The organism is Acinetobacter sp. AHP123 (genome assembly GCF_023757925.1).
Lineage (GTDB): Bacteria > Pseudomonadota > Gammaproteobacteria > Pseudomonadales > Moraxellaceae > Acinetobacter > Acinetobacter oleivorans.
Genome location: NZ_CP092454.1, coordinates 1672472 through 1728839, shown reverse-complemented (window position 1 = coordinate 1728839; position 56368 = coordinate 1672472). Strand labels below are relative to the sequence as shown.

At 38.7% G+C, this 56368-nt stretch carries 61 protein-coding genes, 3 tRNA genes and 3 rRNA genes (2 of these 67 cut by a window edge); 41 read left to right on the top strand and 26 right to left on the bottom strand.

What is annotated here, in order from left to right; genetic code table 11:
* The 3 genes from MJX77_RS08370 to MJX77_RS08360 all read left to right on the top strand — a co-directional run.
* A protein-coding gene (locus MJX77_RS08370; protein WP_252061166.1) for a contractile injection system protein, VgrG/Pvc8 family crosses the window boundary here: on the top strand, positions 1 to 482 show its final stretch. It extends 832 nt beyond the left edge of the window; only the last 482 of its 1314 coding nucleotides appear in the window; the start codon falls outside the window, past its left edge; it ends in the stop codon at positions 480 to 482.
* A 126-nt stretch (positions 483 to 608) separates the two neighbouring features.
* Positions 609 to 848, top strand: a complete 240-nt coding sequence (locus tag MJX77_RS08365; protein ID WP_000113727.1) for an ogr/Delta-like zinc finger family protein — start codon at positions 609 to 611, stop codon at positions 846 to 848.
* Positions 845 to 1045 (top strand): TraR/DksA C4-type zinc finger protein, encoded by a 201-nt coding sequence (locus MJX77_RS08360; RefSeq protein WP_252061165.1) that lies wholly within the window; start codon positions 845 to 847, stop codon positions 1043 to 1045. The genes MJX77_RS08365 and MJX77_RS08360 overlap by 4 nt, the downstream gene beginning before the upstream one ends.
* Before the next feature lie 289 nt (positions 1046 to 1334).
* Here the strand turns inward: MJX77_RS08360 and MJX77_RS08355 are convergent, their stop codons facing one another.
* The 5 genes from MJX77_RS08355 to MJX77_RS08335 all read right to left on the bottom strand — a co-directional run bounded on the left by MJX77_RS08355 (position 1335) and on the right by MJX77_RS08335 (position 6564).
* Complete coding sequence (locus tag MJX77_RS08355; protein WP_252061164.1) at positions 1335 to 2630, bottom strand: Y-family DNA polymerase; 1296 nt, start codon at positions 2628 to 2630, stop codon at positions 1335 to 1337.
* The gene (locus tag MJX77_RS08350) at positions 2627 to 3127 is read right to left on the bottom strand and encodes a LexA family protein (RefSeq protein ID WP_252061163.1); all 501 of its coding nucleotides are present in this window, start codon (positions 3125 to 3127) and stop codon (positions 2627 to 2629) included. Before MJX77_RS08350 ends, MJX77_RS08355 begins: the two co-directional genes overlap by 4 nt.
* A 112-nt stretch (positions 3128 to 3239) precedes the next feature.
* Complete coding sequence (locus tag MJX77_RS08345; protein WP_252061162.1) at positions 3240 to 3881, bottom strand: SOS response-associated peptidase; 642 nt, start codon at positions 3879 to 3881, stop codon at positions 3240 to 3242.
* Positions 3882 to 3908: 27 nt separating this feature from the next.
* Entirely contained in the window at positions 3909 to 5375 is a 1467-nt protein-coding gene (locus MJX77_RS08340; protein WP_252061161.1) for a hypothetical protein, read from the bottom strand.
* Positions 5376 to 5505: 130 nt separating this feature from the next.
* A complete protein-coding gene (locus MJX77_RS08335) occupies positions 5506 to 6564 on the bottom strand; it encodes a hypothetical protein (protein ID WP_252061160.1) in 1059 nt (352 codons plus the stop codon).
* 313 nt (positions 6565 to 6877) lie between these two features.
* Between MJX77_RS08335 and MJX77_RS08330 the strand changes: the two genes are divergently transcribed.
* Both MJX77_RS08330 and MJX77_RS08325 read left to right on the top strand, forming a co-directional pair.
* A complete protein-coding gene (locus MJX77_RS08330) occupies positions 6878 to 7069 on the top strand; it encodes a hypothetical protein (protein WP_252061159.1) in 192 nt (63 codons plus the stop codon).
* 82 nt (positions 7070 to 7151) lie between these two features.
* Complete coding sequence (locus MJX77_RS08325) at positions 7152 to 7367, top strand: hypothetical protein (protein WP_024436767.1); 216 nt, start codon at positions 7152 to 7154, stop codon at positions 7365 to 7367.
* A gap of 15 nt (positions 7368 to 7382) precedes the next feature.
* Here MJX77_RS08325 and MJX77_RS08320 read toward each other — a convergent pair whose 3' ends face one another.
* Both MJX77_RS08320 and MJX77_RS08315 read right to left on the bottom strand, forming a co-directional pair.
* The gene (locus tag MJX77_RS08320) at positions 7383 to 8483 is read right to left on the bottom strand and encodes a hypothetical protein (RefSeq protein WP_252061158.1); all 1101 of its coding nucleotides are present in this window, start codon (positions 8481 to 8483) and stop codon (positions 7383 to 7385) included.
* Positions 8464 to 8805 (bottom strand): helix-turn-helix domain-containing protein, encoded by a 342-nt coding sequence (locus tag MJX77_RS08315; protein WP_031987658.1) that lies wholly within the window; start codon positions 8803 to 8805, stop codon positions 8464 to 8466. The genes MJX77_RS08320 and MJX77_RS08315 overlap by 20 nt, the downstream gene beginning before the upstream one ends.
* Positions 8806 to 8896: 91 nt before the next feature.
* Here MJX77_RS08315 and MJX77_RS08310 point away from each other — a divergent pair, with 91 nt between their 5' ends.
* The 5 genes from MJX77_RS08310 to MJX77_RS08290 all read left to right on the top strand — a co-directional run bounded on the left by MJX77_RS08310 (position 8897) and on the right by MJX77_RS08290 (position 13430).
* A complete protein-coding gene (locus tag MJX77_RS08310; RefSeq protein WP_000213654.1) occupies positions 8897 to 9088 on the top strand; it encodes a hypothetical protein in 192 nt (63 codons plus the stop codon).
* Between the two features lie 93 nt (positions 9089 to 9181).
* Positions 9182 to 11920, top strand: coding sequence for a toprim domain-containing protein (locus tag MJX77_RS08305; RefSeq protein WP_252061157.1), 2739 nt, complete (start codon positions 9182 to 9184; stop codon positions 11918 to 11920).
* Positions 11917 to 12195, top strand: a complete 279-nt coding sequence (locus MJX77_RS08300) for a hypothetical protein (RefSeq protein WP_353619246.1) — start codon at positions 11917 to 11919, stop codon at positions 12193 to 12195. The genes MJX77_RS08305 and MJX77_RS08300 overlap by 4 nt, the downstream gene beginning before the upstream one ends.
* Positions 12196 to 12199: 4 nt before the next feature.
* Complete coding sequence (locus MJX77_RS08295) at positions 12200 to 12490, top strand: hypothetical protein (protein WP_252061155.1); 291 nt, start codon at positions 12200 to 12202, stop codon at positions 12488 to 12490.
* Between the two features lie 100 nt (positions 12491 to 12590).
* Positions 12591 to 13430, top strand: a complete 840-nt coding sequence (locus tag MJX77_RS08290) for a DUF4393 domain-containing protein (protein ID WP_252061153.1) — start codon at positions 12591 to 12593, stop codon at positions 13428 to 13430.
* 34 nt (positions 13431 to 13464) lie between these two features.
* On the opposite strand, the gene MJX77_RS08285 is transcribed toward MJX77_RS08290, so the two are convergent.
* Both MJX77_RS08285 and MJX77_RS08280 read right to left on the bottom strand, forming a co-directional pair.
* Positions 13465 to 14532: a tyrosine-type recombinase/integrase gene (locus tag MJX77_RS08285; RefSeq protein WP_252061152.1), complete on the bottom strand. Its 1068-nt coding sequence runs from the start codon at positions 14530 to 14532 to the stop codon at positions 13465 to 13467.
* 177 nt (positions 14533 to 14709) lie between these two features.
* A tRNA-Leu gene (locus MJX77_RS08280) sits at positions 14710 to 14796 on the bottom strand.
* Between the two features lie 181 nt (positions 14797 to 14977).
* Here MJX77_RS08280 and queA point away from each other — a divergent pair.
* The 7 genes from queA to secF all read left to right on the top strand — a co-directional run bounded on the left by queA (position 14978) and on the right by secF (position 22567).
* The gene (gene queA / locus MJX77_RS08275) at positions 14978 to 16015 is read left to right on the top strand and encodes a tRNA preQ1(34) S-adenosylmethionine ribosyltransferase-isomerase QueA (protein WP_107881287.1); all 1038 of its coding nucleotides are present in this window, start codon (positions 14978 to 14980) and stop codon (positions 16013 to 16015) included.
* 230 nt (positions 16016 to 16245) lie between these two features.
* On the top strand, positions 16246 to 17274 hold the full coding sequence (locus tag MJX77_RS08270; RefSeq protein ID WP_252061150.1) for a hypothetical protein: 1029 nt from the start codon (positions 16246 to 16248) through the stop codon (positions 17272 to 17274).
* A gap of 82 nt (positions 17275 to 17356) precedes the next feature.
* Positions 17357 to 17926: a LemA family protein gene (locus tag MJX77_RS08265; protein ID WP_174728748.1), complete on the top strand. Its 570-nt coding sequence runs from the start codon at positions 17357 to 17359 to the stop codon at positions 17924 to 17926.
* Between the two features lie 153 nt (positions 17927 to 18079).
* Positions 18080 to 19213, top strand: a complete 1134-nt coding sequence (gene tgt / locus MJX77_RS08260; RefSeq protein ID WP_004638765.1) for a tRNA guanosine(34) transglycosylase Tgt — start codon at positions 18080 to 18082, stop codon at positions 19211 to 19213.
* Positions 19214 to 19310: 97 nt separating this feature from the next.
* Positions 19311 to 19640 carry a preprotein translocase subunit YajC gene (gene yajC, locus MJX77_RS08255; protein WP_003655131.1) on the top strand — a complete coding sequence of 110 codons (330 nt, stop codon included), beginning with the start codon at positions 19311 to 19313 and terminating at the stop codon, positions 19638 to 19640.
* A 51-nt stretch (positions 19641 to 19691) separates the two neighbouring features.
* Positions 19692 to 21593 carry a protein translocase subunit SecD gene (gene secD / locus MJX77_RS08250; protein WP_013196834.1) on the top strand — a complete coding sequence of 634 codons (1902 nt, stop codon included), beginning with the start codon at positions 19692 to 19694 and terminating at the stop codon, positions 21591 to 21593.
* An 8-nt stretch (positions 21594 to 21601) separates the two neighbouring features.
* Positions 21602 to 22567: a protein translocase subunit SecF gene (gene secF, locus MJX77_RS08245; RefSeq protein WP_252061148.1), complete on the top strand. Its 966-nt coding sequence runs from the start codon at positions 21602 to 21604 to the stop codon at positions 22565 to 22567.
* A 66-nt stretch (positions 22568 to 22633) separates the two neighbouring features.
* On the opposite strand, the gene coaBC is transcribed toward secF, so the two are convergent.
* Positions 22634 to 23887 carry a bifunctional phosphopantothenoylcysteine decarboxylase/phosphopantothenate--cysteine ligase CoaBC gene (gene coaBC, locus MJX77_RS08240; RefSeq protein WP_009389455.1) on the bottom strand — a complete coding sequence of 418 codons (1254 nt, stop codon included), beginning with the start codon at positions 23885 to 23887 and terminating at the stop codon, positions 22634 to 22636.
* Between the two features lie 99 nt (positions 23888 to 23986).
* Between coaBC and radC the strand changes: the two genes are divergently transcribed.
* Positions 23987 to 24706: a RadC family protein gene (radC, locus tag MJX77_RS08235; RefSeq protein ID WP_192834319.1), complete on the top strand. Its 720-nt coding sequence runs from the start codon at positions 23987 to 23989 to the stop codon at positions 24704 to 24706.
* 61 nt (positions 24707 to 24767) lie between these two features.
* A complete protein-coding gene (locus MJX77_RS08230) occupies positions 24768 to 25679 on the top strand; it encodes a bestrophin family protein (protein ID WP_005309531.1) in 912 nt (303 codons plus the stop codon).
* A 6-nt stretch (positions 25680 to 25685) separates the two neighbouring features.
* Here the strand turns inward: MJX77_RS08230 and MJX77_RS08225 are convergent, their stop codons facing one another.
* Positions 25686 to 26537 (bottom strand): PHP domain-containing protein, encoded by an 852-nt coding sequence (locus MJX77_RS08225; protein WP_151827362.1) that lies wholly within the window; start codon positions 26535 to 26537, stop codon positions 25686 to 25688.
* A 44-nt stretch (positions 26538 to 26581) separates the two neighbouring features.
* On the opposite strand from MJX77_RS08225, the gene MJX77_RS08220 reads away from it, so the two are divergent.
* From MJX77_RS08220 to mnmC, 4 genes are read left to right on the top strand one after another with little or no spacing between them, the layout of a single operon-like run.
* Complete coding sequence (locus MJX77_RS08220) at positions 26582 to 27196, top strand: septation protein IspZ (RefSeq protein ID WP_252061146.1); 615 nt, start codon at positions 26582 to 26584, stop codon at positions 27194 to 27196.
* A 34-nt stretch (positions 27197 to 27230) separates the two neighbouring features.
* Entirely contained in the window at positions 27231 to 27533 is a 303-nt protein-coding gene (locus MJX77_RS08215; protein ID WP_005309522.1) for a YciI family protein, read from the top strand.
* Between the two features lie 4 nt (positions 27534 to 27537).
* A complete protein-coding gene (locus MJX77_RS08210; RefSeq protein WP_252061145.1) occupies positions 27538 to 28005 on the top strand; it encodes an SH3 domain-containing protein in 468 nt (155 codons plus the stop codon).
* A gap of 23 nt (positions 28006 to 28028) precedes the next feature.
* Entirely contained in the window at positions 28029 to 29903 is a 1875-nt protein-coding gene (mnmC, locus tag MJX77_RS08205) for a bifunctional tRNA (5-methylaminomethyl-2-thiouridine)(34)-methyltransferase MnmC2/FAD-dependent 5-carboxymethylaminomethyl-2-thiouridine(34) oxidoreductase MnmC1 (protein ID WP_252061144.1), read from the top strand.
* Between the two features lie 38 nt (positions 29904 to 29941).
* Here the strand turns inward: mnmC and MJX77_RS08200 are convergent, their stop codons facing one another.
* A complete protein-coding gene (locus MJX77_RS08200; RefSeq protein WP_002116171.1) occupies positions 29942 to 30256 on the bottom strand; it encodes a rhodanese-like domain-containing protein in 315 nt (104 codons plus the stop codon).
* 91 nt (positions 30257 to 30347) lie between these two features.
* On the opposite strand from MJX77_RS08200, the gene MJX77_RS08195 reads away from it, so the two are divergent.
* The 3 genes from MJX77_RS08195 to MJX77_RS08185 all read left to right on the top strand — a co-directional run bounded on the left by MJX77_RS08195 (position 30348) and on the right by MJX77_RS08185 (position 31948).
* On the top strand, positions 30348 to 30836 hold the full coding sequence (locus MJX77_RS08195) for a YajQ family cyclic di-GMP-binding protein (protein ID WP_004789065.1): 489 nt from the start codon (positions 30348 to 30350) through the stop codon (positions 30834 to 30836).
* A 35-nt stretch (positions 30837 to 30871) separates the two neighbouring features.
* Positions 30872 to 31366 (top strand): DUF4442 domain-containing protein, encoded by a 495-nt coding sequence (locus MJX77_RS08190; RefSeq protein WP_005309511.1) that lies wholly within the window; start codon positions 30872 to 30874, stop codon positions 31364 to 31366.
* Positions 31367 to 31441: 75 nt separating this feature from the next.
* Positions 31442 to 31948, top strand: a complete 507-nt coding sequence (locus MJX77_RS08185; RefSeq protein ID WP_252061143.1) for a nuclear transport factor 2 family protein — start codon at positions 31442 to 31444, stop codon at positions 31946 to 31948.
* Between the two features lie 70 nt (positions 31949 to 32018).
* On the opposite strand, the gene MJX77_RS08180 is transcribed toward MJX77_RS08185, so the two are convergent.
* Genes MJX77_RS08180 through MJX77_RS08170 form a run of 3 tightly spaced genes read right to left on the bottom strand, consistent with a single transcriptional unit; the run spans position 32019 to position 33771 of the window.
* Positions 32019 to 32435 carry an acyl-CoA thioesterase gene (locus tag MJX77_RS08180; RefSeq protein ID WP_004789061.1) on the bottom strand — a complete coding sequence of 139 codons (417 nt, stop codon included), beginning with the start codon at positions 32433 to 32435 and terminating at the stop codon, positions 32019 to 32021.
* A gap of 1 nt (position 32436) precedes the next feature.
* Complete coding sequence (trxC, locus tag MJX77_RS08175; RefSeq protein ID WP_003655112.1) at positions 32437 to 32874, bottom strand: thioredoxin TrxC; 438 nt, start codon at positions 32872 to 32874, stop codon at positions 32437 to 32439.
* The gene (locus tag MJX77_RS08170; protein WP_252061142.1) at positions 32875 to 33771 is read right to left on the bottom strand and encodes an alpha/beta hydrolase; all 897 of its coding nucleotides are present in this window, start codon (positions 33769 to 33771) and stop codon (positions 32875 to 32877) included.
* 189 nt (positions 33772 to 33960) lie between these two features.
* On the opposite strand from MJX77_RS08170, the gene MJX77_RS08165 reads away from it, so the two are divergent.
* From MJX77_RS08165 to MJX77_RS08160, 3 genes are all read left to right on the top strand, one after another.
* On the top strand, positions 33961 to 34296 hold the full coding sequence (locus MJX77_RS08165; RefSeq protein ID WP_002116083.1) for a protein tyrosine phosphatase family protein: 336 nt from the start codon (positions 33961 to 33963) through the stop codon (positions 34294 to 34296).
* 154 nt (positions 34297 to 34450) lie between these two features.
* Entirely contained in the window at positions 34451 to 34555 is a 105-nt protein-coding gene (locus MJX77_RS19385) for a lipoprotein (protein ID WP_502806540.1), read from the top strand.
* A 185-nt stretch (positions 34556 to 34740) separates the two neighbouring features.
* Positions 34741 to 36114, top strand: coding sequence for a dihydrolipoyl dehydrogenase (locus tag MJX77_RS08160; protein ID WP_252061141.1), 1374 nt, complete (start codon positions 34741 to 34743; stop codon positions 36112 to 36114).
* A gap of 59 nt (positions 36115 to 36173) precedes the next feature.
* Here the strand turns inward: MJX77_RS08160 and MJX77_RS19345 are convergent, their stop codons facing one another.
* The 6 genes from MJX77_RS19345 to MJX77_RS08130 all read right to left on the bottom strand — a co-directional run bounded on the left by MJX77_RS19345 (position 36174) and on the right by MJX77_RS08130 (position 42179).
* Positions 36174 to 36704 (bottom strand): NMCC_0638 family (lipo)protein, encoded by a 531-nt coding sequence (locus MJX77_RS19345; RefSeq protein WP_353619245.1) that lies wholly within the window; start codon positions 36702 to 36704, stop codon positions 36174 to 36176.
* A gap of 131 nt (positions 36705 to 36835) precedes the next feature.
* Positions 36836 to 36950, bottom strand: a 5S ribosomal RNA gene (gene rrf, locus MJX77_RS08150).
* A 179-nt stretch (positions 36951 to 37129) separates the two neighbouring features.
* Positions 37130 to 40022: ribosomal RNA gene (locus MJX77_RS08145) — 23S ribosomal RNA — on the bottom strand.
* A gap of 352 nt (positions 40023 to 40374) precedes the next feature.
* Positions 40375 to 40450 (bottom strand) — tRNA-Ala (locus tag MJX77_RS08140).
* Between the two features lie 55 nt (positions 40451 to 40505).
* Positions 40506 to 40582 (bottom strand) — tRNA-Ile (locus tag MJX77_RS08135).
* A gap of 59 nt (positions 40583 to 40641) precedes the next feature.
* Positions 40642 to 42179, bottom strand: a 16S ribosomal RNA gene (locus MJX77_RS08130).
* Together the 16S, 23S and 5S rRNA genes with 2 tRNA genes alongside form the textbook arrangement of a ribosomal RNA operon.
* 541 nt (positions 42180 to 42720) lie before the next feature.
* Here MJX77_RS08130 and yfiR point away from each other — a divergent pair.
* From yfiR to yfiB, 3 genes are read left to right on the top strand one after another with little or no spacing between them, the layout of a single operon-like run.
* Positions 42721 to 43224 (top strand): regulatory sequestration protein YfiR, encoded by a 504-nt coding sequence (gene yfiR, locus MJX77_RS08125; protein WP_004796328.1) that lies wholly within the window; start codon positions 42721 to 42723, stop codon positions 43222 to 43224.
* A 5-nt stretch (positions 43225 to 43229) separates the two neighbouring features.
* Positions 43230 to 44453 (top strand): diguanylate cyclase DgcN/YfiN, encoded by a 1224-nt coding sequence (gene dgcN / locus MJX77_RS08120; protein ID WP_005065229.1) that lies wholly within the window; start codon positions 43230 to 43232, stop codon positions 44451 to 44453.
* Between the two features lie 14 nt (positions 44454 to 44467).
* Positions 44468 to 44947 (top strand): outer membrane lipoprotein YfiB, encoded by a 480-nt coding sequence (yfiB, locus tag MJX77_RS08115; RefSeq protein WP_004796325.1) that lies wholly within the window; start codon positions 44468 to 44470, stop codon positions 44945 to 44947.
* 52 nt (positions 44948 to 44999) lie between these two features.
* On the opposite strand, the gene MJX77_RS08110 is transcribed toward yfiB, so the two are convergent.
* Positions 45000 to 46010, bottom strand: a complete 1011-nt coding sequence (locus MJX77_RS08110; protein ID WP_252061140.1) for a metallophosphoesterase — start codon at positions 46008 to 46010, stop codon at positions 45000 to 45002.
* A 106-nt stretch (positions 46011 to 46116) separates the two neighbouring features.
* Here MJX77_RS08110 and MJX77_RS08105 point away from each other — a divergent pair, with 106 nt between their 5' ends.
* Positions 46117 to 47742, top strand: coding sequence for a phospholipase D family protein (locus tag MJX77_RS08105; protein ID WP_252061139.1), 1626 nt, complete (start codon positions 46117 to 46119; stop codon positions 47740 to 47742).
* On the opposite strand, the gene MJX77_RS08100 is transcribed toward MJX77_RS08105, so the two are convergent.
* Complete coding sequence (locus MJX77_RS08100; RefSeq protein ID WP_013196820.1) at positions 47743 to 48552, bottom strand: lysophospholipid acyltransferase family protein; 810 nt, start codon at positions 48550 to 48552, stop codon at positions 47743 to 47745.
* Between the two features lie 214 nt (positions 48553 to 48766).
* Here MJX77_RS08100 and hflX point away from each other — a divergent pair, with 214 nt between their 5' ends.
* From hflX to MJX77_RS08080, 4 genes are all read left to right on the top strand, one after another.
* Positions 48767 to 50110 carry a ribosome rescue GTPase HflX gene (gene hflX, locus MJX77_RS08095; RefSeq protein ID WP_004796318.1) on the top strand — a complete coding sequence of 448 codons (1344 nt, stop codon included), beginning with the start codon at positions 48767 to 48769 and terminating at the stop codon, positions 50108 to 50110.
* Positions 50111 to 50143: 33 nt separating this feature from the next.
* The gene (locus MJX77_RS08090) at positions 50144 to 50515 is read left to right on the top strand and encodes a hypothetical protein (protein ID WP_005299915.1); all 372 of its coding nucleotides are present in this window, start codon (positions 50144 to 50146) and stop codon (positions 50513 to 50515) included.
* A 10-nt stretch (positions 50516 to 50525) separates the two neighbouring features.
* Positions 50526 to 51200, top strand: coding sequence for an LrgB family protein (locus tag MJX77_RS08085; RefSeq protein ID WP_009388694.1), 675 nt, complete (start codon positions 50526 to 50528; stop codon positions 51198 to 51200).
* Positions 51201 to 51282: 82 nt separating this feature from the next.
* The gene (locus MJX77_RS08080; protein ID WP_004796314.1) at positions 51283 to 51726 is read left to right on the top strand and encodes a DUF2147 domain-containing protein; all 444 of its coding nucleotides are present in this window, start codon (positions 51283 to 51285) and stop codon (positions 51724 to 51726) included.
* A 38-nt stretch (positions 51727 to 51764) separates the two neighbouring features.
* On the opposite strand, the gene MJX77_RS08075 is transcribed toward MJX77_RS08080, so the two are convergent.
* Genes MJX77_RS08075 through pdxA form a run of 3 tightly spaced genes read right to left on the bottom strand, consistent with a single transcriptional unit; the run spans position 51765 to position 54424 of the window.
* Positions 51765 to 52604: a symmetrical bis(5'-nucleosyl)-tetraphosphatase gene (locus MJX77_RS08075; RefSeq protein WP_111856392.1), complete on the bottom strand. Its 840-nt coding sequence runs from the start codon at positions 52602 to 52604 to the stop codon at positions 51765 to 51767.
* The gene (rsmA, locus tag MJX77_RS08070; RefSeq protein ID WP_004796309.1) at positions 52605 to 53417 is read right to left on the bottom strand and encodes a 16S rRNA (adenine(1518)-N(6)/adenine(1519)-N(6))-dimethyltransferase RsmA; all 813 of its coding nucleotides are present in this window, start codon (positions 53415 to 53417) and stop codon (positions 52605 to 52607) included.
* A gap of 23 nt (positions 53418 to 53440) precedes the next feature.
* On the bottom strand, positions 53441 to 54424 hold the full coding sequence (pdxA, locus tag MJX77_RS08065) for a 4-hydroxythreonine-4-phosphate dehydrogenase PdxA (protein ID WP_252061137.1): 984 nt from the start codon (positions 54422 to 54424) through the stop codon (positions 53441 to 53443).
* 173 nt (positions 54425 to 54597) lie between these two features.
* Between pdxA and rplM the strand changes: the two genes are divergently transcribed.
* From rplM to MJX77_RS08045, 4 genes are all read left to right on the top strand, one after another.
* Positions 54598 to 55026: a 50S ribosomal protein L13 gene (rplM, locus tag MJX77_RS08060; protein WP_003656097.1), complete on the top strand. Its 429-nt coding sequence runs from the start codon at positions 54598 to 54600 to the stop codon at positions 55024 to 55026.
* 12 nt (positions 55027 to 55038) lie between these two features.
* Entirely contained in the window at positions 55039 to 55425 is a 387-nt protein-coding gene (gene rpsI, locus MJX77_RS08055; protein WP_002048725.1) for a 30S ribosomal protein S9, read from the top strand.
* Positions 55426 to 55599: 174 nt separating this feature from the next.
* Positions 55600 to 56253 (top strand): glutathione S-transferase N-terminal domain-containing protein, encoded by a 654-nt coding sequence (locus tag MJX77_RS08050; RefSeq protein WP_151768115.1) that lies wholly within the window; start codon positions 55600 to 55602, stop codon positions 56251 to 56253.
* A 6-nt stretch (positions 56254 to 56259) separates the two neighbouring features.
* Positions 56260 to 56368, top strand: partial view of a ClpXP protease specificity-enhancing factor gene (locus MJX77_RS08045; protein WP_005299900.1) — the 5' portion only. The gene runs 326 nt beyond the window's last position; 109 of the gene's 435 nt are visible here — the first part of the coding sequence; its start codon is at positions 56260 to 56262; the stop codon falls past the right edge of the window.

Genomic DNA, 56368 nt, shown 5'->3' with positions numbered 1-56368 from the left:
GTCAGGCTGAATTCAACCGTTGCAAACGTTCTTCACAAAAATTGTCTTATACCTTTGCCTTTGGCCAACCTGAACTTATCCCGGAACAAGAGTTTGTATTCACCGATTTAAAACCACAAATCGATGACATCGTATGGCTGGGTATTAACGTTACTCACAATTTAACTGATAGTGGATTTACTACAAGTGTTGAGCTAGAAGTGCAGCTGCCAAATACAGATGATGTTTCAACTCTTTTTGAACCAGATAAAGAGAGAGATAAAGAATTAAGAAAACAAAATAAAAAAAGGACTGGTCGCAACTATGCTGACTACACCGGAGTAATCGTTTTTTATCGTGAGAATGGTAAAGATCAGAAGCTTACTTCAGGCGATCAAAGCAATCCGTTGAAGCTCATTAAAACCTATAAAACGAAAAAGACAGCGACCATTGCTTTAAAAAGAGAACAAGCCCGAATTGATAAAGCTAAAAAGGGCAAATAAAAAAATCCTTGCTTTGGGGGAAGCAAGGACAAAATGGTAATCAATTTTCGATACAAATTATTATAAATCACTATTTATAGTGATTTTGTTATAAAATCGTAAATAATTAAACCAACAGGTAGCGAAATGGCTCGACCAAGATCCCGTTATAAATGCCCTCACTGCGGGGAACCCTTTTCAATCCGTTCAAGTACTGAACTAAATCCTTTACTCCGTTCATTTCAGGGACAGTGTCAAAACTTAGAGTGTGGCTTTACCGCTCAAGGATTTTTTGAATTAAAGATCCAGCTTTCCCCTCCAGCTCATCCTAATCCTGAAATTAATTTACCCACTCCGGACCGTACTTGGAAAATGGAGCACGCATGACAGACAAGATCGATATTGCCCAAGAACTACAACTTAAACAGGTTCAAATTCAACCTAAAGACTTTAGCTGCCCTTCGCTCACTGAATGTGAAGAATGCGGAAATGATATTCCTATTGAGCGTCAGCGCTATGGTTCTGTAACCCTTTGTGTGGAATGTAAAAATACACAAGAAAAACTTTCAAAAAGGTACTTTTAAATGACAAATTTCATAATCTTTTTCATCGTTATTCTTGTTTTAACCCTCATTATTTTTTGGATGATTCTGGATTATCAATTTACTCGATACATCCGTGAAATGAAGGCTTTTTATAAGGAAGAATATCTCCAAAACAAAAGCCAACTCAAGTTAAGTCAGCAGATCCATCATGGGAGCCATAAATGCAGCTATACCCAATCTTAATCGGCATGATCATGGGCATTATTTTAAGTAGTTCTATGTTCTTATATCTTGTCGCATAACGCCAAGCCCCTTCAATGGGGCTTTATTATTTTACAGTCAATAGCCCATCAACTCTGAACGGATTCTTACTCAGTTTATCGCGACTCATCGACCAAGTTCTTCCTGGTATAAAACAAGGCCCAACACCTAATTTTTTCTTACCATATTTTTGGTGTACCCCTTCTAAAGTTTTCATTAATTTTTCTTTTTTCTCAATTGTTTCAAAGTCAGTAAGTAAGTCATAGGTATGGCCAGATTTTGGCTCTAAACCCGTCAGAATCACTCCGCACTTTTTATACTTCACGCCTTCTTTGAAAATCTCGCCAACCATTCGTGTCGCTGCTTTTACGAGATCCATAGCACAATCAGTTGGTTCTGAAAAAACGCCACTAATAGACTTGTTATAAAACGGGACATTGGGGTCAAAAGGATTCGACTGCACGAATGCGATCATACAGCCGCATAGCAAAGATTCATCTCTTAATCTGCTACAAGCATCTTGTGCATACATACTTATAGCCTCTTTTAAATCCTCAAGTTCAGTTACGCGTGAGCCAAAGGAACGGCTTGCAATAATCTGCTGTTTGGTTTGCGGTGTATGTTCTATTTCAATACATGAAATGCCCTGAAGTTCAGCAACAGTTCTGGCCATGACAATCGAGAACTTTTTTTTCATTTCTCGTGGATCTGTACAAGCCAAATCAAATACAGAGTTAATTCCCATCCCCTGCAATTTCTTACTATGTTTACGGCCGACTCCCCACACTTCCGAAACATCAATTTCAGCTAAAAAAGATTCTTTATTGCAGAGATCCATATCCACCAAATTGCATACGCTATTAAATGCGGGATACTTTTTTGCAATGTGATTTGCAATTTTTGCTTCGGTCTTGCTGCTTCCAATCCCCACACAGCAAGGTAAACCTATCCACTTTAAAATCGTTATTCTCATGTCTTGTGCATAGCTGGATAGGTTAAAGTTTTCGTAGTAATCAGTTAGGTCTAAAAAGCATTCATCAATTGAGTAAATTTCTTGTTCTGATTCGGTCACATAAGTACCTAAAACTTTATGGAAACGTCGAGACATTTCAGCGTATAGCGTGTAATTGCTTGAAAGCACAATAACGTTATTCTGCTGAACAATATCTTTAATTTGAAACAGCGGCACTCCCATTTTAATACCAAGTTTTTTTGCTTCGTTGGATCTGGCAACAGCGCAGCCATCATTGTTTGATAAGACAATAACCGGCTTATCAATCAGACTTGGATTGAAAACACGCTCACAACTGACGTAGCAGTTATTTACGTCCACCAAAGCAAACACTTTGTTTTCGTGCTTCATTTACTTTTTCTTGTATTTTTTAAAATGAAGGTCACTACACCCCAGATAAAAAGTTCTTGGCCATCCTTCAAATGAATATCGCAAAATTCTGGGTTTTCAGCTTTTAACCAACGTTCATCAGCATCCATCATCAAACGTTTTACGGTAAATTCGTTATCAACTAAAGCAATCACAATATCGTTATGCTTTGCTTCAATACTGCGGTCGACAATTAGTTCGTCATCAATATCAATGCCTGCATTGAGCATCGATTGTGAAGCTACCCGGACCACGAATGTTGCACACTCATTTTTAATTAAGTGTTCATTCATATCTATATTTTTATCTACATAATCTTGTGCTGGGGACGGAAAGCCAGCTGCAACCTTTTCTATTGCTAGAGGAATCGAAAACTTTGTAAAAGGAGTTACTTTTTCAATATAGTCTATCTCGCTCAAAGCATTGCACTGCTTGAGATGAGGCCTAATTTTAATGATGGATGGTTCGGTATTGCTCATAAGATCACCTTGATTTCGTTACACAATCAAGATGATAGTTTATTAACTGATTTTTTAACAAATTTTAAAAATCATGCAGAATCAATGACAAGTCATAAACTGACGCGCTCAACTAAGCATTTGATCGGATTTTCTTCAACTCTTCCTTGGGTTGTGCTAGGTATTCATCTGGTTCCATATCTAAGAAAAAATCTCGTGCTTCTGTATTTTTACAGTTGAGCCAATCATTTCTTAGGCTATCTGGAATCACAATAATTGAGCGTTTTTCGTCAGTCGGAGCATGGAACTGAGACATAAATGGATGATGATCAGCATTGATGGTGAGCATTGTCATTGAGCGTACTTGGCGCCCTTCTACTTTTGCATTTTCATAAAGTGCTGCAACTGTAAAAGGCATGCCATCTTTACGGTAGATCCCGTACCAATGTGCTTTACCATCGATATATTTTGGCTCGTAAATCGTATCGACTGGTATTAATGCAAATTGGCTATTGTTCCATGCATGACGGAAGCTAGGTTTTTCATGGACTGTTTCTGTTCGGGCATTATAAGTTTTGCGGCAAATTTTGAGATCTTTGGCCCAAGTTGGTACAAGGCCAAATTTAACTTGTCGCCATTCAACATTGCCTTCATTTAAAAATAAAAGCGGACAGTCCGCACCAGGGTAAATGTCATTGCTATATTCAAAGGTAGGCTCAAACAAATCTAATAGGTGAACACGGTCTTTTGAAATTGGTTCATAGTTGGCACACATAGCTCACCTCTTTATTAGACTTATAATTTATTCTGGATCATCTGCTGATTTCTTTTTGTTCTTTTCTGTACTTGATTCAATATCAGTGTTTTTGGACTCTTTATCACTTCCTAATTTACTTCCGATAGTACCAGCAGCTTGCTCAATTGCTTTGATTGCAATATTTGAAATATTTGTTGGAATATCTTTTACTGCGTCTTTAGAACTTTCAACTATACCCGCATCTTTACCAAAGTAGTCAGGTACTAAGCTAAGATGAACATCATTACGTACTGATTTATCAAGGCTACCTATGAATGGACTTAATGTATTAAGTTTTAAGTACATATTTTCACTTTGACGCCAATGATTATAGGCGCGCATAGCGATCCTACTTGCATAGATAACAGCTAAAAATAAAAGTACTGAAAAACTTAATCTGAAAATAAGATAATTAAACGCATATTTTTGAGTTAATTCACGTTTTATAGTTAAATCCTTCATACATTCTTCATATGACTTTCCTTTTACAGGAGGTAAAATCATTTCTTGGTTTTCAACTGCTTCAGTCTTATCGCAAGATTCTGTACCTACATATTGTTTATAGTAATTATTTACCCCTATATAGGCACTTATAACAGAGAATATAATGATAATTGCGCTAGCTATAGTTACGGAAAAATAGGAATTTCTTTCAAATTTTGATTTATCAAAGTAATGAGCAGACATTTCATTTACTGCATTATTTGTCATTTTATCTTGATAAAGCTTTACATCACCTAATAAGGACTCCAACTCATTTTTATTATCTAAAAATTTATTTTTTAGCTCTTCAATTTGCGGCTCCAAATCATCTTTATGCTGTTTTTTAAACTGATTAAGTGTATTTTGAAAAGAAACGAAAGCATCATTAGCACGTTGTTCAAATATTTTTTTCTGATAATCAAAGTTCTCATCTCTACTAGCTTTAAAATCATCGAGAAATATTTTTAGTTCACTTTCATTTTTATTAACTCGATCTTCTAAAATTATTATTTTCTTATCAACATCCATATTATTTAAAGATAAATTATTAAACCTCATTATGTTTCGAATTAGCTCATAAAAATAAGAAAAACTACGATTCTCAAGGAATAAACCGTTTAAAAATTTACTACCAGCTATACTATTAATTACCTTTTCAAGAAAAAAATAAAATGTTTCAACAAAAGAAAAGAAGAAAGCATTCTCATTTTGACCAGGATAGAAACCGATCGACTCTAATGAAGAATTAAGTTCATCTATTAGTTTTCTTAAATCGTTAAAATTAAATTTATTTTCAATTAAAAATTTATCAAATTTAGTTAAAAATTCTTTAAAATCAAAAAAGAAAGTACCAGTAGTATATTTCTTATTATTATTTAATAAATATATCACCATTTCAGTTGTGCTTAAACTTTCATAAAAACTATTCGCATTAAGAGCTGTCTTATTGAATAATTCTAGCTTAAGTATTTCTTCTTCACTAAATAACATTTATGACCACCAAATCACGGAATTCGAACAAAATAACCTGCTGGAAGCTCTCCCAAAGGCTCTGCAATACGAACTAAAAACTCAACGTAACAACGTTCCCAACTTTTCATAAAATATTCCCCTTTTTAAACTATTTACCTTCTGAATTAACTTTTCCACTATCAGATGTTTTTAAATCTTTTACAGCTTTAATAAAATCGGTATTAGCTTTAATATTTTCATGCATCAAGTTTTCCCCACCCGTATAACTTTCATGATGTATACCATTGCCAAAATATTTATAAGCAAGATCAAAGCGAATCTTTTCTTTCATTTCGTTTGGCATCCCTTCCATATAACGTGGTAATGCGTCTAACTCTTTAGCTGTACGATACGCTTCATCTGCCAAACGACGGTTCATAAAAGAACGTTTTAAAAGGAACGCAGCTAATGTAGTAGATAAAATTAATAAAGATACTTTTTGAATATAAAAAATAGTTGAATGATTTTCATAAAATTGTTCTGCAAGCTTAAATTTAAAAAAATTTGTATTAATTTCAACATACCAACCAAAGAAATATAAAAATAAAAATGCTAGTGCTATGTAAAAAGAAACTTCATATCTCTTTGCGAGTTTTTTGAACTTTTCAGAATCATCGGCGAAAATTTCATGTACTTTCTTATTTTTTAGATCATTATTAATTATATCGACTTGCTCAATTTTATGAACCAGCTCATTTTGATTATCTTGAAGTTCCTTAATTAATTTATTAGCATCACGTTTATAATTCTGAAATTGCTGTTCAATATCAATTTTCGCTATAAAAGCATTCATATCAGCAATATTGGAATCGAAAGTATTAATTGATTCTCCCCAAGCTTTATCTGTAAAATTATTATTAGCAATAAGATTCGCTAGATTTTTGAGTGTTTCTTCATTATTTTCAGTTTTTCTAATAATAAAATTTAAAGATGCTGAATCAATTTTCTGTAGTCTACTTAATCTATGAGTTAAACCCTCAATATCTATTATAAATGCATCTCTTATTCCTTCAAAAAGTTGCAGATCAGTTGCTTCCTGATCTATCTTTTGTAAGGCATAACCTTGTATTAATTGATTAAATACTTTTTCTATTCTTTTTTGATTGTTTATTAAACTGTTTATGGCTGCAGTTTTAGCTTGTTCATTTTTATCAACAGAAGCATTCACTATAAACCCCAAAAATTATTATAAAGTCTTGACGCGTAATAGTATCTAAGCTACTGTAAAAACGCTAGATAGACATAAGTCTTTTTAGTCAGGCGTGAGAACCTGAAAAACGAACTAAGACGCACAAAAGTCCGTCTACGGGCTATTTTTTTGCGTAAAATTCAGCTTTGCTGTTCATGGCAGGCTGGATAGGGCAGCCTTTTGGCTGGCCGCTTCTTAGTTCGCGGTATTCTCACCCCTGTTCAGTCTGTCACCATTATCGTGAGAAGTAATGGTGTCAGGTTAAAACTTAACTTGAACTAAGGACAAGCAAATGAAAGCATTCGCTTTAAAGAACTCCCCTACTCAAAATTCCGCTCTGGAACATACTCCAGTACACGACTTAGACGCATACTTAAAGCAAAAGCGTCGTCAGCAAAAACTAAAACTCCTCAAGCGCGCCTTTGAAGGTAGTGTCTTCTCAATCATTGTTGTCTTAACATTTTCCATAATATCAGGCAGATAAGCGACACAGCGTGTCGCCATCACCTATATTTTCAAAGCAGATTTTAAGAAAATAGACCCATGATCAATAGACAGGGGGAGAAATGCACTCAACACTAGACGTTAAAAGCCACAAGAAAATGACGGCCGAAGAAATATTGGAAGAAATTGAATATCCACTTGAGAACCTTCAAAACTTACTTTTTGCCTTTTCAAAAATGAAAGTCGATGATGGTTTAAAAGAACAAGAATTTAGCGCCATCATCAACACGCTACATCACCAAGTGGTCAACATTAACCGCGCGGTTCATGCCAAATGAATTAAAAAACCCGGCTTAGGCCGGGTTTTTATTTTTGAACAAGTCTTTCCATAAAATAGTATCAAAATATGAATCATTATAATGTTTTAATGCGTACTCTTTAAATGGTTCTTCATAGTCGAATAGATTAAACATTTCACTATTATCTAATCCTTCTTTAATTTTATGGAACATTGGAGCAATCCAGAATAAAATCACTTGTTCATCCTGATACATTGAATTTCTTAAAATATTTTTAAAAAAGATCTTTTCTTCTTCGCTAAGTTTAGATTGTTTTATTAAATTTAAAATATTTACATATATTAAAAAATATGAAAGAAAAATATTAATAGTGCCCTCGAACCTTTTTAGAGTAAATTCATAAAAATTACCCCTAAGTTCTTTTATATTTAAATTAGCATATTCAATGGAATCTTCTTGTTTTATACTAATATAGAAATGACTCGAAATTATTCTGATAATTTCTAAGCTATTACGTTTTTCCGTCCTTCTATTTTCTGTGTCTAAACCTATAATTTCATTCATTTCAATACTAGTAAAAATATTATGCTTATAATTTAATAGCGAATAAAACATATTTGAAAATATTGCATATCTCGACTCTTCTATCTGACCTTTGTAACTAGCTTTTGTGACCTCAAGCTGTTCATAACTTGCTTGTTTGGCATGCTTGAGTTGTACTTCATTTAACATACTTGCGTGGGCGATTTGATCTGAAGCTGCCTGTCTTGCCTGTTTTAATTGCAATTCTAAAGCTCTTCTTGCTTCATTTAATTGTAAGGTTGTAGCTTCCTTAGCTTGTTGAAGCTGTTTTTCCATAGCTTCTCTTGCATCTTTATTTGCTTGCCTCTGCAAATAGGCAGAGTACACAACGATAATTAAAGTCACTGAAGTAAATAGTGTGTTAAGACTTCCATAAATATCACCGAGCGGTCCAAGTTTTCCCATTTCATCCAATTGAGCTGCTGGAATGGACCATACATGTATGGCCCACCATTGAAATAAATTCGGAAAAAATAACCATGCTAAAACAAATACACCCGCAGTAAAAAAACAAAAAGTTCTCATAATATTTTTTCTAAATAAGTAGATTAGTTTATTTAAATTGATTTGCATAAGTCTCAGCTATAGAGACTAACCCCGAACGCATTTCCTCACGTGTTTGACGGTACAACTGAATTAGCTTTGCTTCATCATCTGCCAGTTCACTGCTCTTTAACTCTGAAGCCCCCCAAAGAATATAAGCAATATTAAACCCATGGTCTTCTAGTAAATCTAACTGGTCAGTGTCTAACGGTGCATTGTGCTTTTCATAACGCACAACTGAGTTCTTTTTAACATTTAAGATCTCGGCTAACTCGTCTTGCGTAACAATGCCCAAGCGCTTACGTTCTTCTTTTAAACGTTCACCACGATTAGAAAAATCACCATTTTTCATACTTTTTCCTTAAAAGCACTTGTAAATCACCATAAATAGTACTAAATTTAATACCACTAAGTATCTAAGTACGATTTATGGTGATTTTCGCATGACTACATCAAATGTTCAAACTAAACCTAAACACACTGAACTCACTCAAGTCCGCTGGACGAAAGCTCAGTTAAAAGTCCTCAAGAAAATTGCGTATGAAAAAGACACAAAAATTGCCATCTACATCCGTGATTTTATGGTGAAACATCACCCCGAGTTACAAGAACCGCGCAAAGACGAGCAATTGTAATCAAAGCCAATTCGCAATGCTTACAAAGCTACAAACTCAAACAAAATATTCACATTCTCAAACAGTTATCAATATTCAAACGGGTGATGCTTAATGTCAGATATATCAAGACGCATAGATGACCGTCTAAACCAAATCTTCAACTTTAAAAGAGTTGGAGAGTGGTATAGACAAGGCATCTGCCCACAGTGCAGCAAGAAAGAATGCTACACCCATGCGGTTAAACCCCGTGTGGTGAAATGCAGCCGTTTAAATAACTGTGGTTATGAAGAACACGTCAAAGATATTTGTGAAGACTTATTCAAAGATTGGTCTAAAGAATTTCCTAAAACTGAAGTAAACCCTCATGCCGCTGCCGATGCCTACTTACGTCATGGCCGTGGTTTAGATACTGCCCTCTTAAAAGGTTTATATACCCAAGATACCTTCAGCAACGAACATAAATATCCTGGTCTTTATACCGGTACTGTCCGCTTCAAATTAGCTGAAGGAATTTATTGGGAACGTTTTATCGACCGTCCCGAACGTTTTGGGCGTCAAAAAGCAAACTTCCTTGGTAAATATGAGGGCTTGTCTTGGTCTTCTGTTGATCTAGATGATCTCTGCAATGCCCCATCATTTTGGATTACTGAAGGTATTTTTAATGCCATTGCTTTAATCCAATCTGGCCAACCGGCTATTGCCACCATGTCTACTGGTAATTATCCATCTGCTTTACTTAAACAGATTGCAGACCGCTGCCATGAGCTAAAAAAAGACAAACCACGTCTGATCTGGGCATTCGACAATGACAAAGCCGGTAAAGATGCAATGAGAAAATTTCATCTACGCGCACTTCAGGAAAAGTGGGCTTCTTCAGCAGCTCTACCACCTCATCAAGTCAAAGGTAAAAATCTTGATTGGAATGACCTGTTTATGCACGACTTACTACATAGTGAAGAACGTGCCAAGTATCGTCATTACGGTGAATTACTCATTGCAGAAACGGCTGAACAAGCTGGTTTACTGATCTATAACTTCAAGGAAGGTCGTACCAAAACTTTCTTCTTTAATCACAATTTCCGTCTGTATTGGTTCAACTTGGATTACGACAAATACGCCAAGCGTATGAACCAAATTGAAGAAGATCCAAGTTTTGATGCACTACTTGATCAACAGAAACGTGAGCAAGCTTTACGTGACTGTGCAGCTGTCACTGAGATCTGTAACGCTCAAATTGATCCCCTTTATTTTGAACGCAATGAGGTTACAGGTGAAGCCTGGTATTACTTCAACGTGCAGAGCCAATGGGCAGAAAAGAAAACTCAATTTACACCAAGCCAAATCGGAAGCCGTAGCAAATTTAAAGACGCAACTATGGAAGTCATGGCTGGTGCAATGTGGACTGGGACCGATCAACAACTTGAATTTTTTATGAAACGAAAAACCGAACGTTTAAAGGAAGTAAAAACTACAGATTACATAGGCTATTCAAGTGAATATCAAACCTACATATTCCCAAAACATGCTGTGCATAAAGGCCAAGTTATCCCCATTAATGAACATGATTACTTCAAAATTAAACGACTCGAACTCAAGAGTTTAGCGAAGTCCCCAGTCATAACACTAAACCCTAAAAAAGAATTTAAACCGTTTTGGTGGAACGACTTTTATCGGGTGCGTGGGAGTAAAGGTTTAATTGCCCTGGCATGGTGGACCGGTACTTATTTTGCCGAGCAAATTCGCTCTATACATAGCTCTTACCCTTTCATTGAAATTATTGGCCAAGCTGGTGCTGGTAAATCACGTTTGATTGAGTTCTTATGGAAATTAAGCGGTCGTAAAGAATACGAAGGTTTTGACGCCAATAAATCAACCAACGTGGCCATTTACCGTAACTTTGCTCAAATCGCCAACCTTCCAGTTGTGTTAATTGAAGGTGACCGTAACGATACTCAAGGCAATAGTGTTAAACAAGCAAAGTTTAGTTGGGACGAACTCAAAGATGCTTTTAACGGTCGAGCAATTCGCTCTAAGGGCTTAAAAACCGCTGGTAATGAAACGTATGAACCACCTTTCCGTGGTGCCATCATGATTTCACAAAACAGCGCTATTGCTGCATCTGAAGCGATTTTGACTCGTACATTGCACCTTTCTTTCGACCGCAAAGGACAATCTCTAGAAACCAAACGTATTGTGGATGCGCTGGACCGTATTGAACTGGAAGAAGCATGTACTTACATGACCCATTGCCTACGCAAAGAAAGTGAAATCCTAAATACATATCAAGAGCGCTTAAGAAGCCTAGAAGATCTTTACCATGCAACAGGTATTACACATACACGTATTGCCCTATGTCATGCCCAAATCGCAGCACTAATTGAAGCTATTGCTGAACATGTACTTAATGGCTATCTCGACTATGAAGAAGTGGCCACAGCACAAGAAATGCTAATGGAAATGGCTCAACAGCGGGTGGATCAGCTCAATGGTGATTGTCAGGAAGTTGAACAATTCTGGGAGGCCTTTGAATACCTACAAAGTGGTAGATCTGCCCCATACAGTCTTAATCATCATGACAACGATTCACAAACCATCGCCATCAATTTAAATGAAGTCTACAAAGTTGCTGCACAGCAGTACCAGAAACTTCCTGAAATTACGTTGATGAAAAACCTACTGAAGTCGTCACAAAAATTCAAGTTTATTGAATCTAACCGAGCTGTTAGCTCAAGCCGTTTTCCAACAGACGCTGCAAAAAATCTTAATGCCGACAATGAAATGTCAGACAGACGCAGAACAGTTAAATGTTGGATTTTTTCTAATCCTAACTATGGAGCACTACAATCATGAATACAATCAATGAAGAATTAAGCCCTACCGCTTTACCATTTGTAGATGAAGAAGAAACAGATCTACGTATCGTTACACCGACACATCCCATCGCCCTTGAAGCATATGCAGCAATTAAAGCCATGCGTTGTGACTTTGTCAGAATTATTGCTTCTAGCTACCAGAAATCACCTACAGAAACTGGTTACTTCATTTCTGGCATATTCCCAAGCGATGCAGAGCGAGGCCTAAACCGTGAAGAATGGATTTCAACTTTTGATAGTTTGAAAGGGTAAATATATGGATGTAGAGGTATTGTTAGAAAAAGTGCTTCGTAAAATTTTAAAGCAAATTGATGCTAAGCCAATCATACCAATTGATTGCCAATTGTGGGATGAACAAGACATTGCTAGCTATTTTAAGTACTCACTGGACTATACAAAGCGCCACATTATTAGTAACGAAAATTTTCCACCTAGTAGAGAGCTACCTACTTCAGCTACAAGCGATCGGACAGTACCACGTTGGAAAGCTACAGATGTCATAAGCTTTGGGATGGCATTTGATAAATCGAATATAAGATATTGTTAAAAGTTTAAACGGGGCAAATTAAGCCCCTTTTATTTCCGAATTGACTTATAAAATCTAAAAATACAAAATTAGTAGTAACTACTTTAAAACAATCTTAAAAATGGAAATTAAAGATCTCTCTGGCCTTGGAGCTTATTCTCCTATAATTCACGAACTATACAAAGATATGGCTCAACCTGCAGCAAGAAATGTAGGTCTAGCATTAGGGGCTATAACTAGCGTTGGTCTTTTCTTACATTTATTAACTTCATGGGGTACAGATCGCCTAAACCTATGCTTAAAAAATAATCTTGAAGAATATGCTGATCGAATCAAAAAAATTCCACCCGAAGATATAACTGAAGCACCACCAGAAGTTGCTATACCAATTATTGAAAAGTTAAGCTATGTAACTAATGAGGAACTGAGAAGCCTATACATTGAATTGTTAGCTAAAGCTTCAATAAAAGAAGAAAATGATAAAGCACACCCAAGTTTTATTAATATTATTAACTCTTTATCTCCGGATGAAGCAATTCTTCTGAAATACTTCAAAGAAAACCCTTCCATTTCTCCATCATATTTTTTTGAAACTTTTACTAAGAAATCAGAAGCATTTGCACATTTCTTAAGCAATAATAAAAGAAACCAACCCGGTAAGTTTTTTGGTCCACCCGAACTTGTAGAATTGCAATTTCCGCATAATCTCTCGGGTTATTTAGAAAACTTTGAAGGGTTAGGGATTATTTATATGACTGAATCTAACTCTGCTCAAGTAAAAATGTTCAGAGATATTGAAGAAACAATTAATAGAAATCTAGATAGAGCAGGAATTCAAGTTCATCGACTTTCTTTACTTTCCTATTCAAGGCTAAATGAACAACGCCAAAGCCTATATGTCACTAATTATGGAAAATTATTTATAAAAGCTGTTATTGAAACACCAGAAACACCAGAATGATGAGTTTAAGAATTCATTTAATAAATTAATGATTTTAAGTTAGTAAACGGCTTAGTCCAGTTGACTGATTCAATTCATCTAATATTTCATCATTAGTTGGATTGTAATAGGTCAAAGCCTGTTTGGGATCCTTCCATCCAAAAATTTTACACAGGGTCAATGCATTTTTAATGCGTTTGGCCATAAGTGATGCTGCTTCATGGCGTGAATCATGAAAAGTTAAATCTGAATTTTCTAGTCCAGCTTGTTTACGTGCCTTTCTAAACAATGAATCACGTGAAGAATCAGAAACAGTAAAAACTTTAGGACTCGCCTTTCGGTCAATTTTTAGAGCCAACGACCACAGCTGCAGTGCAAAATCATCTAACGGAACCTTTCTAGCAGTACCATTCTTTGTTTTATCCAACTGAACATAGCGTTTAGACAAAAAGACATGCTCAGGCAAGCGATTTACAATCTCTCCAGATCTCATTCCAGTGGCCATAGCAATAAGCCAAATCAATCCAACTTCCTGCATTTTAGTAGTTGGCACGCTTCCAGGTTTATATTTTAGAGCAGCAAGCATGCGCTGAAGTTCTTCAACTTCTGTACGTCTTTCACGATGTGGAGGCTTTTTGGGTTTTCTGAGATTCTCAACAGGATTAGATTCAATCCATCCTTTATCCTTTCGACACCAGTTAAAGAATGAAGACAACGTTGAATAATCACGCAAAATAGTTGATGGCTTGAGTGGCTTAATTGTTCTTTTAGTAACTGCATCTTCCCATTGCTTTAAAAACTCACCTTTATAACAACTAAGTGGCCAATCAGTATTTGGCAAATTTTCCTGATAATAGCGGATCCTTTGCATCTCTTTTTTTGCGGTAGCTTTAAATCTGGAAACTTCATCTGAGTAACGGCCAAGAGCCTCACGCATAGTAATAACAATTTTACTATTAAGAGCTTTTTGAGTTGAGTCATTTAAAATGAGATTACGTTCAGTCTCCTTGGCCCAACGGATTGCTAATTCTTTTTTTTCTAAAGTTTTAGTAACACGAACACCATTTAAAACAACATCTGCTTTCCATTTCTTATTAGGACGTTGATAAATCGACGTACTCATGTAAATAAAATCTCCTTAATCATTCTCAAATTTCCGACCGGGTGGAAAACGGGTGGAAACATATACCAAAAAAAACCGTGAAATACCGTAAAAAAACATAAACGCCAGAAACGACAAAGCCCCAAGCCTTTGATATATAAGGCTTGGGGCTTTGGAGAATCTAATAGATTCTGAATCTGGTCCCGAGGGTCGGACTCGAACCGACACGTCATCTCTGACAGCGGATTTTGAGTCCGCCGCGTCTACCAATTTCACCACCTCGGGAGAGGAAGTATGTTTGTGTTGCGTATATTAGCGCGTTTGTAAAACTTGTCAAACCCTAAGTGAATATTATCGTTCACTTTTAGATCACTTAAACATTTTTCATGATTTAGGCCATAAGCACAGCCATAAAAAAGCGAAAAAGTTTATACTAGGCCCAATTTTTGCGGTGTTTTTTCTAAATATGCAACTGTCTGACTTTTCCTTTGAATTACCTGATGAACTTATTGCCCGTTATCCTCTTGAATCACGTAGTGCTTCACGGTTGTTACACTTAGACTCAAAGGGTCAATATCACGATCACATGTTCACAGACATTATCGATCTGTTTGAAGAAGGTGATCTGTTAGTGCTCAATGACACCAAAGTCATGAAAGCACGACTTAAAGGAAAACGCTCTACAGGCGGTGCTATCGAGATTTTGGTTGAGCGCATGCTGAACCACACCACAGCGTATTGCCATATTAAATCAAGCAACTCGCCTAAAGCGGGTGCTGAGCTTTATGTCGGTGCCGATAACATTCCTGTGATTGTACGTGGCCGCCACGAAAATTTATTTGTGGTTGAGTTTTCACAGGCAATTTTGCCTGTACTTGAACAATATGGTCAGTTACCTATTCCGCCTTACTTTAACCGTGAAGCAGAAGAAATCGACACAGAACGCTATCAAACGGTTTTCCATAATCCAGAGAAAATTGCCAGTGTTGCAGCACCTACTGCAAGCTTGCATTTTGATGAAACACTTTTAGAAAAATTAGAACAAAAAAATGTTCAAAAAACTTTTGTGACTTTACACGTCGGAGCTGGCACGTTTATGCCAGTCCGCACTGATGACATTACCAACCATATCATGCACAGTGAATGGTGTGATGTACCTCAAGAAACCATTGATTTAATTTTGGCGACTAAAGCACGTGGCAATAAAGTGATTGCCGTTGGTACAACAGCAACACGTGCTTTAGAAAGCGCAGCTCAAGCTCATGGCGGTAAAATCGCGGCTTGGACTGGTGACACGCAAATCTTTATCTATCCGGGCTATGAGTTCTGCATCGTAGATCGTTTAATTACCAACTTCCATTTGCCAGAGTCTACTCTGCTGATGTTGGTGTCAGCGCTTTCAAATCGAGATAATATTTTGGCTGCCTATGAACATGCAGTTAAAAGCCGCTATCGTTTCTTTAGTTATGGCGATGCAATGTTGGTTGATAAATTAGACGTTTAAAGACTAAGGCTGGGTTAAACCATATCGGTTAATGGAAAGGTTTAACCCAGCCCAAATACTCACAATAAAAAATAATGACTTTAGCTCTGTGAGTTGCAGAAATTTAGCAATGAAATCAGGCATCAACTTTTAAAGAAAAATTCTCAATTTAGAAATATTTAGTATTTATCTCTTTCAATTTAAAAGATAATCTAGAAATAGCTCTTTATGATAATGAACTCATTACTTCCATGCCAATCGATACTGTACAAGAAGCTCTTCATATAAGGCGTAAAAAAAATACACAGGTTTTTCGCAATATCGCTCGACTTTGGGATGCTGGACAAAAATCTCATTCAGCCCAAGAGCTTTTAGATGCTTTACATCCATGGCGTGAAGATCACAACCTTCGCTTTTTTAATGTGCTCCCCTATTTACTCGCCATTTGCAGTATCACAATATTAAGTTTTGGTTATTTTCTTCATCCACATATTCAATATATTTGGAGTTTTTTAGGTGCCTTTTTAACAGGGTTTCTGGCGTATTTACTCTATCAATCTCAAGAACCTTTAACGCAAGTTATTCATTATCTAGAACAACGTATGGTGATTTTGCGTTACGATTTACAGTTTCAGCAGTTACCAGCTTATCTTCCCATTCATGCTCAGCCAGTTTTAGTTCTGAGTAAACTAAAACAGTATTTCCCTCTGTTTAACCGAGGGACTGAGTCTAACGAAATTACTCAGTTTGCTTCGACGACATGGAATGATGGAGTAACCGATCATCAAGTCTTGCTGTTTCAATATCATTACGTTAATGAAATCCCTATTATTCAAGACCAAAATAGCGATAAAAAAATTATAAAAGAAATTCATAAAGATTTATGGGGCGCTTTTATATTTCAAATGCCAGCTTTGGGTATTGCTGTTAGCAATCAACGTTCTCGGTTTTTTGTACCCTACAGCAGTAAATGGCAAAGTAGCGATATTTTAATCAACCAAAAACTTAATATTTTTGGGGTTAATCAACACCAGTTAGCCAAAGAAATCAGTCCGAGTTTAACTTTAAAATTAAATGATTTTTTTCAGCACTTTAAAGGTGATTTAATTTATCATCACGAAGAACAAATTTTGTGTTATCTGGGTGAGCAAAATCTTTTTCAGACCACCAGTAAGCAAAGTGAAATTCATGATGTTTCAGCATTGCGTGGACACTTACGAACCATGACCATGCCGCAATATGAAAAATTTCAGCAATTAATGTTGAACTTAATTAAATAAATCTCTCGTATGACTTAATTGTCGTCTCATTAAAAATGAGAAGTCAAAAGTACACTGAGGGAATAACAATAAGGAACTGACCATGACTGGTTTATTTATTTTCCTGGGGATTTTTGTTGTACTGATCGTCTGGGGCGTTCACATCCGTAATACCATCGTACGTTATTTTAATGCGACCAAACGCGCTTGGTCTGAGGTTGCCAATTTCGAACGTCAAAAGGTAAAGACTTTAGAGGCTCTTGAGACAACACTTAATCAATATACTCATTTTGAAAAATCGACATTAGAAAAAGTCACTGAGTTACGTCAGCAAATTCTTAATTTAAATGTGAATAACACTGATATTTCTCAGCTCCAACAAATCGAGAAAATGAGCAAAGAATTGATTCGCAGTTTAAATGTTGTTGTTGAAAACTACCCTGAGCTTAAAGCCGATTCACTCTATAGCAAGATGATGGACGACATTCAGGAACAAAACGAAAATGTAGGTGCTGCGATTAGTATCTTTAACCGTAATGTCGAGCTGTTCAACAACCAGATTGAAGTATTCCCTAACAATCTTATCAATACACTAACTTTATCCAAGAAAGCGATTCGCCCTTTTAAGGATAATCTTGTTAATGAAAATTTTGACTATAAACCTAATTTTTAATAGGAAAAAAACAGCCCCTAACCTGTCGGAAATTTTATCTATTTTATAACCAGCTACATTTAGTAGTAGAACTACATCGCAGAATCAAGGAAAATAGCTCTCTTTTTAGCAGCGAACTGTTTCTTCGCCTCTGCTCGTGTTCAGGATTTTTAGATGAAGTTTGAAAAATTAGGTCAGTCGGGGCGCGCCCGTCGTGGTCGTTTAACTTTAGAGCATGGTGTTGTTGAAACACCTGTTTTTATGCCAGTGGGGACTTACGGCACAGTCAAAGGTATGCTACCGCGTGATATCGAAGACATTCAGGCACAAATTATTTTAGGAAATACGTTCCATTTATATTTGCGTCCGGGTCTTGAAGTGATTAAAGAACACGGCGGTTTGCATAACTTTATTAAATGGGATAAGCCAATTTTGACTGACTCTGGCGGTTTCCAGGTTTTTAGTCTTGGCGCAATGCGCAAAATCAAAGAGGAAGGTGTTACTTTCCGCTCGCCGATTGATGGTTCAAAAGTGTTTCTATCGCCTGAAATTTCTATGGAAATTCAGCAGGTATTGAACTCTGACATCGTCATGATTTTTGATGAATGTACACCTTATCCTGCAACGCATGAAGAAGCACAAAAATCATTGCAGCTTTCTTTACGCTGGGCAAAACGTTGTAAAACTCATCATCATGATGAACTCAAAAATAAGAATGCGTTATTTGGCATTATTCAAGGCGGTATGTATGAAGACTTACGTGACGAGTCTTTAAATGGCCTTCTTGAAATTGGCTTTGACGGTTATGCGATTGGCGGCTTATCTGTAGGTGAACCTAAAGATGAGATGATCAAAGTTTTAGATTATCTACCAAGCAAAATGCCACAAGACAAACCGCGTTACTTGATGGGCGTTGGTAAGCCGGAAGATATCGTTGAAGCAGTGCGCCGCGGTGTCGATATGTTCGACTGCGTAATGCCAACCCGTAATGCGCGAAATGGTCATTATTTTGTCACTGATGGTCTGGTACGTATTCGTAATAGTAAATATCGCCATGACCAGAGTCCGCTCGATCCACATTGCGATTGCTACACTTGTAAGAACTTTACCCGTGCTTATCTATTCCATCTTGAAAAATGTGGAGAGATGTTAGCGTCTATGCTCGGTACCATTCATAACTTACGTTATTACCAACGTTTAACTGAAGGTATGCGTGATGCATTAGAGAATGGCACATTTGATGAATTTGTTCAGGACTTTTATGCCCGCCGTGGTTTAGAAGTTCCACCATGTCCGGTTGATGAATAAGCCCGATTTGCGCTCAACCTCAAGACAAGGTAAATTGCAAAACGAATTAGGATTATGTCAGGTATCTGACTCATATTTTTAACTTTAGGAAATCAAAATGAGCTTTTTAATTTCTGCTGCACATGCAGCACCGGCAGCTGGCCCAACTACAGGTATTTTGCCAAACATCTTGATGATTGTTGTATTCGTTGCAATCTTTTATTTCTTAATTTGGCGTCCTCAAGCAAAGCGTGCTAAAGAGCACCGTTCTTTAATCGAAAGCTTAGGTGTAGGTAGTGAAGTTGTGTTCGCTGGTGGTTTAATGGGCAAAGTGACCAAAATTGAAGGTGACTATGCAGTTGTTGAACTTAGCCGTGGTGTAGAAGTAAAAATTCAGCGTGCCAGCGTAATTTCAGTATTACCTGAAGGCACTCTAAATAACCTTTAATCATAAAACAGTCGTGCTTTAGCACGACTTTTTCATTTAAGAAGAAAGCGAATGCGTTACCCTGCATGGAAATATTTACTGATTCTGGTTGTTCTGGTAGTCAGTACATTATACGCACTGCCTAGTCTATATCCGGATGAGCCCGCCGTTCAAATTTCCGGTGCCAAAGCTGGTACCCAAATTGATCAAAGTGTGGTGCAAAAAGCAGAGCAAATTTTAAAAACAGCAAATATTGCAAGTCACGATAATACTTTTACAAATAATGCTGCCCTCTTGCGTGTCAGCTCTTCTGAAGCGCAGTTGAAAGCAAAAGAAGTATTACGCCGTGACTTAGGTGATCAATATGTTGTTGCCCTAAACCTTGCACCAACCACACCGGAATGGTTGCAAAAAATTGGGGCAAAACCAATGAAACTTGGTTTGGACTTACGTGGTGGTGTCCACTTCTTGCTTGAAGTAGATATGGACAAAGCCGTTGCCCAACGTATGGAAACTTCTGCCACTGATTTGCGTCGTCAGTTCCGTGAAAACAAGATCAAATTTAATAATCTTGCATTAACAAACAATGTAATCACTGTTCAATTTGCTGACAATGCTGACCGTGATGCAGCAATGGATTTTCTACGTCGTAATGGGAATGAATATACCCAGCAGGCATTAGCAAGCTCTACAGGTTCTACTTTAAAGCTTACTTATACCGATGTACGCCGCCAAGAAATCCAGTCATATGCGGTAAACCAAAACTTAACAACATTACGTAATCGTATTAACGAACTTGGTGTTGCAGAAGCATTGGTACAAAGTCAGGGTAGCAACCGTATTGTTGTTGAATTACCGGGTGTGCAAGATACAGCTGAAGCTAAACGTGTTTTAGGCCGTACTGCAAACCTCGAATTCCGTTTAGTTTCTGACTCAAATGATCAATATATTGACCCATATACAGGTAAATATAATGGTCAACCTTTACCGCCGGGCACAGAAGTTTTTGCTTATGAGTCTTTAGATAGCGGTCGTCAACTTTTGTTGCAACGTAACCGTATCTTGACTGGTGAACGTGTTCAAAATGCAAGCTCTGGCTTTAGCCAAGACTCTGGTGGTGCCGAGGTAAATATTACCCTCGACAGTGCTGGCGGTAAGCTTATGTCCGATGCAACTCGTAATGCTGTTGGTAAACGCATGGCGGTATTGTTCATCGAAAATAAGCAAAAAATTACTTATGTCACAGATCCTAAAACTGGTGCACAAACAGAAGTTCGTACTCCATACACTGAATCTGTAGTCATTAATGCTGCAACTGTTCAGGCTGTTTTAGGTTCAACTTTCCGTATTACCGGTTTAAGTTCTCCTCAAGAAGCATCAGAGCTTGCATTAATGCTACGTGCAGGTGCTTTGGCTGCGCCAATGTATTTTGTTGAAGAACGTGTGGTTGGTCCAAGTCTTGGTCAAGAAAACATTGATAAAGGCGTATTATCAACTCAAATCGGCTTCTTGCTTGTTGCAATCTGGATGGTGGTTTTCTTCCGTCTATTCGGTTTAATCGCTAACTTTGCACTTGTTGTTAACTTGGCAATGATTTTAACCGTGATGTCTTGGATAGGGGCTTCCCTCACCTTACCGGGTATTGCTGGTATCGTTATTACCATTGGTATGGCGGTCGATGCCAACGTATTAATATGTGAGCGTATTCGAGAAGAAATGCTCTGGGGGGCCTCGCCCAAGCAGGCCATTGTGGCCGGTTATGATCGAGCTTATAACACCATTTTTGACTCGAACTTAACCACGTTCCTCGTTGCTTTCATTTTGTTTGCAATTGGTACAGGTCCGATCAAAGGTTTCGCCGTAACATTAATGATTGGTATTGTGTGTTCGATGTTTACTGCAATTACAGTGACTCGTGCAATTGTACAAATCATTTATGGCAAACGCCGTAACTTGAAAAAGTTGAGCATTTAAGGAGATCGATGATGACTAAAGTGACTCAACAAGATTCAAAACAATATGGACGTCCGGATGATGCAAAAATCATCCCGTTCATGAAGATTGCCAAACCTGCGGCAATCTTCTCGATCCTGATTACATTGGCGAGTATTTTCTTTATTGCGACTAAAGGTCTTAACCTCGGTTTGGACTTTACAGGTGGTGTTTCAGCTGAGCTTAACTATGCTCAACCAGCAAACCAGTCTGACGTTATTCAAGCGCTCGACAAAGCTGGCTTTAAAGATGCTGTAGTACAGACACTTGGTAGTAATAAAGACTTACTTGTGCGTATGCCAGTACAAGAAGTTAAGGTTGAAGATCTTAATAACGCGATTACTAAGGCTGTACAGCTGCCAAACAATGCCGCAGAAGTTCATAAAGTTGACTCTGTAGGTGGTCAAGTTGGTAACGAGCTGTATGTTCGCTCTGCTGGTGCGGTTGCCCTTGCACTTATTTTAATGTTGATCTACGTGACGATCCGTTTCGAGTTTAAACTCGCGATGGGTGCCGTAATGTCTTTATTCCACGACATCATCATTATTATTGGTGCTTTTGCATTATTCCAATGGCCGTTTGACCTTACAGTTTTAGCTGCGGTACTTGCTGTTATTGGCTTCTCGCTTAACGATAACATTGTAGTGTCAGACCGTATCCGTGAAAATTTCCGTAAAATTCGCGGTGCATCTCCTCGTGAAATCGTCGATATTGCTTTAACCGAAACTTTACGTCGTACTATTCATACATCAATGACCTTATTGCTTGTCGTTCTAGCAATGATGTTCTTAGGTGGTGATGGTCTACACTGGTTCGCTGTTGCAATGTTTGTTGGTGTCTTTGTAGGTACTTACTCTTCAATTTATATCGGTACAGCATTTGCCTTATGGCGTGGTCTTAACCGTCAGGACTTCATCGTTCAGGTTAAACCTGAATTTGAAGATGACATTCCTTAAGTTGGATAAAGTAAGACATATAAAAAAAAACCGCGATTAATTCGCGGTTTTTTTATTTAGAACATATTATTTACGGCGTAATGCATCCGAAATTGCTTCAACCAACTGTTGAGAAATTTCTTGTTTAGATGCTTTTTCTAACTCACGCTTTTTCATGTGATAGTTTTCAGCAAAGAAAACTGTCATCGCATTTTCATCAGAAGCAAAACCAATATCTGCACGTGACACATCATTACATGCAATCATATCGAGCTTTTTAGCAACCAGTTTTCCTGCCGCATATTCTTCAACATTTTGTGTTTCAGCGGCAAAGCCCACCATAAATGGACGTTTTTCCTGACCAGCAATGGTTGCCACAATATCCGGATTTTTTACAAGGGAAACATTCAACTCATCCCCTGCTTTCTTAATTTTATGCTCGGCAACTTCTGCTACACGATAATCAGCGACTGCGGCAGTTGCAATGAAGATATCACAGCCTGTTTCTAACGAGTCCATACTGATATCTAACATCTGTCTTGCAGAGGCAACATTTACTCTTTTTACACCATTCGGTGTATCTAAACTTACAGGTCCAGCAATCAGAGTCACTTGTGCACCAGCAGCGTAACAAGCAGCCGCTAAAGCAAAGCCCATTTTACCAGTACTGTGGTTCGAGATATAACGAACAGGGTCAATTGCTTCACGTGTTGGCCCAGCCGTAATCACAACTCGCTTACCTGCCAACAACCCAAATTTTTCAGCAATTGCACGTTGAGCCTGATGGAAATAACCAGCCACTTGCTTGGCAATTTCTTCTGGCTCTGGCATACGACCTAAACCAACATCACCACACGCCTGCTCACCCGCATCTGGCATGATCACATGCACACCATCTTCGACCAAGGTTTGTAAATTTCGTTGTGTAGCTTTGGCCGCCCACATTTGCTGATTCATGGCAGGTGCAACCCATACAGGAGATTTTGTGGCCAAAAATACTGTACTGAGCAAGTCATCTGCCAAACCATGTGCAAATTTTGCCAAAGTATCGCAACTTGCAGGCGCAACCAGTAATAAATCAGCCCAACGTGCTAATTCAATATGTCCCATTCCAGCTTCAGCCGCAGGGTCTAAAAGTTCAGTATGGACAGGATTACCAGAAAGAGCCTGAAAAGTTAGTGGGGTAATAAATGCCTGAGCACCATGTGTCATGACCACACGCACATCAAAGCCATAATCTTTGAGGCGGCGGACTAAGATGGCACTCTTATAGGCAGCAATTCCGCCAGTAACAGCTAAAACGATGTTTTTATGAGGAATAACACTTAGATCAAAGCTCACGAACAGGATACCTTACTGTTGCAGTGGCGCTCACAATAGCATTAAATACGCGCAGACCCAAGATTGATTGGGCAAACAAAATAAAATTTTAAGCGAATTATGCTGGGGAATATGAATACTTCTATTAAAAATTGGCCCGAACAAGAGCGGCCAAGAGAACGGTTATTACAACAAGGCCCTCAAAGTCTCTCTGATGCAGAGCTATTGGCAATTTTTCTTCGCTCAGGTTCAAAGCAACATTCAGCAGTCGAATTGTCACGGTTACTCATTCAACATTTTGGTAGTCTAAATGCAGTATTTGATTCATCGTTAAGCGAATTAACTCAATTTAATGGAATAGGAGCAACGAAATATTCTCAATTACTGGCAGTCAAAGAACTCGGACGGCGTTATCTCGATCATCACTTTCAGAAGAATGATCTTAGTCTTCACTCTTCTGATTTAGTTTTGGATTATTTACGCTATGAATTAAAAGGTGAAAAACAAGAAGTCTTTGCTGTGCTGTGTCTAGACCCAGAATTAAGAAAGCTCCATTTTAAAAAGCTTTTTTTTGGTTCAATGCAGCATTGTGCGGTCTCGGTTAATCAAACTTTACGCTACGCCTTACAACAACATGCTTGCCAGCTCGTTATTGCACACAATCATCCATTTGGTTCAGCACAGCCTTCTGCTGAAGATATTGCCTTAACTCAACAGCTGGAAAATGCATGCAAGCTTGTCGAAATACACCTCTTGGATCATTTTATTATTTCTCCAGAAGGAAGCTTTTCATTTGCTGAACAACAACTGCTCAACCCCGCAACAATATCAGTTCAATAATATTGACAAAGCTTAACTAAGCCTAGAAGATCAAAACAAAAATAGTGATGCTTAAAATAAAATGATTGTTCGTGATCAACCTAGTATTTTCAAAGTTTTATTCTCTTGGCGAGGGACAATTTTACCCAAAATTCTCCCCTCCTTAGGGTTTGTTATGTTGATCTCAGCAATCATTGGTGGCGTGGAATATATTAACCTTTATCGCTTTCCAGAAATTCCCTTGGTTGGCTTTACTCTGATTGGTGTCGTGCTTTCTATTTTTTTAGGATTTAAAAATACTGCATGTTATGACCGTTGGTGGGAGGCCCGAAAATTATGGGGTGTTTTAATTGCAACTTCTCGCCATTTTGACCGTGACTGCCGAATTTTGACTCAGGCCCGCCGTGAACGTGTCATTCAACATGTGATTGTTTTTGCTAATGTATTACGTGATCGTTTACGTCGTCAGACAGCGAACCCAACTGAGTTAATACAAACCAGTGGTATGAGCCAGCAAGCACTCACCCAACTCTATCAGCAAAATAATGCCCCTCAATACACGCTGAGCCTTATTCACTGGGAATTATTACAAGCACTTAAAGAAGGTGAAATCTCTGACATCATCTATGCACAGATGAATAAAAATGTTTCAGATTTAAGTGTTGTGCAAACTGGCTGTGACCGAATTGCCAATACACCTATTCCATTTGCCTATTCAGTTTTGCTCAATCGCACTGTCTATTTTTTCTGTTTTATGTTGCCGTTTAGTCTTGGTTCATTGCTTGGTTTAGCAACACCTTTACTGGTTGGAATTTTGGCATATACATTCTTAGGGCTTGATGCACTAAGCTCGGAAATTGAAGAGCCTTTTGGTACTCAAAGCAATGATTTACCTTTAGATGCGATGGTACGTAGTATCGAAATTGAACTTTTAGGAACGCTAGGCAAACCGACACCACCTCCAATTCAAGCTCAAGATAATAACTTGCTCTAAGCGCTATTAGAGAAAACGCTCCCAAACACCTTGCTGATTAGCCGTTGGTTTAGGTGTATTTCCCAATTTAATCCATGGCATATTTTCACCATGAAAATCACTGCCAATCGATACAGCTAATTGATATTGCTCAATCATCCGATCAACCATTTGGCGAGTAGATAACGTTTCCATGGGTGGGGGTAGCTCAATTGCATCTCCACCTGAAGTTGCGAACAATTCAATTAAATATCGAATGTTAGTTGCAGATAAATCATAACGAGTTGGATGTGCTAAAACTGCCAGCCCTTTACTTTCATGAATCATGTCAATTGTTTCTTTTAATCCTAACCCTTCAAACTTAACAAAGGCACGTCTTCCCTCTTTTAAGAAACGATCAAATGCCTGTTGAGGACGGGTTACTACATTCTTCTCGACCAATGTTTTAGCAATGTGAGTTCTTGTCACTCGATCAGCCTGATTTTCCACTTTGGCAAGAACATCTTCATAGATCTGAAAACCAATACATTTTTCTAATAAATCACAAATGACTTTAGCTCTTTGCGCTCGTACTCTTTTTTGTTGTTCTAATGCTTCTAAAATTGGTGCTTCATCTTGCATGTTTAAAGCAACAATATGTACACCATAACTCTTTTTGGTTGTTGGGCGTGACCACTGACTCGAAATTTCCGTACCAGAAATGATTTTTAAATCATGACCTTGCGCAGCAATTCTAGCTCGCTGCAATCCGTCCATTGTATCGTGATCAGTTAAAGCCAAAGTATGCAAATTCACATCAATAGCAGCTTGCACCAGTAATTCCGGAGACAAAGTTCCATCAGAAATATTGCTATGTGTATGTAAATCTATGCCTTGCATCTTTTATACTATGCCATTCACCAAACCTGATCAGATACTCTAACATGAAAGCACTTCTGGACTTTGTTCCATTAATTATTTTCTTCTATTTATATAAAACAGTTGATCCAGCTAACGCCCAGCATCCTTTACTTAAACTGATCGGGTCTGCGGGCGGTGCAGATAATAATAATATTCTTGTAGCAACTACTGGTCTAATTATTTCAATGCTCGTGGTATATGGTGCCCTATTTATTTTCCAAAAATTCCGTCTAGATAAACAACAATGGTTTGTATTGTTTATGACTGTGATTTTTGGTGGCATCACGCTCATGCTAAGTGATGATTTCTATATTCGTCTGAAAGCTGCAATTTTAAATTTGTTTTTTGCAGGCGCATTCTTGGTTTCACCTTGGTTTGGTAAAGACCGTAAGCCACTCATACGACGTTTATTTGATCCTATTTTAGAGTTAAGTGAAAAAGGTTGGAAAAATCTAAACTTCGCTTGGGCAGTCATGTTTGTAGTGATGTCTTGTTTGCATGTGTTCTTCGCATTTTTATTTCACGGCGGAAAATATTGGGGCGAATTTACTGCATTTGGTGACATGATTGTGATGTTTTCATTTATCATTATTCAGTTCATTATTTTACGTAAACATTTTAAGTCACCAGACGCTTAAAGTGGTTCCTGATTGATTATAGAGATACGATTACATGCCTTTTTTTGTTCTAAGCTGTACCGATAACGAAGGAACTTTAGAGAAGCGCTTAGCAGTACGCCCTCAGCATATCGAACGTCTACAAAAACTCGATGATGAAGGCCGCCTTGTTACAGCGGGTGCTATGCCAAAAGATCCTAATGATCCGCAAGCAGGCTTCTATGGTAGCACCATGATTGTTGAATTCGACAGTCGCGAAGCATTAGATGAATGGTTAAAAGAAGAACCATTTCTCAAAGAAGGCATTTATGCCCATATTGATGTAAAACCGTTCAATAAAGCATTTCCAAAAGGGTAATCGCATGCAGCCTGCAATCAAAAGCTTTCTTGGCTTGTGTTTGATATGTTCAACTGCTGGAGCAGTTGAACCTGCTGCAACACCAGCAACACCTCCACCAAGCGCGCCTTCAACTCAGGCAGCTAAACCCACTCCTACAGCACCAACTGGTGTAAAAACAGCGACTACTGCTCAACCACTTACAGCTGAACAACTCGTAAAGAATAAACAACAGCAAGATGCGAAAATCAAAGCTCTAGTTCAAGATCAGGCATCTCGCTTAAAACAGTTAGAACACGCCAATCTTGAAGCACTTGCTCAGAACCAAGAGTTACAGTTAAAAAACGACAGTCTCTCTGTTCAGGTTCAAGTCTTACAAAGCGAACGTAGTGCGCAAATGTTTTTATATGGCGCGGTTACCTTAGCGGGTGGCGTATTGCTAGGATTCTTTATTGCTAGTTATATCCATACAAAACGTCGACGCCAGTGGTAAATCCAAGCAATCTATTAAACCAAATGAACGTATCAAACCGTATCCAAACAGCAGAACTGGATTGGGAATTAATCGATGGTATCGAGGTTCCCATTTCCAAACAATTTGGTGATGTCTATTTCTCCAAAGATAATGGCTTACTTGAAACACGACATGTTTTTCTAAATGGTAATGACTTATCAGAACGCTTAGCCAATCTAAAAGATTTTGAATATTTCAGTGTAGGAGAAACCGGTTTTGGTACAGGTTTAAACATTCTTGCACTCTGGCAACTTTGGCAACAAGTTCGTCCAGACAATCAAAGTCATTTACATGCAATTAGTGTTGAAAAATTTCCCTTAAGTAAAGCTGACCTTATCCGTGCTTTAAATGTCTGGGATGAGCTTAAACCACTTGCAGAGCAGTTAATTGAACAATATCCGCTCCCTATTGCTGGATGTCATCGCTTAACTTTTCCAAACGAGCGTTTTAGCATCGACCTATGGTTAGGAGATGCACAAGACATTTTCCCAAGCATAGCGAAAACTAAAGCAGTAAATGCTTGGTTTTTAGATGGCTTTGCGCCCTCTTGCAATCCAGAGCTGTGGGAACAAAATGTTTTAAACCATATTGTTCGTCTTTCTGACTATGGCAGCACATTTTCCTCTTTTAGTGTCGCGGGTGTTTTAAAACGTGGGCTAAAGGCGCACGGTATTAGTATTTCTCGTCCACGTGGTTTTCGGCATAAACGGGAAATGCTCAAAGCAATTTGGAATCCACCTCAATCTGATGATGAAGCCTCACAATTAGACCAAGTTCAGTCATTGGGTAAAGAACAGCAGCATATTGCGATAATTGGGGCCGGTGTAGCAGGTTTAACTACGGCGTGGGCATTTGCAGCACGTGGGCATCAAGTCACCTTATACGAGCAAACAGAAGCATTATCTGGCGCTTCTGGAAACCCTTTGGCATTGCTTAATCCTAAACTATGTCCGATTGAACAAAGCCATGAACATCTCATGACTTTAAGTTGGCAACATGCCTTAAATTTTTATAAAAATTTTCAAGCATTCCGCCCACTTCAAATACAACAAGTCGCATTGAAAAATGCAGAGGAACTTCTCGATCTTGTAAACCAATATCCAGCTGATGTTGTTACCCATTCAACAAACTCACTTGAAACTGCATATTCTAGTGTTTCACTGACCGAAGCGGGTTCTGTTTCACCACATCAACTACGTGATGAAATTTTGCAACATCCTTTAATTACTCTCAAAATTGCCAATATCACAGCATTGGTTCCTTTTGAAAATAAAGTTCAATTGCAGACTGGTAATGACGTTATTGCAGAAGCAGACCATGTTGTTGTGTGCTGTGCTCGGGAAAGTGCTGTTTTATTTGAAAGCTATCCACAGTTAAAACCAATACGCGGACAAGTGAGCTGGGTTAATAATTCTTTTGCTCCCCTACCTTTAAATGAAGCTTATAGCTATGGTGGGTATTGTATGCAACTTGATGCTTCACAGATGATTTTAGGTGCATCTTTTTACCCAAATCGTGAAGATCAAGATGTGCTTCCCGAAGACCATGTGCATAACTTTGAATTAATCCACAGCGTATTCCCTGCATATGCAGAAAAGTTACCATCAACTTCGACGTGGCAAGGCCGTGCATCTATCCGTGCACAAAGCTTAGATTATTTTCCTCTGGTCGGAAAAATGCTTGAGAATAGTCGAATTGCTACTTTTGCTGGTCTTGGTTCTAAGGGCTTTCTATTTGCTCCGCTATGCAGCGAGATCTTAATTGCCCAGATATTAGGAGAGGCTTGCCCAGTACCGGACAGCTTATTACAAAAACTGAATCCGCAAAGGTTTCAAAAAAAAGTAAAACCTAAAAAGCCATATTTCAAACCACAGTAGTCTTCTTCAAAAAAAAAGCACCCTAGGGTGCTTTTTTTTTATGCGCCCTGCTCTAGAGGCAAGCCAGCATCACGAGCTGCACGTGTCCCCCCCATCAGCACGACATATTCACGCGAGGCATCCAATCCTTCTAGTTTCTCAGCTGCACGAGGAGCTTTGCTACCACCACCACATAAAATATAAATCGGCTGACCCGCAGAGACCTGGTTCAAAATATCAGCATTCAAATCATTAATCGGGCGATTCACCGCACCTTTAACATGCCCTTCTGCATAAGCATTAGTATCACGGACATCCCAGATAACAGCATTTTCTGGGAATTCAAATGTTGTAATTTCTTGTTTACGGATCATTGTGCACTCCTTTGATGTAAACAACACTTGGCAAATGAAGAAAACCCTCTTAGCATCTCAAATATTCTTTCACTTTGTAAAGGTCTAAACTATGCCTTCTTTCGATATTGTCTCTGAATTAGAGTTATTTGAGGTTAATCATGCTGTACAAAACACACAAAAAGAGATTGCAACACGCTTTGACTTCCGTGGTCATGATGTTTCAGTCGAAATAAACGAAAAAAATAAAGAAATTAAAATCAGTACAGAAAGCGATTTTCAGTGTGAACAAGTTTATAACATGTTAGAAAATCACTTTTATAAACGTAAAATTGATGTACAAGCACTTGATCCACAAAAAGCCGCTGCTTCAGGCAAAAATTTTGTACAAGTGATTAAACTTAAAGACGGTCTTGACTCAGATACTGCAAAAAAAATTAATAAAGCCATTAAAGAAAGTGGCGTTAAAGTGCAATCTTCTATCCAAGGCGACAAAATTCGTGTAACAGATAAAAAGCGTGACACTTTACAACAAGTCATGAATTTTTTACGTGAACAGCAATTTGGTGTGCCATTACAGTTTAATAACTTTAAAGATTAATCTCTTTTCGTGACATTCAAAGCTAAGGTAATTCCATGTCTCAATCCAATCGTCTATCAAAACTGGTAAAAGCGACTTCAAAATTCCCTAAAGGTATTCGGAGCACGCTTTGGAGCAAGGCGTTTGGTCGTATCGTGCCAATGGTGGGTACAGCAAATATCCGCTATCAGGAAGTAGACTCAAACCACGTTACTGTCCGTTTAGAAAACCAGAAAAACATGCAAAATCATATTAAAGGAGTGCATGCTGCGGCGATGGCTCTTTTAGCAGAAACTGCAACAGGTTTTCTAACCGGTTTACATATTCCTGATAACCGCATTTTATTAATCAAATCATTGCATGTAGATTATTTAAAAGTGGTTGAAGGCGGTTTGACTGCTACAGCAACATTGTCTGCTGAACAGCAAAAGTTTATTGCAGCTAATGAGAAAGGTGAACTTGTGATTCCGGTTACAGTCATTGATGATGCGGGCAATGAACCAATCCAGTGCCAAATGCTGTGGGCATGGTTACCTAAACGTAAGAAATAATAACTAATCTAAAGTACTTTTAGATTTTTATTTGCCTCAAGATATAAAAATTATTTTTTGTATCTTGAGGTTAAAATGAAAAAAATACTGATTCTTTCCTCTTTATTTACCAGTTTAATATTTGCAACAATAACGACTCATGCGAATGAATCTCACGTTAAAACCAGTAAATTAACTTCGACCAAATCAGAAGCGATAGATAAAGTAAGTGCTCAAAACAAAAGAATAGTCATCGACTTTTATGAAGGCGTCTTTTTAAAACATAAAGTCAAAGAATATGCAGACCGTTATATTGGTCAGCAATACATTCAGCACAATCCTAATGTGCCAGATGGGAAAGCACCTTTCGTTAATTTCTTCACTGAAAAATTTCAAAAGAATCCACAAGCTAAAAATGAGATTAAACGTGCGATTGCTGAAGGTAATCTTGTCGTTTTACATGTCCATTCGACTGAAAATGAAAAAGATCGAGGAAGAGCGATTATTGATATATTTCGTGTCGAAAATGGAAAAATTGTAGAGCATTGGGATGTGATACAAAATATTCCTGAGCAAAGCAAAAATACCAATACGATGTTTTAATTCTAAAAATGATTTCTTTATCTAAATTAAGAATTAAAGCCTGAATACTGATATTCAGGCTTTATACGTTTTATTGAGTATCTAAAAACTTTTGTCTTGCTTCTTCGGGTATTTGACGCTTATTACCTTTTACATCCACTGCTACAAAGGTAAAGACTCCTTCAGTAATACGTATTGGCTCACGAGAGTCATCATGACTATCCCAAACTTCAATTTGCATCTGAATAGAAGTATTTCCAACTTTTAAGATTTTGGTATAGCAGCTAATGACAAAGCCAACCTTTACCGGAACCAAAAAGGTCATTTGATTAATGGAAATCGTAGCACAACGGCCACGACTGAAACGTTCTGCGTGAATTGCTCCAGCCAAGTCCATTTGTGACACAATCCATCCACCAAACACATCACCACTCCAGTTTGTATCTGCTGGCATGGCAATCGTTTGTAAGGATAAAATTCCTTCTGGTTTGGTATAAGCTTCTGACACCTTAGCTCCCGAAATTCGTTTGAAGTTGTTGATCGAGCCACTGCTGCAATTCAGGCGCACGTAATGCACCGCTAATACGCGCGACCTCTGTCGTTTTATTCATTAAGACAAGTGTCGGAATACTTCTCACATGAAAAGCTTGGCTCAAGCGAGGAGATTCTTCGGTATCAATCTTGGCAAAAATAACGCCTGGATTCTGTTTTGCGACCTGCGCAAAATGTGGAGCCATCATTTTACAGGGTCCGCACCATTCTGCCCATAAGTCTATGAGAATAGGTAAATCACTATTCGTGATGTAGTTACTAAAATTTTGCTCATTTAGTTCAATAGGCGCAAGCGGTAGTAATGGCTGATGACATTGCCCACAGCTTGGTTGCTCAGGAAGTTTTTCTTCTGGAACTCGGTTTTTAGCACCACACGATGCACATACAATAATCATTTACATCACTCCTATATGCTGATGTAAAAATTCTAATTGGGTTATCACTGCTTTTTCAAACCATGAACCGTGATAGATATCAAAATGTTTCATATCCCACTCATGATAACTCACAAAAGGTGCAATATTTGTCGCAGCTTCGCGACTGGACTCAATAGGAATAAGTGAATCTTTTTGGGCTGCAATAAATAAAACCGGAATATTAATCTGACGTACAACCTGAATTGGACGGTATCGCATCAAATTAAAAAAGACACGAGCTGGGACTTCCCCGCTCCAATAATAGTCAGGATTTACAATCGATAGATAGCCATAATAACTATCTGCTGTAGGCATAAAGCATAAATTATGTTGATCAACCACAGGCAACCGCTTTGGATTAAGCCCCATTTTTGATCCCATATAATCCTGACTCGATAACTTCAATGCTTGAGGATAACGTTGCAAAGGATAGAGCTTTGCAGTTTCAGCGCCATCTACATAAGGAATTTGTACTAAAATTGCCTGAATATTCTTTAATTCAGAAGCTAGGCTTAGCGCATATCCGCCACTTAGAGAAGTTCCCCACAGCACAATCCTTCGGTTATCTACAAGCTTACAGGTCGAAGCATATTGAATAACGGTCTTCCAATCTTCTAATTGGGAATTGATTGAGACCATTTCTCTAGGCTTGCCAGTGCTCCCACCCCAATATCGATAATCAAACAAAATAACAGCATAACCTGCTTGAGCGAACCGCTGAGCGTATTGAATTAGTTTAAATTGACGCAACGCAGCAAAACCATGGGCCATAATAATTACGGCAGATTTCTTATTTGTTTGAGGAATATAAAAATCAGCTGCGATCGTTTCCTGACCACATGGAACATATAAAGGCTCAACCGTATAAGCGTGCATATGTGCTCCGTTGCAATAGAATATGAATAACCAATTTTAAAATAGCGCGATGATCGTTTTTAAAATTTATAACTTAGCTATAAGACATAACTTTCTCAGTCAGAACAACACAAGAGTGTCTTGTATCTCAGGTTAAGCTTAATGCTATGATACAGCATAAGAGGTTTTGTTAAATTTTGGAGTGACGAAATGTCAGATAATGTTGGTTTCGCAGGTCAAATTGGCCCAGAGCATGTTGGCCAAGTTGTAGAAAAAGGATTTAAATCGATTATCAATAATCGACCAGATATGGAAGGCGGCCCAGAACAGCCTACAAGTGCTCAAATTGAAGAAGCAGCACGCCAAGTAGGTCTAGACTATGTTTATCAACCTGTTGTAGCTGGACAAATTACAGAGCTCGATGTACGCACTTTTGCTAATCATTACAACGAGTTGCCAAAACCTGTACTTATGTTTTGCCGCACAGGAAACCGTTCAAATAATCTATATCAATTAGCAAAACAAATGGATTTATTAGACGACTAATTTTAAAAAATTAATATTCCATAAAACCCTATTTCTTCCTTAAAGTAGGGTTTTTTGATAACTTATTTTGCATATCTCTGCACGAATTCAACAGAACTAAAAATAATATTGATCTAAAGTATTTAAATCTTTTTTGAATCATTTATTAATTTTTATGAATAAATTTATATTCGCTCTTTTAAGCTGTTTAATTCTTACAGCATGCTCCTCAACGCAAGTTAAACCTACAGTTGGAGTAACTATGGGCACAAGAGTTTAAGCATGTCATTAATGGTATAAGTATTGAAGGTCAGTCTACTAATCAAAATGGAACTGTTTCAACCACTTTAAAAACACCTTTTATGCAAAAATTTACATTTTAAAGCTAAATAATTAGAACCAAACCCTCTGTTCAACAGGGTTTTTCTATATATTCTAAATATCTATTAAAATAGCTTAATGACAATGTTCGATATTATTATCATTGGCGCAGGTACTGCTGGTATTAGCGCATATAAAGAAGCCATAAAACATACCAATAATATTTTAATTATAAATGATGGACCATGGGATACCACTTGTGCTCGTGTAGGTTGCATGCCAAGTAAAGTCCTCATCTCTACAGCAAACCGTATGTTTGACATTCAAAATGCTCAAGAGGTTGCTTTGGATGTATCTGCAAAAATTAATACAGATCAAGTGATGCAGCACGTACAAACTTTACGTGATCGTTTTACACAAGCAACATTAAAAGATGTAGAACAATGGCCTGCAGAACATAAAATTTCTGGTAAAGCACATTTTATTGATTCACAAACTGTAGAAGTTAATGGGCAACAGTACCAATCAAAAAGTTTTATTCTCGCTGTCGGTTCAACTCCTAATTATGATCAAACCTGGAAAAAAGAACTTGGTAATCGGCTTATAACAACAGATCAAATATTTGAGTTAAAAACACTGCCTAAATCTATTGCTGTCATTGGAAGTGGTGTGATTGCTCTTGAGATTGCTCAATCAATGCATCGTTTAGGTGTAGAAACTACAATCTTTGCTCGTAGTAAACGAATTGGAGTACTTACTAGTTCTAGGCTTCAACAACTTGCACAAAAAGAGCTAGGCAAAGAGTTAAAAATTCTATTCGAAACTCTACCAAATGAAGTTAAATGCAGTGAAGAAAACGTTGTATTAACTTACCAACTTAATAAAACAGAGAAAACTCTCAAAGTTGAATATGTTTTAGCAGCAACAGGCCGTACAAGTTTAATTGATACTTTAAAACTAGAAAATATTGATAACTCTTTTAAAGATATTAAGTTATTACCTATAAATGCAAAAACCAAGCAGTTAGATACATATCCGATTTTTATTGTGGGTGATGCTTATACCTCAACACCACTGCAACATGAGGCAGCACATGAAGGGAAAAAGGTTGTTTATAACTGTTTGAATTATCCACAAGTTAATTCAGTTAAGACGCTTACTCCATTAGGAATTGTATTTAGTCATCCAGAAATGGCGATCGTCGGGCAAAGTTATAAGCAATTAAAAGATAACGGTATAGACTTTATTACAGGTGAAGCCTCTTATGAACGGCAAGGAAGAGCTATAGTTCTTGGGAAAAACAGAGGTGCGATTGAGGTTTATATAGATAAAGAAAGTCAAAAACTTCTTGGTGCTGAATTATTTACAGAAGCAACAGAACATATGGCTCATTTATTAAGCTGGATAATAGGTGAAGAATTGACTTTAAATGATATTCTAGAGAAGCCTTTCTATCACCCTACTCTAGAAGAAGGTCTTCGCACTGCTTTAAAACATGCTCGCAGACAGTTGAAATAATCCATTTAGAAGAGCTCTCTTAATAAAGTCTGGCTCTTCTATACATTAAATTATTTTCATTAATTCATTTGATGAGAAATAACCGCAACTAATGAAGCATTCTTTTCAGATGAACTAGTATATACCCATGTTTCTAAAGCCTTACCATCTTTAGAAATAATATAATTTGTTGTAGTCAAATTTTTATCTTTAGACATTTCTTTTTTATAGGTTAAACCAGTAGATTTTGGAGGTAACCAACTTTCTAAATTCTTTTGAATTTCAACTGGATTTCCTTTATTTATAAATAATGAACATACACCATTATTGAGTTGAGTAATAACAAACTTTCCTTCTGAAGAGTTTATCATCCAAGCCCGACCATCATAATTCTTTAAAAACTGTGCGGCATACTCATTAGGCATTTGAATAAAACCCATATTTTTTGCTTGATTATTTATTATTTCTGGGTTTCCTCTCGAACTAACACAAATATTTAAAAAAGCTTTTGTGCTGAATAAGCTTTCCACAGCTTCATTAGCATAAACAAGTTTACTACCAAATATTATAGCTAGCATTAAGACAAATATTTTTAATCGGATAAATTTCATTATCTAATAGTCTCTTTATCATTTTAAATTATTTGGTTTATACCATAACTCATTCAAAAATTAATAGATTAATTTAATTTCCCATAAAGAAACACCCCGGTTTCTTTCGAGACCGGGGTGTTAGAATAATGAGCTGGCGATGACTTACTCTCACATGGGAAACCCCACACTACCATCAGCGCTAAGAGGTTTCACTTCTGAGTTCGGGAAGGGATCAGGTGGTTCACTCTTGCTATGGTCGCCAGCACAACTGGTATGGATACTTGCATTGGTCTTAATATGCCGATGCGTTTTCCAAATCTTTACAGATGGGCTGATTGAATCTTACTTTATTTGTTCATTTTAGCTAAGCATATAACTAAATCAAGTTGCTTTGCATATTAATGAATCGATTGATGCTTTATATACAACTGCTTGGGTGTTGTATAGTCAAGCCTCACGAGCAATTAGTATTGGTCAGCTTCACATATCACTATGCTTCCACATCCAACCTATCAACGTCCTAGTCTCGAACGGCTCTTTAGAGGACATAAAGTCCTAGGGAAATCTTATCTTGAGGTAGGCTTCCCGCTTAGATGCTTTCAGCGGTTATCCCTTCCGAACATAGCTACCCGGCGATGCGACTGGCGTCACAACCGGTACACCAGAGGTTCGTCCACTCTGGTCCTCTCGTACTAGGAGCAGATCCTCTCAAATTTCCAGCGCCCACGGTAGATAGGGACCGAACTGTCTCACGACGTTCTAAACCCAGCTCGCGTACCTCTTTAAATGGCGAACAGCCATACCCTTGGGACCTGCTTCAGCCCCAGGATGAGATGAGCCGACATCGAGGTGCCAAACACCGCCGTCGATATGAACTCTTGGGCGGTATCAGCCTGTTATCCCCAGAGTACCTTTTATCCGTTGAGCGATGGCCCTTCCATACAGAACCACCGGATCACTAAGACCTACTTTCGTACCTGCTCGACTTGTGGGTCTCGCAGTTAAGCGCGCTTTTGCCTTTATACTCTACGCGTGATTTCCGACCACGCTGAGCGCACCTTCGTACTCCTCCGTTACTCTTTAGGAGGAGACCGCCCCAGTCAAACTACCCACCAGACATGGTCCTCGCCCCGGATTACGGGGCAGAGTTAGAACCTCAACATTACCAGGGTGGTATTTCAAGGACGGCTCCATTGGAACTAGCGTTCCAACTTCAAAGCCTCCCACCTATCCTACACAAGTAAGGTCAAAGTTCAATGTCAAGCTGCAGTAAAGGTTCACGGGGTCTTTCCGTCTAGCCGCGGGTACACTGCATCTTCACAGCGATTTCGATTTCACTGAGCCTCTGCTGGAGACAGCGCCGCCATCATTATGCCATTCGTGCAGGTCGGAACTTACCCGACAAGGAATTTCGCTACCTTAGGACCGTTATAGTTACGGCCGCCGTTTACTGGGGCTTCGATCAAGAGCTTCGCTTACGCTAACCCCATCAATTAACCTTCCAGCACCGGGCAGGCATCACACCCTATACGTCCACTTTCGTGTTTGCAGAGTGCTATGTTTTTAATAAACAGTTGCAGCGGCCTGGTTTCTGTGGCTGCCAATAGCTCAGACCGCAAGGGTCATCACCGTCAGCAGCGTACCTTCTCCCGAAGTTACGGTACCATTTTGCCTAGTTCCTTCAGCAGAGTTCTCTCAAGCGCCTTGGTCTACTCGACCTGACCACCTGTGTCGGTTTCGGGTACGATTCCTGTGTAACTGAAGCTTAGAGACTTTTCCTGGAAGCATGGTATCAGCCACTTCGCTGTACAAGTACAGCTTGCTATCAGATCTCAGCATAGAGCACCCCGGATTTGCCTAAGATGCATGCCTACTTCCTTCCACCTGGACAACCAACGCCAGGCTGACTTAACCTTCTCCGTCCTCTCATCGCATTACACAGAAGTATTGGAATATTAACCAATTTCCCATCGACTACGCCTTTCGGCCTCGCCTTAGGGGTCGACTCACCCAGCCCCGATTAACGTTGGACTGGAACCCTTGGTCTTTCGGCGAACGGGTTTTTCACCCGTTTTGTCGTTACTCACGTCAGCATTCGCACTTCTGATACCTCCAGCATACTTCTCAATACACCTTCATCGGCTTACAGAACGCTCCCCTACCACTTGACTAAAAGTCAAATCCGCAGCTTCGGCACATAGTTTTAGCCCCGTTACATCTTCCGCGCAGGCCGACTCGACTAGTGAGCTATTACGCTTTCTTTAAAGGGTGGCTGCTTCTAAGCCAACCTCCTAGCTGTCTATGCCTTCCCACATCGTTTCCCACTTAACTATGATTTTGGGGCCTTAGCTGGCGGTCTGGATTGTTTTCCTCTTGACTACGGACGTTAGCACCCGCAGTCTGTCTCCCGGATAGTACTCATAGGTATTCGGAGTTTGCATCGGTTTGGTAAGTCGGGATGACCCCCTAGCCGAAACAGTGCTCTACCCCCTATGGTATTCGTCCGAGGCGCTACCTAAATAGCTTTCGGGGAGAACCAGCTATCACCAGGCTTGATTAGCCTTTCACCCCTATCCACAAGTCATCCCCTGGCTTTTCAACGACAGTGGGTTCGGTCCTCCAGTTAGTGTTACCCAACCTTCAACCTGCTCATGGATAGATCGCCTGGTTTCGGGTCTATACCCAGCAACTAAACGCCCTATTAAGACTCGATTTCTCTACGGCTCCCCTATACGGTTAACCTCGCTACTGAATATAAGTCGCTGACCCATTATACAAAAGGTACGCAGTCACCGAACAAGTCGGCTCCCACTGCTTGTATGCATGCGGTTTCAGGATCTATTTCACTCCCCTCACAGGGGTTCTTTTCGCCTTTCCCTCACGGTACTGGTTCACTATCGGTCAGTCAGGAGTATTTAGCCTTGGAGGATGGTCCCCCCATATTCAGACAAGGTTTCACGTGCCTCGCCCTACTCGTCATCATTATGTGTGCCCTTTCGTGTACGGGAATATCACCCTCTACGTTCGCACTTCCCAGAGCGTTCCACTAAAACACACATAACTTAATGGGCTGATCCCCGTTCGCTCGCCGCTACTAAGGGAATCTCAATTGATTTCTTTTCCTAAGGGTACTGAGATGTTTCACTTCCCCTCGTTCGCCTTGCAACACTATGTATTCATGTTGCAATACCTACCTTAAAGTAGGTGGGTTCCCCCATTCAGAAATCTCCGGATCAAAGGATATTTGCCGCCTCCCCGGAGCTTATCGCAGGCTATTACGTCTTTCATCGCCTCTGACTGCCAAGGCATCCACCACATGCACTTAATTACTTGACTATACAACCCCAAACAGTCGTCAACACTTACAAGTGAGTGTTGTCCGTGCGATTCTTCATCGCTACTATCTGTTGTCTGTGTACTTAAACACTGTACAGCTTCAATCTAAATTCATATACCAAAACGCTTGATTCAGTTAATTTGCTAGTTCTCAATTCATCTAGATTAATTACTTAATCTAAACTCTTGAGTGAACAATTTATTTCAGACTCAATTTTGCCAATCTGTTAATGAATAAACATGCCTTCGTCAGGTCATGCTTAATACCGTGATACTTAAATCACAGAAGTTAATAAACCAAGATCTAAATCTTTATTTACTAATTTCTGTAATCCGAACTTCTCTTAAGTTCTGGTGGAGACTAGGAGAGTCGAACTCCTGACCTCCTGCGTGCAAAGCAGGCGCTCTACCAACTAAGCTAAGTCCCCAGCTTACATCATCAGTCATGTATCTTTTATCTATAACTTCAACCAGTCAAAGTCATGGTGGGTCTGACAAGACTTGAACTTGTGACCCCACGCTTATCAAGCGTGTGCTCTAACCAACTGAGCTACAGACCCTCAGATACATCTATGAAGAACAACTTGTTGTGGATTCTTACCAATCGTCAATCTTTCGTTAAGGAGGTGATCCAGCCGCAGGTTCCCCTACGGCTACCTTGTTACGACTTCACCCCAGTCATCGGCCACACCGTGGTAACCGCCCTCTTTGCAGTTAGGCTAGCTACTTCTGGTGCAACAAACTCCCATGGTGTGACGGGCGGTGTGTACAAGGCCCGGGAACGTATTCACCGCGGCATTCTGATCCGCGATTACTAGCGATTCCGACTTCATGGAGTCGAGTTGCAGACTCCAATCCGGACTACGATCGGCTTTTTGAGATTAGCATCCTATCGCTAGGTAGCAACCCTTTGTACCGACCATTGTAGCACGTGTGTAGCCCTGGCCGTAAGGGCCATGATGACTTGACGTCGTCCCCGCCTTCCTCCAGTTTGTCACTGGCAGTATCCTTAAAGTTCCCGACATTACTCGCTGGCAAATAAGGAAAAGGGTTGCGCTCGTTGCGGGACTTAACCCAACATCTCACGACACGAGCTGACGACAGCCATGCAGCACCTGTATGTAAGTTCCCGAAGGCACCAATCCATCTCTGGAAAGTTCTTACTATGTCAAGGCCAGGTAAGGTTCTTCGCGTTGCATCGAATTAAACCACATGCTCCACCGCTTGTGCGGGCCCCCGTCAATTCATTTGAGTTTTAGTCTTGCGACCGTACTCCCCAGGCGGTCTACTTATCGCGTTAGCTGCGCCACTAAAGCCTCAAAGGCCCCAACGGCTAGTAGACATCGTTTACGGCATGGACTACCAGGGTATCTAATCCTGTTTGCTCCCCATGCTTTCGCACCTCAGCGTCAGTGTTAGGCCAGATGGCTGCCTTCGCCATCGGTATTCCTCCAGATCTCTACGCATTTCACCGCTACACCTGGAATTCTACCATCCTCTCCCACACTCTAGCTAACCAGTATCGAATGCAATTCCCAAGTTAAGCTCGGGGATTTCACATTTGACTTAATTAGCCGCCTACGCGCGCTTTACGCCCAGTAAATCCGATTAACGCTTGCACCCTCTGTATTACCGCGGCTGCTGGCACAGAGTTAGCCGGTGCTTATTCTGCGAGTAACGTCCACTATCTCTAGGTATTAACTAAAGTAGCCTCCTCCTCGCTTAAAGTGCTTTACAACCATAAGGCCTTCTTCACACACGCGGCATGGCTGGATCAGGCTTCCGCCCATTGTCCAATATTCCCCACTGCTGCCTCCCGTAGGAGTCTGGGCCGTGTCTCAGTCCCAGTGTGGCGGATCATCCTCTCAGACCCGCTACAGATCGTCGCCTTGGTAGGCCTTTACCCCACCAACTAGCTAATCCGACTTAGGCTCATCTATTAGCGCAAGGTCCGAAGATCCCCTGCTTTCTCCCGTAGGACGTATGCGGTATTAGCATTCCTTTCGAAATGTTGTCCCCCACTAATAGGCAGATTCCTAAGCATTACTCACCCGTCCGCCGCTAAGATCAGTAGCAAGCTACCTCTCTCCGCTCGACTTGCATGTGTTAAGCCTGCCGCCAGCGTTCAATCTGAGCCATGATCAAACTCTTCAGTTAAAAATCATTTTGCACCTTATTAAAGACAAGGTGCCAATTCTGGCTCATCAATTTTCTGACTTAAATTTCGCTCAAATAAACTTCGAGTAATTTAAACCAATCAATCAATGATAATATTTCGATCGATCAATCAGTAAAAATCCACACAAGTTGTTCTTCAATTCTCTTAATGATCTTCTTCCTGGTTCGTCACCAGCAAGCTAGGTCGGCTATATTACTCTTAATCTCTTAAAAGTCAACAGGTAATTTCGATATTTTTAAAACTTAATCTCAAAACCAACTTCTCATCAAATTCATCACTTAAAGTAACCAACTTAATTCCAAGTAACTGTTTTTCAACAAGTTCTTATCTGCATCACCGCCGATGGATGTGCATTATAGACCATTAAATTCCTTTGACAACCCCTTTTTTAATTTAATATTACCACATGAGCATTTTTTAGCCTTTTTAGTCAACTTTAGATGAGATATTAAACTTTTTTTACTTTATCAACTTCATGTAGAATAGATTATTCGTGCAATAGTTTGGCATTAACTCATCATGTGGCAGTTCGCTAAAAAAGTATTTGTTTGCATACTTGTAGTGTTTGCTACGAGTGGGCCGTGTTATGCCAATTCAAAACATAACTTCTATGTGCTTACTTTATCTATTTTAAGCTACAGTAAGTGGGAGAATGTAAACACTCCTACTCTTTGCATTATTGACAATCCCTCTATTACATCTACGTTTCAATCTTATATCCAGCAAATGTCTTATAATTATCGTGTTCAAACTGTAAACGCGAAAGATTTTGCTCGGTCACATTGTCAGGCCGTTTATTTTTCTACGACTTCGCCCCAACAACAACAAAGCCTTATTCAGAACTATCCTTACCGTTCTTTACTTTCTTTAAGCATTAATAATCCAGAGTGCGAAATTGGAAGTATCTTTTGTTTATATAATCAAAATAATTACACTACCTTTAAAGTTAATTTAGATGCTTTAAGTCACTCCAAAGTTCATATTGATCCGAGAGTATTGCTCTTGGCTAAGAATGCGGAGTAAGGATTATGATATCAAAGTTGTATCAATCCACTTCATTGCATGCATTATTTAGAAAATCTCAATTTACTATTTTTGCAATTACTTTTTTTATCTGCTCTTTTACGTTTGTATCGATTTCTGTTTTTACAATGGAAACTTACGCCAAACAAAATTTGCAATTGCTTAGCCATACGTTACTAGAGCGTATTCAGCCTGCAGTTGTATTTAATGACAAAATTACGATTGAGCAGATTTTGAATGAATATACGAATGACCATTCAATTCGTACTATTCATATTTATGATTCAGAACATCATTTAATTGCACAAAGTTTTAAATTATCAAGTCAGACTTCAATTTTAGAGGGCTGGTTTGATCATTGGTTTTTGAATGAACCCGTTCATCTTACAATTTATCATCACGAGCAGAATGTAGGTGAACTCACGCTTTTTGGTAGTTCCGAAAAAATATTGCAGTTCCTCAAAATGATTATGGTAGGACTAGCAATTGCGATGTTGTTTATTGTTTGCGCTTTGTGGTGGTCAGTAAACTTAACTTATCGTCAAATTATGCAGGCTATTTATCCGCTTACGAATATTGCTCAAATTGTAAGTGAACAAAAAGCTTATAATCTTCGTTTTCCTTATAATCGAATTAAAGAATTTCAAGATTTAAATACCGTTTTTAATGAATTACTTGAAGAAATTCAGATATGGGATAACCAGCTACAAAAGGAGAATCGTAAATTATCCTTTCAGGCTCACCATGACCAACTCACTTTATTGCCTAATAGACATTATTTTTATCAGATTCTCTTAGACATGTTTGAAGATAAGGGTTTTGATAACAAGTCTGCGTTATTATTTATAGATAACAACAACTTCAAAGCAATTAATGACCAATTCGGCCATTTAGCTGGAGATGAAGTTCTAAAAGAAATGGCGAATCGTCTGCAAACCCGTCTACGTCATCAAGATTTTATTGCACGATTAGGCGGCGACGAATTTGCTGTCATTTTGCATTCCATTAGTCATGCTGATCATTTAATATCTATTGCTGAAAATTTACTCGAAAGCTGTAAAGAACCTTTGCATCTGAATGGTCAAACGATTTACTTCAGTTTTAGTGTAGGTATTGCTTTATCACAATTTGCATCTAGCCCCGAAGATTTCATTATGCAAGCAGACCAAGCAATGTATAAGGCTAAAAATTCGGATGAACACTGGTTTATTTATAAACCTGAAAATTAAATTTAGGCTAATCTATGAATACAAGATCTCTAAAACTCTCCTTTATTGCATTGTTATGCATTACTCTTGCAGGGTGCCTGAGTTTTGGTCCATTAAAATATCGTCAGGTAAAATTACTCAAAAAAGAAGGTTTCGTTCTTACCGATGAAGGATGGACTTTAGGTTTACCAGAACGTTTGTTATTTGACTTTAATAATGCAGAGTTAAAACAAAGTCATGAAGCTGAGTTAGTACGTCTAGCAAATCAATTGAATAAATATGACCTAAATAAATTGAAAATTGTGGGTCATACTGATGATGTTGGTGATGCTGCTTATAATCAAAAGTTATCTGAAGAGCGTGCACAAAGTGTAGCAAACCTTTTCTTAGCTCGTGGATTTAAAAAAGAAAATATCTACGTAATTGGTCGTGGTTCAACACAACCTTATGTTCCAAATACAACCAATGAAAATCGTGCGATTAACCGACGTGTTGCCATTGTCGTTATTCCATAAGTAAGTTTAATTCATAAAAAAAAGCCAATCCTCTGTGATTGGCTTTTTTATTTTAAACTAACTCAATAATATCAATGGTTGGCGGCACTCTAAAACGTAAAGGAATTCCGACCATTCCTGTGCCAACGGTAACAAAAACATCCGCATGTTCGTGAGAGTAAAATCCACGTTTGTGACCTAAAATTGATACTTTTTTCATAATATAGTTAGTCAGCCATGGGAGCTCCACCTGCCCTCCATGTGTGTGTCCTGATAACATTAATGGACGATTCGGTAATTTAGGCACCATATCGACTGTATCTGGATTATGAGACAAAATTAACCAAGGTTTGTCTTGAGGTAAATCTGGCATGGACCGCATATCGGTTTTTCCAGCCCAAAGATCACCAATACCAATCAGACGGAATTCTTCAAAATCAACAATCTTTCCTTCGATATCAACAACTTCATTATAAAATAAAGCATCTTTTAATAATTGTTGAATCGGTGGGCCAGGATATTGCTCATCATGATTTCCAGGAACAGAGTAAACAGGTGCCTGAATTTCTTTTAAAACACTTAACTCTTCAATTAGTCTATCTTCTGGTTCATATGTCCAGTCACCAGCCACAACCACTAAATCCGGTTGCTGTTCATTTAATTTTCTAACTATGGTTTTTAGCTGACGTTCATGCCCTGAAAATAAACCAATATGTAAATCTGCAATTAAGGCTACTTTGACTGGCTTATTAAAACTACGATCTGGATTTAAGCGATATTGATGAGTATCGACACGGACTAGATGAGGTTCAATAAATCGGGCATAAATTAAAATACCACTTAAGAAAAAGATAAAAATACCTTGGTGAATTGAGTAGTAACCAATCCAAGCAGCATATAAATTAAAAAACCAGAGCGGAATAAGTAGATAAGAGAGATAAAATGCGAGTAAATGTACAAAAGCTTTAAATGGATGAATCGTCTCGGTCCGAGATTGATGAATCCAAGCCTCAGAAATTCCCCATAGAGCAAGTATTGAAAAAATAAAGTAAAAACAAAAAATAATTGAATTTGGATTCCACATTACGACTCTCGACTTATCTTCTATTGATTGCTAGTAATCAAATTCAATATTTATCTTTCAATATGCACGAATTATACTCTAGCTCACGTTATCGTATGTACTGATTATGGCACAATCCTCTCATTCCAAACAGCTTCAAACGAATCAACAAGCTAGAAGCTTTTTGATAAAAGTTTCTTTAGTCCTATGTTCTAGTTTTGCTGTGGGTTTGACAGGATGTAGTACTCTGCCAAAACATGGTGTCGAACCATTAGAATATGCAAATGATATCGATACATCGGAGACTTCACTTGCTCAAATTGTCACGCCCTTACGTCAGCAAAATCCCAAGCTAACGGGTTACCATGTCTTAAATGATCCATTGGAGGCTCTAGCAGCCCGCCTAAGATTAATTGATAAAGCCGAAAAGACTTTAGATTTACAATATTACATTTGGGATAATGACAAAGTTGGAGCTTTAGCTTTACATGCCATCATTCGAGCAGCTGATCGCGGAGTAAAAGTCCGACTTCTTATTGATGACAATAATGCAAAAAAAATGGAAGGGATCTTACTCGCCCTTTCTCAGCATAAAAATATTGAAGTTAAGCTTTTTAACCCCTACCGTTTCCGCAAATATCGTGCGATGGATATGGTGCTTGATTTAAAACGTATCAATCGTCGCATGCACAATAAAAGTTTTATTGCCGACAATGAGGTTGCTCTTATTGGCGGACGTAACATGACTAATCAATATTATAACGTAAGCGATAGCTATCAATTTTCTGATGTTGACGTAATGTTGGTCGGTGCTGCGGTTGATGACATTGTGAATTCTTTTGATGACTACTGGAATCATGAATACGCCTATTCAGTTCAAAGTATCGTAAGTCCAGAGCAGCACCGTTTACGCTATGAAGGATTAAAAGAGCAACTCGAAGCTCATTACCAACAAGCAACTGTTCAAAACTTTCTAAATTTAACTGCAAAATCACATGCATTTGATAAATGGTTAAATCACAATATTCAATTCGACTGGGTTAAAGCAGAAGTCGTAAAAGACTCGCCTGATAAAATCAAATCAAAGGCCAAAAAAGAAGAGCACTTAAATTTCCAGTTAATTAACCATCTGGAAAAACCAGAAAGTAATGTAGATCTAATTTCAGCTTATTTTATTCCTGAAAAACAAGGCGCTAAAATTTTAAGCACGCTTGCTAAAGAAGGTGTGGAAGTACGCGTTCTAACTAACTCGTTTAAAGCGAATGACGTTGCCGTTGTACATGCATTTTATGGAAAGTACCGTAAAGAACTGCTTAAAAACGGCGTACAACTTTATGAATTTTTACCTACACCAGATAAAAGAGATTTAAATAAAAATACAGATGAGCTTGCCACTAAAGCAAAAGTAAACATGAAAGGATTAAGCCGCTCAAGCTTACATACTAAACTGATGGCATTAGATGAACAGGTTTTTATTGGCTCATTTAATTTTGATCCACGCTCAGCTTATTTGAATACTGAAATTGGCGTAATTTTAGATAGTCCGTCATTGGCTAAGACAATTCACCATACGATGGATGAAAATTTAAATAAATATGCTTATAAGCTAAAGCTTGACTCTAATAATCATATTTATTGGCAGCAAGAAACGCCTAATGGACCTTTAATTTATAAACAAGAACCCGAGATGAAATGGTGGCAAAAAGCAGGCATGAAATTTCTTTCATGGCTGCCACTTGAAGGCTTTATGTAATTAATTTTTTGGCTTAAGTACTTTCTGATGTAGTTGAGCCAAACCTTCTACCATTTTTTCTTGAACTTCACGCGTTAAACTCTTCACATCATGCCCTTCCACTGAAATTGGAGGCAAAGTTAATAGATGAGCAGTTACTTTCGGCATTTCAAGTACGCGTTGAATATGTTCAGCAAATGACATGTCGCCAATGAATGGCGCAACTGTATCTAATTGTCCATGACGGTTTACATAACAAATTAAACATACCTGTACTGGGCGTTGAGCCTCAATAGCAGCACCGAGCAAACGACCATGTACTTTCTTAACAGAATGTCCATCTGTAGTGGTCGCTTCAGGAAAAAACAGCACAGGAATATTTTGTTTTAAGAATTCGGTAATCTGCTCACGAATTTTAACGGAATCACCAGATCCACGCTTAATAAATAAAGTTCCACCACCTTTAGCTAGATTGCCTAAAATAGGCCAATTTTCAATTTCAGCTTTAGCAAGAAAGAAAACACGAGCTCCTGAACCTAAAACAGCAACATCGAGCCAAGAAATATGATTACTTACCCATAAAGCAGGTTCTCTAGGAATTGTTCCGTGTACTTCTACATCCAAGTTGAAAACCTGACATAAACGGCGGCAAAAGTATTGAACATAGCGTGTATTGACCGGATTATTAGGATCTTTATAAAGGCCGTGTCGATAAACTAAATAAAAACCTTCACTAATTGCAGCGGTAGCCGAAGTGACTTTTTTTCCGTACAAACCTATTTTTGATAATTTCTTTAACGTTGAATTAACTATACTTTGCGTTTGAGCCATAAAATTTCACTAACGATCAATCATTGTTATACCCATCTCGAGCATTCTATACGTTTCAGAATAAACTTGCATTGATGATCGAGAACGGGGAAAAAATAAATTCAGACACCTCTAACAGCATTTAACTAATCTAAAGGATAAGAACAAACGCTTTCCCCTTTTGCATAAGTTTCATCTAGAATAAAGTTTTCCCATTTTCAGGATTTACAACCACGTGGAATATGTTGATCGGCATCAAGGCGGTGAACGCACAATTTTAGTGAGTGTTTCAGTACAATTATTAGATGATCTGGATGCCGAAGAGTTTGCTCTACTTGCACAGTCTGCTGGTGCAGATATCCTTGAACATATTAAGGTTCAGCGAAATAAACCCAATCCTAAATTTTTTATTGGTTCAGGAAAAGTCGAAGAAATTGCAGAGCGAGTTCAGGAACTAGAAGCAAGTCTGGTGATTTTTGATCATGCTTTGTCACCCGCTCAAGAACGAAATTTAGAAAGAATATTAAAATGCCGAGTTATTGATCGTACAGGATTAATTTTAGATATTTTTGCACTACGTGCGCGTACGCATGAAGGTAAATTACAAGTCGAACTTGCACAGCTTAAACATTTATCTACCCGCCTTATTCGTGGTTGGTCAGCCGACTTTGAGCAACAAAAAGGTGGTATTGGCTTACGTGGCCCGGGTGAAACGCAACTAGAAACAGATCGTCGTCTCATTCGTGTACGTATTGCCCAATTAAAAGATAAATTAGAAAAGGTACATCAAACCCGTATACAAGGGCGTGCTGCAAGACAAAAGGCAGCTATTCCAACTGTGTCGTTAGTAGGCTATACCAATGCTGGGAAATCGACTCTATTTAATATTTTAGCGAAAAGTGATGTCTACGCAGCCGATCAACTATTTGCAACACTCGACCCAACATTACGTCGTTTGGAATGGGATGGTATTGGTACTGTAGTGCTCGCAGATACGGTAGGTTTTGTACGAAACTTACAGCACGATTTAATTGAATCATTCAAAGCAACACTTGAAGAAACCCTAGAAGCCACGCTTTTACTACATGTTATTGATAGTAATAGTCATGACATGCTTGATCAAATTGAAGCAGTTGAAAGCGTTTTAAAAGAGATTGGTGCAGATGCTCCAGTACTTCGGGTATACAACAAAATTGACCTGAGTGGTGAAGAAGCCAAAATTGTTTATGCCGAACCACATGTACCAGATCGAGTTTATGTTTCTGCTCACGCTGGCCTTGGTCTAGAGTTACTTCAAAAAGCAGTACAAGAATGTTTAATGGGACAAATTCAAAAGTTTTCTCTGATTCTTAAACCTGCTTATGGCAAATTTCGCACACAGCTTTATGCCTTAAATGTAATTGAGTCTGAACACTACGATGATGCAGGCTTATTACATATTGATGTACGTATTGCACCACATAAGCTGGAAAAGCTTATTCGTCAAGCAAAACTACCCTTAGAAGAAATCTTGGGAGAACGCGCTAATCAATTTAAGCGACCATTGGAAGAGTTTGAAATCAAGGGCGAGATCAGTTAAAACTCGATAAGTAAACTTTTAGAGATAAAAAATATGGATAAGATCAAAAGTATAGACTGGACAGCATGGGTAGCAACGTTACTACTCATTATTGGTTTTCGTGAAGGCTCTGTCATCGTCATGCGTGCTTTTGGTCATCCAGAATTAGGTAATCTGGTCGGGTTAATCAGCTTACTCACTGTTTTGATTATTTGGAGAAAGTTCAAAAAAATCCCTCTTCGAATAGTCGATACGAATAATAAAATCATGAAAGAAAGTGGTTTTGCTTTTTTACCTGTTTGTGCTGGCTCTTTAATTATGTTGGTGCATATGGGTAAAGAAATTCCACTATTCCTTTTTGTTTTAGTGGTCAGCACCCTTATACCTTTGTGGGTCTATGCAAAAATGGCAAAACGTTGGTTATAAGGAGAATAAAATGTTTACGATTTTCTACGGTTTTTTGATCACACTTATTGGTTATCTATGTGCAAAACCTTTAAACCGACGCTTTCCGCAAGTTCCACTTTTAGTTTTCGGCATGTTCATTGTCATTGCGTTGCTTTCAGTTTTACAAGTTCCTTATGAACAATATCGCCTTTATGTGAATGACTTATTTGGTCATTTATTAGGTTATGTCACAGTAGCCTTAGCCATTCCTTTAGCTGCAATGCGTTACGATGATCTTCCAATTAAATCGGTCATCGGTATTTTACTTTTTGCAAGTATTAGCGCCGTTGCTTTGCCTATGGGCCTCGCTTACTTGTTACATATGTCGGAACCTACCATTCTTGCATTTGCAACCCGCGCGGTGACTACCCCCATCGCCTTAAATATCGCAACGTTATTGCATGCTCCTGAAACCCTGGTAACGCTTATTGTTATTTTATCTGGCGTTATTGGAGCAGCTTTTTCACCATTTTTACTTAAGCATATTCATGATGAAAGAGCATCTGGATTAGCCCTAGGTTTAGCTGCACATGCCATAGGAACAGCTCAAGCTTGGCAACGTGGACCTGTTGCAGGTCGCTACGCTGCATTTGGTATGGCTTTAAATGGCGTATTTACTGCAATTTGGCTGCCTACATTAATGTTGTCACTTGGCACACCATAATTAAGAAGCCTATTAAATAAACATTGAACGGTATATCAATTCGAAATAAGATGACCTTTCAATGTTAAAAGGATTTTTAATCATGGGGAAAATTTTTATTGGAGCTCTGCTCTTACTGGGGATCAACACTGCTACGTTTGCAGCAGACATTACAGGCCTTTGGCAAACAATTGATGATAAAACTGGTGCTCCCAAAGCACAGGTAGAAATACGAAAAGAAGCAAATGGGACATATGCCGGAAAGATTATCAAAGTTACACCACGCCCAGGTTATACCCCTAAAGAGATTTGTGATAATTGCCCTTCGCCGTATACCAATAAACCAATTATAGGATTGGATATAGCAACTGGCTTAAAACAAACAGATGATCTTAATTATACAGGTGGGAAAATTTTAGATCCTAATACTGGTAAAGTTTACGGGCTTAAAGCAAAACTCAGTGCAACTGGTAAACGTCTTCATATGCGTGGATATCTTGGCGTTTCAGCATTAGGCCGTAACCAAATTTGGTTACGCGTAGAATAAAAGTTAAAAATAAAAAAGCCGCTTATGCGGCTTTTTTATTACATCACTGGATTTTCAACAGCAAAGATTTCTTTATCTTCAAGGCGATAAGCCATTAATTTTCTGCCCCAAACACAGCCACCATCAATATTTTGAATCTGATCATTAATAGTTCTGCCCTCGAGCGCAGCCCAATGACCAAAAATGATTTGATGAGTTTGCGCCGCTTTGCTCGGAAATTCAAACCAAGGTAAATAACCCTCTGGCATTGGCGCATCTAGAGCATCTTTAAAACTGAACTCTAAAGCCCCTTCTGCGTTGGTTAAACGCATGCGGGTCAAATAATTAGTAATACAACGTAAACGAGCTGAACCCGTTAAGTCGTCTTCCCACAAATCTGGTTTTGAACCATACATTTCTGCCAAAAAAGCGTCCAATACAGATAAGTCTTGATGAGAGAGTACTGCCTCAACCTCTTTTGCAAGCGTTGCAGTTTTTTGTGCATCCCAAATGCAAGGTATGCCTGCATGAGTAAGAATTGTGTGCTCATTTGGAAATAAACATAAAGGTTGTTTCCGCAACCAGTCGATTAACTCATCGCCATCAATTGCATCAATAACGTCTTGCGTACGATCTTTTTCTTTAATCTCTTTTAAACCACGCGCGCCAGCCACTAAAGTCAGATCATGATTTCCGAGTACAGTTGCAGCAGCGCCGCGATCAGCAAGTTTTTTAACAAACCGTAAGGCACCCACTGAGTTTTCGCCACGAGCGACCAAATCACCTGCAAACCACAAAAAATCTTGGTCTGGATCAAAACGTATTTCTTTAAGTAAGGCCTTCAGAGCTTCAAAACACCCTTGTACATCGCCAATCACATAATTAAAACGTTTAGTCATTTATGCCACCATTTGATCGGCTAAAGCAACAAATTGAGCAAGTGTTAACGTTTCTGGACGAGCCATCGGATCAACGCCTGCTTTTTCAAAACCATCTTCAGCGATCATACCTTTTAGACTATTTCTTAGGGTTTTACGGCGTTGGGTAAATACATGAGCAACCAAACGAGCTAAAGCTTTTTCATCTTTTGCAACAATTGGTTTTTGTTCATATGGAACAAGGCGGAAAACAGCACTTGTTACTTTAGGTGGCGGGTTAAATGCACCAGCTGGCACTTCAAATAAAAACGTAGGTTGGCAATAATACTGAATCATTACCGACAAGCGTCCATATTCTTTTGTGTTTGGTTCTGCGGTAATGCGTTCAACCACCTCTTTTTGCAGCATAAAGTGCATGTCTTTAACTTTACTGCCAAATTCCAAGAGGTGGAAAAGTAATGGAGTTGAAATGTTATAAGGTAAATTACCAACCACACGTAATGGTCGACCATCTTTTACCAGTTCATTAAAATCATATTTTAATGCATCAGCTTCGATAATAGTTAAACGTTCAGGATGTGGAACGCGTTCTGGTAAGCCTGCCGCTAAATCACGATCTAGCTCAACCACTGTTAATGCATCACACTCTCCAATTAAAGGAGAAGTTAAAGCAGCCAAACCAGGTCCAATTTCAACAACATTTTCACCCGCACGCGGATTCACCGAGCGCACGATTTTGGCAATGACTCGCTGATCATGTAAGAAGTTTTGACCAAAACGTTTACGAGCTTTATGCCCTTCATCTTTCGGGTTTAGGGCATTAATTTGATACATATAACATTTCCAACATGAAAAATTTAGCTCGCTGCCAAAGATAACGCTAAATCGACAGCGACATTTAAACTTGAGCTTTTTGCCAAACCAGTCCCAGCCAACGACAATGCCGTGCCATGATCGACCGAGGTTCGGATGAATGGCAAACCCAATGTAATATTGATGGCCTCACCAAACCCTTGTGATTTTAACACAGGTAAACCTTGATCATGGTACATAGCGAGTACAGCATCAGCATTTTTAAGATGCTCAGGGGTAAATAAGGTATCCGCAGGCAAGCTTAGGCTCATTTTAATTCCTTGCGCTCGATAAGTTTCGAGTACCGGATTAATGGTATCAATCTCTTCACGGCCCAAATAGCCATCTTCCCCCGCATGAGGATTTAAGCCACATACCAATATGCGCGGATCAACAATCTTAAATTTAGTTTTTAAATCATGTATTAAAATATCGATAACTTGATGTAAACGCTCTTTGGTAATTGCATCGGCAACATCCCTTAAAGGCAAATGCGTAGTCGCTAAAGCAACGCGCAGAGTCTTGGTTGCAAGCATCATTACAACGCGCTCTACCCCTGCAAATTCTTGATAGTATTCAGTGTGACCACTAAACAAAATGCCTGCATCATTAATGACCGATTTTTGCACTGGTGCCGTAGCTACTCCGACACTTTTGCCAGACATTGCATAATCAGCTGAACGGCGTAATTGTTCTAATACATAAGCCGCATTAGCTGAATTTAATTGGCCATCAACAACTGCCGTTTCTAGAGGTACATGCTCTATATAAAGCTCACCAGAAGAGGATGATTCAGCTTGTCCCGTATATTCTATAAATTGAATATCTACCCCTAGTTTCTGGGCACGTTGTTCTAATAAATTTTGGTCACCCAAAACAACAACAGGACGTTCATCAACTCGCTGAGCCAAGCTCAAGCAAATATCTGGACCAATACCAGCCGGCTCACCGGAAGTGACATATAAAGGCAGCACAATCACCCCAGACACATAACTAAAATTTGTTTGATTTTAACATATCCCACATTCATCGGTTTATGGATTAAATTATCAGGCTTAAACTGGATTTTTCTTGTGACTTTGAACAAACTCGTTTAGAATGCTCGCTCCTTTTGTTTGGACAGATTCCATAGTCCAAACCAACTATAATAGGTAGTGGTTTAATGAAAACTCTCAGCGCTAAGCCAGCTGAAGTTCAACATGACTGGTATGTTGTTGATGCTTCTGGCAAAACTTTAGGTCGCCTTGCGACTGAAATCGCTCGTCGTTTACGCGGTAAGCACAAAACTTCTTATACTCCTCACGTTGACACTGGCGATTACATCGTTGTGATTAATGCTGAACAAGTTCAAGTGACTGGTAAAAAAGCGCTTGATAAGAAATATTATCGCCATACTGGTTTCCCTGGTGGTATCCGTGAGACTAACTTCGAGAAGTTAATTGCTCACAAGCCTGAAGCTGTTCTTGAAAAAGCAGTTAAAGGCATGTTACCAAAAGGTCCTCTTGGTTATGCAATGATCAAAAAAATGAAAGTGTACGCTGGTACTGAGCATCCGCATGCTGCTCAACAGCCACAAGTTTTGGACATCTAAGGGATACAGCACATGGCTACTAATTATGGTACAGGTCGCCGTAAGACCGCAACTGCACGTGTTTTCTTGTCTGCTGGTACAGGCAAACTCGTTATTAACAACCGTACTTTAGAGCAATATTTCGGTCGTGAAACTGCTCGTATGGTTGTTCGTCAACCTTTAGAACTTTTAGAAGTTACTGAAAAGTTTGACCTTTACATCACTGTTAAAGGTGGTGGTATCGGTGGTCAAGCTGGCGCGATCCGTCACGGTATTACTCGTGCGCTTATCGCTGCTGACGAAACTTTAAAACCTGTTCTTCGTCAAGCTGGTTTCGTTACTCGTGATGCTCGTGAAGTTGAACGTAAGAAACTTGGTTTACGTAAAGCTCGTAAGCGTCCTCAATTCTCTAAACGTTAATTCGTTTATCGAGTTGGACAAAAAGCCTTGGATTTTTCCAAGGCTTTTTTATTATGCAAATCGAACAATAAAATGCAAACTTATAAATATAAACAAACTATCTCTTTAGAACCGTGATTTCCTAGAGCATTTTTAGTATCCTAATCGATTCACTCAACCACGTCGTCTTGTGATATGTCGGTCGAAAACACCTCTATTCAGGGGATTACCCTTTACAGTCATGCTGATGATTTCCGTTCTCACTGGATTCGTTTTCTATTAGCAGAAAAGCAAATCAAATATCAATTGATCATAACTGACCATGAAGACGAAGATTTGGCAAGTTTGAATCCTTATAACCAATTGCCCATGTTGGTCGAGCAAAATCTTAAATTATTTTCAGCGCCTATTATTGCTGAATATTTAGATGATCGTTATCGCCAAAGTAAGCTTTACGCAGATGCTCCAATGATGCGTGCAGAGCAGCGTCAATATATCTGGAGACTTGAAAACGACTGGTTTAAGTTAGCAGATCACATGTTAAGACATGCTGATTCTTTAAATATCGAACAAAAGCAAAAAGCTCAAAAAGAATTACGTGAAACTTTAATTTCACTTACTCCCCTATTTCAGCATTTTCCTTATTTTATGTCTGAAAATTTCACAATTCTGGACTGTATGCTTGCACCTATCTTCTTAAGATTAAATAGCATGGGAATCGATTTACCGAAACAGCATTGCCGACCGATACTTTTGTATTGTAAACGTATCTTTGAGAGACCTTCTTTTGCTAAATCAATGACGGCTCAAGAGAAAAACCGTTACAATGAACTATTAAATATGGAATAGTGTGATATGTCTGAGCAAACTATTGATTTAACCCCTACACGTCCTTATCTTGCTCGTGCAATCTATGAATGGATTTGTGATAACCAACTTACTCCTTATCTATTAGTAGATGCGA

Bases quoted from the DNA above. Each gene is read 5' to 3' on its own strand.
- MJX77_RS08305 (WP_252061157.1), top strand. From the start codon at position 9,182: ATGTCAGATATATCAAGACGCATAGATGACCGTCTAAACCAAATCTTC.
- MJX77_RS08105 (WP_252061139.1), top strand. From the start codon at position 46,117: ATGGCACAATCCTCTCATTCCAAACAGCTTCAAACGAATCAACAAGCT.
- rpsI (WP_002048725.1), top strand. From the start codon at position 55,039: ATGGCTACTAATTATGGTACAGGTCGCCGTAAGACCGCAACTGCACGT.
- mnmC (WP_252061144.1), top strand. From the start codon at position 28,029: ATGAACGTATCAAACCGTATCCAAACAGCAGAACTGGATTGGGAATTA.
- MJX77_RS08295 (WP_252061155.1), top strand. From the start codon at position 12,200: ATGGATGTAGAGGTATTGTTAGAAAAAGTGCTTCGTAAAATTTTAAAG.
- MJX77_RS08200 (WP_002116171.1), bottom strand. From the start codon at position 30,256: ATGATCCGTAAACAAGAAATTACAACATTTGAATTCCCAGAAAATGCT.
- queA (WP_107881287.1), top strand. From the start codon at position 14,978: ATGCAACTGTCTGACTTTTCCTTTGAATTACCTGATGAACTTATTGCC.
- MJX77_RS08160 (WP_252061141.1), top strand. From the start codon at position 34,741: ATGTTCGATATTATTATCATTGGCGCAGGTACTGCTGGTATTAGCGCA.
- MJX77_RS08080 (WP_004796314.1), top strand. From the start codon at position 51,283: ATGGGGAAAATTTTTATTGGAGCTCTGCTCTTACTGGGGATCAACACT.
- MJX77_RS08220 (WP_252061146.1), top strand. From the start codon at position 26,582: ATGAAAGCACTTCTGGACTTTGTTCCATTAATTATTTTCTTCTATTTA.
- MJX77_RS08360 (WP_252061165.1), top strand. From the start codon at position 845: ATGACAGACAAGATCGATATTGCCCAAGAACTACAACTTAAACAGGTT.
- MJX77_RS08265 (WP_174728748.1), top strand. From the start codon at position 17,357: ATGACTGGTTTATTTATTTTCCTGGGGATTTTTGTTGTACTGATCGTC.
- MJX77_RS08285 (WP_252061152.1), bottom strand. From the start codon at position 14,532: ATGAGTACGTCGATTTATCAACGTCCTAATAAGAAATGGAAAGCAGAT.
- MJX77_RS08320 (WP_252061158.1), bottom strand. From the start codon at position 8,483: ATGCAAATCAATTTAAATAAACTAATCTACTTATTTAGAAAAAATATT.
- MJX77_RS08325 (WP_024436767.1), top strand. From the start codon at position 7,152: ATGCACTCAACACTAGACGTTAAAAGCCACAAGAAAATGACGGCCGAA.
- MJX77_RS08270 (WP_252061150.1), top strand. From the start codon at position 16,246: ATGCCAATCGATACTGTACAAGAAGCTCTTCATATAAGGCGTAAAAAA.
- yajC (WP_003655131.1), top strand. From the start codon at position 19,311: ATGAGCTTTTTAATTTCTGCTGCACATGCAGCACCGGCAGCTGGCCCA.
- radC (WP_192834319.1), top strand. From the start codon at position 23,987: ATGCTGGGGAATATGAATACTTCTATTAAAAATTGGCCCGAACAAGAG.
- MJX77_RS19385 (WP_502806540.1), top strand. From the start codon at position 34,451: ATGAATAAATTTATATTCGCTCTTTTAAGCTGTTTAATTCTTACAGCA.
- secF (WP_252061148.1), top strand. From the start codon at position 21,602: ATGATGACTAAAGTGACTCAACAAGATTCAAAACAATATGGACGTCCG.
- MJX77_RS08165 (WP_002116083.1), top strand. From the start codon at position 33,961: ATGTCAGATAATGTTGGTTTCGCAGGTCAAATTGGCCCAGAGCATGTT.
- MJX77_RS19345 (WP_353619245.1), bottom strand. From the start codon at position 36,704: ATGAAATTTATCCGATTAAAAATATTTGTCTTAATGCTAGCTATAATA.
- trxC (WP_003655112.1), bottom strand. From the start codon at position 32,874: ATGATTATTGTATGTGCATCGTGTGGTGCTAAAAACCGAGTTCCAGAA.
- yfiR (WP_004796328.1), top strand. From the start codon at position 42,721: ATGTGGCAGTTCGCTAAAAAAGTATTTGTTTGCATACTTGTAGTGTTT.
- yfiB (WP_004796325.1), top strand. From the start codon at position 44,468: ATGAATACAAGATCTCTAAAACTCTCCTTTATTGCATTGTTATGCATT.
- MJX77_RS08365 (WP_000113727.1), top strand. From the start codon at position 609: ATGGCTCGACCAAGATCCCGTTATAAATGCCCTCACTGCGGGGAACCC.
- MJX77_RS08110 (WP_252061140.1), bottom strand. From the start codon at position 46,010: ATGTGGAATCCAAATTCAATTATTTTTTGTTTTTACTTTATTTTTTCA.
- MJX77_RS08230 (WP_005309531.1), top strand. From the start codon at position 24,768: ATGATTGTTCGTGATCAACCTAGTATTTTCAAAGTTTTATTCTCTTGG.
- rplM (WP_003656097.1), top strand. From the start codon at position 54,598: ATGAAAACTCTCAGCGCTAAGCCAGCTGAAGTTCAACATGACTGGTAT.
- rsmA (WP_004796309.1), bottom strand. From the start codon at position 53,417: ATGTATCAAATTAATGCCCTAAACCCGAAAGATGAAGGGCATAAAGCT.
- MJX77_RS08310 (WP_000213654.1), top strand. From the start codon at position 8,897: ATGACTACATCAAATGTTCAAACTAAACCTAAACACACTGAACTCACT.
- tgt (WP_004638765.1), top strand. From the start codon at position 18,080: ATGAAGTTTGAAAAATTAGGTCAGTCGGGGCGCGCCCGTCGTGGTCGT.
- MJX77_RS08100 (WP_013196820.1), bottom strand. From the start codon at position 48,552: ATGGCTCAAACGCAAAGTATAGTTAATTCAACGTTAAAGAAATTATCA.
- MJX77_RS08185 (WP_252061143.1), top strand. From the start codon at position 31,442: ATGAAAAAAATACTGATTCTTTCCTCTTTATTTACCAGTTTAATATTT.
- MJX77_RS08085 (WP_009388694.1), top strand. From the start codon at position 50,526: ATGTTTACGATTTTCTACGGTTTTTTGATCACACTTATTGGTTATCTA.
- MJX77_RS08195 (WP_004789065.1), top strand. From the start codon at position 30,348: ATGCCTTCTTTCGATATTGTCTCTGAATTAGAGTTATTTGAGGTTAAT.
- MJX77_RS08330 (WP_252061159.1), top strand. From the start codon at position 6,878: ATGAAAGCATTCGCTTTAAAGAACTCCCCTACTCAAAATTCCGCTCTG.
- secD (WP_013196834.1), top strand. From the start codon at position 19,692: ATGCGTTACCCTGCATGGAAATATTTACTGATTCTGGTTGTTCTGGTA.
- MJX77_RS08300 (WP_353619246.1), top strand. From the start codon at position 11,917: ATGAATACAATCAATGAAGAATTAAGCCCTACCGCTTTACCATTTGTA.
- MJX77_RS08345 (WP_252061162.1), bottom strand. From the start codon at position 3,881: ATGTGTGCCAACTATGAACCAATTTCAAAAGACCGTGTTCACCTATTA.
- MJX77_RS08210 (WP_252061145.1), top strand. From the start codon at position 27,538: ATGCAGCCTGCAATCAAAAGCTTTCTTGGCTTGTGTTTGATATGTTCA.
- MJX77_RS08170 (WP_252061142.1), bottom strand. From the start codon at position 33,771: ATGCACGCTTATACGGTTGAGCCTTTATATGTTCCATGTGGTCAGGAA.
- MJX77_RS08350 (WP_252061163.1), bottom strand. From the start codon at position 3,127: ATGAGCAATACCGAACCATCCATCATTAAAATTAGGCCTCATCTCAAG.
- MJX77_RS08090 (WP_005299915.1), top strand. From the start codon at position 50,144: ATGGATAAGATCAAAAGTATAGACTGGACAGCATGGGTAGCAACGTTA.
- MJX77_RS08075 (WP_111856392.1), bottom strand. From the start codon at position 52,604: ATGACTAAACGTTTTAATTATGTGATTGGCGATGTACAAGGGTGTTTT.
- MJX77_RS08315 (WP_031987658.1), bottom strand. From the start codon at position 8,805: ATGAAAAATGGTGATTTTTCTAATCGTGGTGAACGTTTAAAAGAAGAA.
- MJX77_RS08340 (WP_252061161.1), bottom strand. From the start codon at position 5,375: ATGTTATTTAGTGAAGAAGAAATACTTAAGCTAGAATTATTCAATAAG.
- MJX77_RS08225 (WP_151827362.1), bottom strand. From the start codon at position 26,537: ATGCAAGGCATAGATTTACATACACATAGCAATATTTCTGATGGAACT.
- MJX77_RS08215 (WP_005309522.1), top strand. From the start codon at position 27,231: ATGCCTTTTTTTGTTCTAAGCTGTACCGATAACGAAGGAACTTTAGAG.
- MJX77_RS08190 (WP_005309511.1), top strand. From the start codon at position 30,872: ATGTCTCAATCCAATCGTCTATCAAAACTGGTAAAAGCGACTTCAAAA.
- MJX77_RS08050 (WP_151768115.1), top strand. From the start codon at position 55,600: ATGTCGGTCGAAAACACCTCTATTCAGGGGATTACCCTTTACAGTCAT.
- MJX77_RS08355 (WP_252061164.1), bottom strand. From the start codon at position 2,630: ATGAAGCACGAAAACAAAGTGTTTGCTTTGGTGGACGTAAATAACTGC.
- MJX77_RS08290 (WP_252061153.1), top strand. From the start codon at position 12,591: ATGGAAATTAAAGATCTCTCTGGCCTTGGAGCTTATTCTCCTATAATT.
- dgcN (WP_005065229.1), top strand. From the start codon at position 43,230: ATGATATCAAAGTTGTATCAATCCACTTCATTGCATGCATTATTTAGA.